The sequence below is a fragment of the Brucella sp. JSBI001 genome, assembly GCF_026014005.1.
In the GTDB taxonomy this organism is placed as follows: Bacteria; Pseudomonadota; Alphaproteobacteria; order Rhizobiales; family Rhizobiaceae; genus Brucella; species Brucella anthropi.
This window is the reverse complement of record NZ_CP110339.1, coordinates 2,572,050-2,629,010: the sequence shown is the minus strand read 5'-3', so window position 1 is coordinate 2,629,010 and position 56,961 is coordinate 2,572,050. Positions and strand designations below refer to the sequence as shown.

Genomic DNA, 56,961 nt, shown 5'->3' with positions numbered 1-56,961 from the left:
CCCTGTTCCAGCTCGGTACGGAAGGACACCGTCTTGCGGCGATAGGGATCGGCGTCGGCAGTCTCGGCGGTGGACTGCGCATTGGCGATGTTTTCGGAAACGATGCGCAGACGCGTCGATTGGGCCGAAAGGCCCGACGCTGCGATCTTCAATGTGCTTTGCAAGGCATCGGAAGACATAACTACCCCTTCGCGACCGAAAGCATCATGCGATGGAACGCTTTGACGATGCTTGTGTTGAGCGAATATTCGCGGGCGATCTCACCGGCCTTCATCATTTCCTGTTCGACATCGACCGTATTGCCGGAATGGGTCTGCTCGGTGATGTCGTCCGGCCGCAGGCGCGCACCGGCGATCCCGTCGGCCCCGGATTCCAGATGCAGAGGGCTGGTGGCAGCCATGGTAAGCTGAGTCTTGTCCAGCACATCCGCGAAAGGCTGCACGTCCCGCGCCCGGAAATCCGGCGTGTTCGCATTAGCGACATTGCCCGCAACAGTGGCTTGTCTCACCGACAACCACTGCGCCTGCCTTGCAGCCAGATCGAAAAGATGAATGGAGCTCATGGAGTTTCCCGCCTTTACAGTTGATTAACTTAAAGGCCGGAACTTGCGTCAAGCTTGCGGGAGGATAGGGCAGGAGGGCCTTATTGCCTTCCCCCTCACCTCCGCATCTCAATCACATCGCCCGACGATGTCGTGAGCTGCCAGGTGCCTGCACCGCGACCGATTGAAACGAGGTGACTGCCATCGGGCAGCAACGAGCCTTTTTCGACGAACCAGTAGCCGGACGTATCCTCGATCATCGCCATGCCGCCAACGACTTCGCGCAGTGCAAAAACCGGCTTCGGGAAAGCCTGCCCGTCCCCGCTTCCATCGCCGCCATTGCCCATGCCGGTGCCCGGAAGCCCCTTGCCGTTCGACATGACCGAGCCTGTCATCGTGTTGTCCACATCGGCATTCGGCGCAACCTGCTCGGATGGTCGGAAGGACGGAAAACGACGCACCGTTTTCTGTTCCGAACGGTCTAGCGGATCGATGATCTTGCGCTCGGCCTTCTCGGGCGAACCCAGATCGACGCGCTGAAGATAGGTGACGAAAGGCAGCATCGCACTTCCGGCGGCGAGCGTGATGGCCGCGATCTTGAGGTAGCGATCCACCTTGCTCTGCGGCTTCTTCATGCCTTCCTGTCGTGCAGCGGCCTCGACCTCCGCCGTCAGATCTGCAAGGAGTTTCTCTTCCTTTGTCTTGCGAAAGCCCGTCATCATGCGTGTTGCGCCTGTCTGTCGCCGCGCAGTGCTGCGGCAAGGTCGTTATAGGGATCGTCCGATAGGCCGGTTTCCGGCGATTGCTGCAAGGCGTCGTAAATGCGCGGCACAAGATCGACCGCCTGGTCCAGAAGGCCGTCATGGCCTTTCTGGTACGCCCCGATGGCACGCAGGTCACGCGTTTCCTCAAAACGGGCAACCATGCCCCGCAATTGGCTGACCAGCTTGCGTTGTTCCGGTGTCCAATTGTGCTTTGCAAGGCGCGAAACCGAGCCCGGAATATCGACCGCCGGAAAGCGTCCCTGCGCTGCAATCGCCCGGTCAAGCACGATGTGGCCGTCCAGCGTGCCGCGGATCGTGTCGGAAACCGGATCATTGTGATCGTCGCCGTCGACCAGTACCGAATAGATGCCGGTGATGCTGCCGCCCGCTTCCGTGATACCGGGCCCTGCGCGCTCCAGAAGACGTGGCAATTGGCTGAAGACGCTTGGCGGATAGCCACGCGAAACCGGCGGTTCCTCAGCGGCAATCGCCACTTCACGCGCTGCATGGGCAAAGCGCGTGACGGAGTCGACGATCAGCAAGACATTCTGGCCGAGATCGCGAAAATATTCGGCGATGGCCGTCGCCGTATTGGGCGCGAGGCGACGCATCATCGGGCTTTCATCGCCCGTTGCAACCACGGTTATCGTTTTGTCCAGGTGACCTGCCATGGTCTCTTCCAGCATCTCGCGCACTTCGCGTCCGCGCTCGCCGGTCAAAGCCAGCACCACCGTGTCGAAATCCGCCGCACGCGTCATCATCGCAAGCAGCGTCGACTTGCCGACACCAGAGCCTGCAAAGATGCCGATACGCTGGCCGAAGCAAAGCGGCGTGAAAATGTCGATGACATTGACGCCTGTACGCAAGCCGCGATCCACCCGCCCGCGGCGCAAGGCAGCCGGTGCAAGGCTCTCTGATGCCATTGGCCGGGTGCCGGGCTGCAACGCACCCTTCCCGTCAACCGCCTCGCCCAGCGCATTGATGACACGTCCACGCCATTCGGGTGCCGGGCGGATGCGCATCGGCCCTTCCTCGAAAACCGCAGCGCCAAGCGAGGGAATGATGCGGTCATCGAAGGGCTTCACCAGCACCTGCGTGTCAGCCACCCGGATGATTTCGGCAAGGCTCTGGCCGCCTTGCGCGTGGATCGCCACCGCATCGCCCAAATGCGCATCACGCGAAAGCCCGCGCACGGCAATCGCCGAGCGTGACACGTCGCTCACCGTTCCGCCGATACCGGTGAGCGGTTTTGGCGCCACCGATTGCTGACGGGCAAAAGCGGCCAGACGGGAGAGCGGCAGATCAGGCGTCATCCGTTTCTGGAACCCAGGGTCTTGATGGCTTCAGAGACAGTACTTTCCTGCTGCGACAGCAGATTGTTGACCTGCTCAAACGCACGGCTGACGCTGATGAGGCGCGTCATCTCCGTCATGGCATCAACATTCGATCCTTCGATCATGCCCTGCACGACGCCCACACTGTTGTCGTCGGCCACCGGCTGGGCAGGCTTGTTCGGGATCACACCGGATGTGCCTGCATAGGTCAGGTCCGCATCCGCCGGAATGGTGTAAAGACCGATAGCACCGATCTGTGCTCCGCTCTGGTAGATTGCGCCGTCGCTTGAAATCTTCGGTGCGCCGCCGCCGGGATTGAGTACGATGGGGGCACCGCCGACATCGAGAACCGGATGGCCGGTGATGGAAACGAGATCGCCCGTCGGCAGCATGTTCATGCGCCCGTCACGCGTATAAATCTGCCCCTGCGGTGTCGAGACCGACATCCAGACATCGCCCTTGACTGCAACGTCCAGCGGATTGTCGGTCTTGATCATCGGACCTGCTTCGGTACGGATAAAGCTCTTGCCCGCCGTGGCGAAACTCACATCGTCGCTGGCCTTGTTCGAAACGATGGTATCGAACTTGGTGCCCTCGCCCCGGAAACCGACCGTTGAGACATTGGCGACATTGTGGGCAATGGCATCCATCCGCCGTTCCAGCGTGATGAGCGACGAAAGCCCGACATAAATGGAATTATTCTGCATCGCCTAACGCCCGCCCGGCTTGAAGTTCTGCAAGGTGCTGAGAATATCCATCGAAATGCCGACGGAAGACGTTCCGCCCAGAAGCAGGGACGCAATCGACGCCGGGCTGCTCGCCGTTGGATTGTTCATCTCATACATGGCGGTGAAGCGCGAAATGAGCTTCGACACGTAATCGGGATCGGACATCTTGGTGAAGTCGATCTTGTCCTCGATCATCTTCGCCTGCTTGTCGATATCAGCGTTGGATATGCTGGATGGCCAGCCGAAGGTCGTCTGGATCATCGACACCAGCGCCCTGTCGCCAAGGATTTCATAGGCATTGGTGATCGTCGGCGCCTTACGTGCGAAATAGAGTGCCAGCCGCACGCCTTCGTTCTGGCTTCCGGCTTCCGTTTCCAGTGTCTGGCGAAGATATTTATCCACGACACCTTGTTGGGCAGCCGTGCTCTGCGTGGCCTCCGCGCCCTTGCCTGCAAAATCGAAGACGGTCGCAAATTCCTTGTAGCGCTTGTCGGTCAGCTTGTTCGCCATGGCATCATCGCTCGTGACGCCCTCAGTCAATATCTTGCGGACAAACGCCTTGGCGAAGGCCATGTCTTCCAGACCGAACGCCTTCATCGCGTAATTATAAAGGCGGCTATCGGCCATGAAATCATCGATGGATTTCACCTTGCCGATATTTTCCTTGTAGTAGGCGGTTTCCCGCTCCACCATCGGTTCCTTCGAAACACGCTGCAACGACCGCGCCATATCCGCCGCGATCAGGCGATAGCTTGTCATCGTATCGACCATGCGCATGACCCCCTTCCGGTATTTCAATCCTTTATGAAAGACCAAGCTTGTCCGAAGCTGGCTTCCGCCCGCGCCAGTTGGCAAGCTTCGCGCAAGCCGCGATCCATAAGGTGCAATGAACGAACTTGTACGCGGGAGTCTCGAGCTTTGGGCATTATTGTCGGTCTTGTCATCACACTGGGCTGTATGCTGGGCGGCTTTATCGCCATGGGCGGACATGTCAGCGTGCTCATCCAGCCCTGGGAATTCGTCATCATTCTGGGTGCCGCGCTCGGGACCTTCTTCATCGCCAACCCTTTTTCACTCGTGAAAGACACGGGCCGCGCCTGCATGGAAGCATTCAGCAATGCCGTTCCAAAGCAGCGCGACTATCTCGACGTTCTGGGCGTGCTCTACAGCCTGATGCGCGAGCTGCGCGCCAAGTCGCGCAACGAAGTGGAAGTGCATATCGACAACCCGAAGGAATCGTCGATTTTTCAGGCCTATCCGAGCGTATTGAAGAAAGAAGACCTTACCCATTTCATCTGCGACTATTGCCGCCTCATCATCGTGGGCAATGTGCGCTCGCATGAAATCGAGGCGCTGATGGACGAGGAAATCCACACCATCGCCCGCGACAAGCTCAAGCCCTACCACGCCATGGTCAGCATTTCCGAAGCCCTTCCGGCACTCGGCATCGTTGCCGCTGTTCTCGGCGTCATCAAAGCCATGGGCGCGCTGGACCAGTCGCCGGAAGTGCTGGGCCATCTGATCGGTGCCGCCCTTGTCGGCACCTTTGCCGGCATCTTCTTCTCTTACGGCGTGGTCGGCCCGATCGCAGCCAAGATCAAATCGACCCGCGAAAAGAACAATCGCCTCTACATCGTCGTGAAGCAGACGCTTCTCGCCTATATGAACGGCTCCCTGCCGCAGATCGCCGTGGAGTATGGCCGCAAGACCATCTCCGCCTATGATCGCCCGACCATCGATGTGGTCGAGCAGGAAACCATGGCGAGCGCGCCGACCCAGCAGGCAGCGTAAGATGACTACGTTGGGGCAAAACCGCAAAAGCGATGTTCTGGCCGAGAACCTGCTGCGTGCCGCGGGTCTTTCAGGCGACGACCTGAAATCGCTTGCCCATGTGTTCAAGGATGCCTCGACCCATTTCTGTGACCGGCTGAAACATGGTTGCGCTGCCGCATTCGACGTTGAAGCAGGCCAGGTGGAAAGCACTGACGATGCTGCCTTTGCCGATATTCTCGACAAGGCTGCGATCATCGCACCTTTGAAGGCCGAGCGTTGGGGCAGCACACTTTATCTCACCGCCGATGCGACGCTCGTTTTCTCCGTGATCGAAGCCATGTATGGCGCACAGGGCCATGTCGGCTCTGTCGATGAGGACCGGCCTTTCGGCATGCTGGAACAGAAGATTTCCACTCTTCTTGCCGGTCATCTCGCCAGTTCTCTCGATCAGGTTTTTGCCGCAAACGGACAGGCGCTTTTTACCGCCGGTGAATGCACCGACACAGCCGAATTCGACCGTGAGAATTTCGAGCGCTCGCGCCTTTTCGCCTGCCGCATCGATGTTACTGCCGCAGGCAAAACCGGGCAGGTTCATCTGCTGCTGCCGCGCAGCACGCACAAGCCGATGCAGGATGCCGTGGCAGCCTTTTTGCGCCGTCCGATGAACCAGACCGATCCGAGCTGGGCGAAGAAGATGCGGCAGGAAGTCAGCCGTGCCCGCATCGAACTCGAAGCTTTCATCCAGCAGGGGTCGATGACGCTGGACGCTTTGTCGATGCTCGAAATCGGTCAGGTTCTCAAACTGCCTGTCGATGCCATGGAGCAAGTGCGCCTGCGCGCCGGCGATCAGCAGCTTTTCAAGTGCACGCTCGGCAAATCGGGCATTCATTTCACAGTCAAGGTCGGCGACCCGGTCAATCAGGAAGAGGATTTCATCGATGAGCTTGTTGCTGGCTAACGTGCTTTCCACATTGATGGCTCTTGCCTCGCTTGCTGCGCTCATCGTGGTTGGCCGCAAAGCCAACGAGACGATCAAGCTTGGCAAGCTGCTGGCGCTGCGCGTTGCAGCCGCCTCCAACGGTTTGGAGCGCGCCGTCAAGGCGATCCAGAGCGAACGCACCGACCTGACGGACGAAAACAACAAGCTCGAAGCCCGTCTTGCCGAAACGCAGCGCGTGCGCCGCGAAATGGAAGAAGCCATCGAAGAACTGAACAGGCTGCGCAAGGCCCTGACCCGCGACATCCGCCATGCGCGCAACGTCGCTGACAGCTCGCCGCGCACTGAAGACAAGATCGCCACTGCCACCGAACAATCGCTCCCGAAGGAAAAGAACGCGCTGCCGGTTTTCGTGCGTCGCGCGGTTCGTAAAGCTACCGTCGAACTTGCGGGGCAGGCATGAGCGCTGACAACAAGGACAAGAACATGCAGCAGGAACTGGACGAAGCCATTGAGGAACTGCGCGAGGAAAAGCCGCGCGGCACGCAGAAGGGCGCATCCAAACCCAATCTCGAACTGATCATGGGCATCCCTGTCGATGTTCAGGTTGTTCTTGGCGGCACGACCATGCCAGTTGCCAATCTGATGAAGCTTGGGCGCGGTGCGGTCATCACCCTCGACAAGCAGATCGGCGATCCGGTCGATATCGTGGTCAATGGCCGCGTCATCGCCCGTGGCGAAGTGATCGTCCTTGAAGACGATTCCTCGCGCTTCGGTGTCAGCCTCACCGAAATCATCGGCAAGTAACGGACGTGACCATGGCCGACAATGAACAGCAAGCCCTCGCGGAAGACCTTGAAGGCGGCGCTACCGGCCTCGTCGATACGCTGACCGGCCCGCAAAAGGCGGCAGCGATCCTCGTTGCCATCGGACGCCCCGCTGCCTCACGTCTTCTGAAGCATTTCAATGCCGAGGACCTGCGCAAGCTTGCCGGTCATGCCCGTACGCTGGAACCGATTTCTCCGCTCGACTTCGAACAGCTGGTCAAGCAGTTCGAGGATTCCTTTGCCGAAGGCGCGCCAGTTTCAGAAGCCGCCCAACGGTTCGAAGGTCTCTTGCGGGAAGCTCTGCCGCAGGAAGAAGTCGATGCAGTTCTGGAAGACCGCGTTCAGCCGCAGCTCGTTCAGGAATCGGTCTGGGTGCAGCTTGGGCGCCTGCCGGTTGATAACCTGCAGGCCTATCTGACCGACCAGCATCCGCAGATCATCGCCTATATCGTGTCGAAGCTGCCATCCGACCTCGCAGCCCGGCTGTTCGTCGTCCTGCCGCCTCAGCTGCGCAATGCCGTCGTGCAGCGCTCGCTTCATATTGGCAATGTGGCACCGGCGGCTGCGGAACTTCTCGAAGACGTGCTGCGGCGCGATCTTCTCGGTCGCAGCGATTCCGGTCCGGTCAAAGCGCATCACGGCCAGATCGCCAACATCTTCAATCAGCTCGACAGAAGCGAGATGGAAGAACTGATGGCGAGCCTGGAAGATCTCAACCGCGACGATCTCAACCGCATCAAGGCCAAGCTCTTCACCTTCGAAGACATCGAGCGCCTGTCGCAGCGCGCGCGCCTGCTGCTCTTCGATGAAGTGCAGACGGAACAGATCGCAACCGCACTTCGTGGAGCAGACACAAGGCTTCAGGAACTCGTTCTCTCGTCGCTCTCGACCCGTGGTCGCCGCATGGTGGAAACCGAGCTTGGCGCCGAGCAGGGCAACATAACCGCGCAGAACATTGCCGATGCGCGCCGCACGATAGCCCGTATCGCCATCGATCTTTCCGAGCGCGGTATCATCACCCTCGACGCAAACGAAGCTTCGTCCTGATCCTGTGTGACCCATGGCAGATGATGCTGACAAGGAAAGCAAAACAGAAGAAGCCACCGAGCAGAAGATCCGCGACGCCTTGGAAAAGGGCAATATGCCCTTCTCCCGCGAAACGCCGATCCTCGCCGGTATCGCTTCCTTTCTGATTATCGCGGTCTTTGTCGCAGGGCCTGCCACCACGAAGCTCGCCGTCTTCCTGCGCGAACTAATCGACCGCCCCGAGGACTGGCTCCTCAACAGCGCCGAAGATGCAAGCCGCCTGTTCGGCGTGCTGGCGCTGGCAGTCGGTGCAGCCCTGGTGCCGGTGTTCATCATCATTCCGCTTGCCGGTATTGCAGCCTCCGCATTCCAGAATGCGCCGCGCTTCGTTGGCGAACGCATCCGCCCGCAGGCATCCCGCATATCTCCGCTTAAAGGCTGGCAGCGGATTTTCGGGCGCGCCGGTCAGGTGGAATTCCTCAAATCGCTGGCGAAATTTCTGGCGGCAAGTGTCATCGTCTTTGTCGTCTTCTTCAACGGCAACAGTCTTTTCACAGACGCAGTCGCTTCCGACCCGAGCGCCTTGCCGGAATTTCTGCGTGAGAACATGGTGCGCCTGCTCGTCGCCAATGTTCTGGCCATTACCGCAATTGCGGCATTCGACCTTGCCTGGTCACGCATTCACTGGCGGCAGGAACTGCGCATGACGCGACAGGAAGTCAAAGACGAACTGAAGCAGTCGGAAGGCGACCCGCTGGTCAAATCGCGCCTGCGTTCGCTTGGCCGCGACCGTGCGCGCCGCCGCATGATCAACACCGTTCCGACGGCAACGCTGATCGTCGCAAATCCGACTCATTTTTCCGTAGCACTGCGCTACAAGCCCGATCAGGATGCAGCCCCGATCGTTGTAGCAAAGGGACAGGATCTCATAGCACTGAAAATAAGAGAGATTGCAGCGCAGCATTCCATCCCGATATTCGAGGACGTTCCGCTGGCGCGCGCGCTCTATAAACAGGTCAATGTCGACCAGATGATCGCGCCCGAATTCTACAAGGCTGTTGCCGAGCTTATCCGGGTGATCAATGCACGGCACGCGATACATTGATGAATAGCCATGATTTTTATATATTTCAGAACAGTGACAGCCTGTTCCCCCAGATCGGCGGTGAAACCATGAAGAGCCTGCAATTCTCGAACGAGCGCGAGGCGATTATTGCCCAGAACCTGGTTGAGGTCGCAACCGATCTTCGTCTGGTCGATCCGGCGGATTACATTGCTTTCATACGCTGCGAGCTTTTTGCCAATATCGCCGATATCGTCAGTTCCGCTACCGAGCTTTATTTCTTTCCCGGCACGCTGGAACTCGGCCATGGCGGCGAATATCTCTGCGACTGGCAGTCGGCTCCAGCCATCGTGCTCGACATGGAATTCCGCAATCAGGGCGTCTATGCCTATTTCCGCCTGACGCTGACCGACAAGACTGCCGGAGTAGAGCTGAACCATATCGCCTTCGAAGATGCGGATGAAGACCCGGCCAAAAATACGGCGAGGCTTGCCAACGCATTCGACGCCGCCCGTCTGCCGCTCAGAAAACGAGCCTGAAGCATTTCCAGCAAAAGTGCGAAGCGGTTTTGCGCGAGGCAGATGTGGCGAGAAGAATAAACAAACACCGGATGTCTCAGCATCCGGTGTCGTTATAATCAGGTCTTTATACTGCGGCTGAACTACACCAGATGGTGAACTTCCGGCATTTCGATGATGCCGAGCGACAGCGCTGTCGCGACAGCCGACGTGCGGTTGGAACAGTTGAGTTTGATCTTCGCATTCTGGAGATAGGTAACGACGGTCCAGCGCGCGATACTCAGGATTTCCGCAATCTCTCCATCCGTCTTGCCGTTCGCGGCCCAACGCAGGCAGTCGACTTCACGCGGGGTGAGAAGGCTTGCGACCGTCGCAACATCCTTGCAGCCGCACAGGGCTGAATGAATGATCCCGGACAGGCTCAGCAGGCGCGGACGAAGCTTGGCCACAAATTGTTCGCGATCTTCGTCGGGGCTCATCTCGAACATGAACAAGGTGCATCCCACAGCACCTTTCTGGCTCCGGGCTGACACGGCGACGAAGATGTTGCCCAGTCCGTGCTTTTCCGCATCCTGCAGCAGTTCAGCGACGGACGGGCACTCATTGGCATCTTCCTGAAGATCGCGAACGATACCGCTGGCATCATTCTGGAAATAAGGCGCGTCTTCCTGAAAGATCGGATCGATGACGAAATAATTCTTGGTGGAATAACGCGCAGTCCAGGAGGTCGGCACGGTCATCACGACTGTCAGATCGGAAGAAGTGGTTTTCGTGCAGTCACCCATGCGCCCACGATAGGTATGCATGATGTGGCGGCAACCGATCTCATCGCGAATTCGCGTCAGGAGAGCAAGGGTGTCGCTTTGGAAGGCCGTTCCAAAGAAGGTCTTTTTGAAATTCGGAAAATGAATGAGATCGAGTGTCATTTTTACAATATCCTTGGTACGCAAGTCCGAGGGTTACTTTGTTACCGCCTCTGAAATATCAGCGAATCGTGTCCCTAGAACTTTTCAATCGTTTATAAGTGACATAAAAAATGTAGTCTCTGGCAACCCGCAATTAATGGATTGCAATCCTTTACACACAAGAACAGTGCGTAAATTATGGCCCTCAAGCAAAATTTATAGATTGAGCCAAAAATAAAATTTTCTAAATCGATTTGTAAAAATCAACTGTTCTCTTTTTGAACACTTCGCTGCTCCGTGCCATAGGCACGGTAGAAAAAGTCGATGGCGAGCTCAACGTTTTTACGAATCGTTTCCGCCGATGGCGGTTCCGGCAAAACGCCAAACAGGCGAGGCCGATAGAGGCCAGACAGGAACAAATCAGAGAGCTGATAGGCCATTTTCTCGGGATCGAAAGGCTCCAGTTCGCCATTCTTAATCATATCATCGAGATACTCGGCCATGAGAACGAGGCTGCGCTTCGGTCCGCGCTCGTAGAAGCGGGCTGCAAGCTCGGGCTTGCGCTCGCTGACACCCAGAACAATGCGCTGCGCGCGCACTGCCGTCGGCGAGGTTATCAGCGTGACCAGCGCCACGCCGAAGTCGGTCAACTGCTGGCGCGAATTAAAACCCTTGTCGAGTTTTTCGATCAGTTCACGAAACATTGTATCGCGGTAATGCTCGCATAGTGCGACGAACAGATCTTCCTTGCTGTTGAAGTAAACGTAGATCGTTCCCTTCGACACACCAGCCTCGCGCGTGATGTCATTCATGCTGGCTGCGTCAAACCCCATACGCAGGAACACATCCTGGGCGCCTTCAAGGATTTGGCGGCGTTTTGCAGGGTCCTGACCGGCGCCGAGCCGCGTGCGACCGCATTCCGTTTCGGAGCAGGACGATTTGCTGTTTCCGGGTCGGCCGACACCTTTTTCATCATGCCGGTTCCGGTCATGCATCATCGTATCCGGTGTTCCTTTGGTGTTGCGATCAGGCTTCATTCTTCGAGACTCTTAACTTTTTTCGAACCAAGCGGTTCGATATCCTCTTGATATGCGCATCTTATTGATCTATGTCAACATCGAACCGAACGGTTCAATCCGAAGGATGTGCAGAAAGTTTCCCCTATGTCCGCCCCGAAGTCCGTTGATAAGGCCGATATTCATCCGTTCCCCAACGCCAAGAACTTCGCCTCGGCAACCCAGCCAGCGACAAGTGAGGCGCCTCTGAACGAGAGATCGCAGCCCCATACCGTACCGACCCCGCAGGAAGCCGCCCCAAAGGAAACTGCCAAAGAACCTGCAAAGAAAAAGGGCTTCGGTAAACGTGTCCTTCTTCCCGGCATTCTGACGGTCGCGGTCGCCGGAGGCCTCTGGTTTGCCTATGACTGGTGGACAGTCGGACGTTTCATGGTTTCAACCGACGACGCTTATGTGCAGGGCGATATTGCGTCCATCGCGCCGAAGGTTACGGGCTATATCGAAAACATCCCGGTGGTCGCGAACCAGCAGGTCCAGGCTGGCGACGTCATCTTCCAGCTTGATGCTGGTGATTACCAGATCGCGCTTGACGAAGCGGAAGCCAAGCTCGCAACCCAGAAGCAGACGCTCATCCGCATCAAGGCGGAGACCGATGCCGCGCAGGCTGTTCTTTTGCAGGCCAATGCCGACAAGCAGGCCGCAACAGCAGTCCTGACCAATGCGCAAAACACGATTGCACGCGTGCAGAAGCTGCACGAAACGCGTTTCGTCGCGCAGGCTGATCTGGATACGGCGCAGTCCTCGCTGGACCAGGCACGCGCCAAGGTCGCTGGCGGCGATGCGCAGATCGCTTCCGCCAAGGCCAATATCGAAGTGCTCAACGCTCAATATAGCGAAGCCGACAGCACGATGAAATCGCTGGAACTCGCCCGCGATAAAGCCGCGCGTGATCTTTCCTTCACGTCACTGCGCGCGCCGTTCGACGGTGTGATCGGTAATCTTGCTGGCAAGAAGGGTGATCTCGTTTCGCCGGGCCAGAAAATTGCAGCACTTGTTCCGGTCAATGAGCTTTATATCGACGCGAACTTCAAGGAAACGCAGCTCGCAAAGATCAGGACCGGTGAAACCGCGCATATCTATGTCGATGCAATCGACGGCACGAAATTCGACGGCAAGGTCGCGTCCATCGCCCCGGCCTCGGGTGCAGTATTCTCGCTGCTGCCGCCGGAAAATGCGACCGGTAACTTCACCAAGATCGTGCAGCGCGTTCCTGTTCGCATCATGATCCCGAAGGAAGCGTTGGAATCCGGCAAGATTCGCGCGGGCCTGAGTGTCGTGGTTGATATCGATACGCGCACGGCACCCGACGAAAAAGCCGACTGATCGAAATCGGCAGATCCTATTGAAGTAACACATGGCGGCGCGGCGAAACGGATTTCGCGCCGCCTTTCTCTTCCATTCCGGAGTGCGCCGTCATGGCCGCAGATACGACAATGGGGCCAGTAGCCCCGGCGGATGACCGCATCGACCCGAAGAAGGCCGTCGCCTTTCTGGCCATGGTGTTCGGCATGTTCATGGCGATCCTGGACATCCAGATCGTCTCGGCATCGCTTGCTGAAATTCAGGCGGGTCTGAGTGCCAGTTCCGACGAAATATCCTGGGTTCAGACATCCTACCTGATTGCCGAAGTCATCATGATTCCGCTGTCGGGCTTCCTCGGACGCCTGATGTCGACGCGCGTTCTCTTCACCCTTTCGGCGGCAGGCTTTACCCTCGCAAGTATGCTCTGTGCGACAGCGACGAACATCGAGCAGATGATCGTCTACCGCGCCATTCAGGGCTTCATCGGCGGCGGCATGATCCCCAGCGTGTTCGCGGCTGCCTTCACCATCTTCCCGCCTTCCAAGCGCTCGATCGTCTCGCCGATGATTGGCCTTGTGGCAACGCTTGCGCCCACCATCGGCCCCACGGTAGGCGGCTATCTGAGCCACGCCTTCTCCTGGCACTGGCTGTTTCTGGTCAATGTCGGTCCCGGCATTCTGGTCACCATCGCCGCATGGAACCTCATCGACTTCGACGAAGGCGACAGCTCGCTCCTCAGCAAGTTCGACTGGTGGGGTCTTGCCGGCATGGCAGCCTTCCTCGGCTCCATGGAATATGTGCTTGAAGAAGGCCCGCGTAACGACTGGCTGCAGGATGAAGCCATCTTCATTCTGACCGGCGTCATGATCATCGGTGGTATTCTCTTCTTCTTCCGGGCCTTCACGGCTGAAGAACCCATTGTGGACTTGCGCGCCTTCAAGAACGTCAACTTTGCCTTTGGCTCACTGTTTTCGTTCGTGATGGGCGTCGGCCTCTATGGTCTTACCTATCTTTATCCACTCTATCTCAGCAGCATACGCGGCTACGATGCCCTGATGATTGGGGAAGCGCTGTTCGTCAGCGGCCTTGCCATGTTCTTCACCGCGCCATTGGCAGGCTTCCTGTCAAACCGCATGGACCCGCGTCTGATGATGATGATCGGCTTCCTCGGCTTTGCGGCAGGCACATGGATGGTGACCGGCCTCACCGCAGACTGGGATTTCTACGAACTGCTGCTACCGCAGATCCTGCGCGGTTGTTCACTGATGCTTTGCATGGTGCCGATCAACAATCTGGCGCTGGGCACGCTCCCGCCTGCCCTGCTGAAAAATGCGTCCGGTCTTTTCAACCTGACCCGTAATCTGGGTGGCGCTGTTGGCCTTGCCGTGATCAACACGATTCTGACCCGTCGCGGTGACATGCACTATGAGCGTCTGGCGGAGCATGTTCGCTGGGGCAATGCCGAAGCGGAGAAAATGATCGCCAGTCTGACAGCCAAATACAATGCGGCTGGCATGGACGGCGCAACAATCGCCATTGCCAAGCTTTCCGGCATTGTGCGCCAGCAGGCTACCCTGCTCTCCTTCATCGATGTGTTCTTCATTCTCACGATGATGTTCTGCTCCCTTGCTGTCTGCGCCGTTATGCTGCGCAAACCGAAGCAGGTCGCCGGTGGTGGTGGAGGGCATTAAACCTTCCACCTCACAACTTCATACGAAACCCGCAAGGGTTCATTCAACTTTCGGAAGTTTTCGTTTATCCCCGATATCCGACATTGATGCCGCGCTGGGACAAACCCTTGTCGCGCAGGGAAAAGCCTCTCGCAGAATTGTGACAGCGGTGAATTTGCTGTCACATTTCCTGTCATAAAAATGCTGCTCCCGCTAACGGATGAATTGCTAAGTCCCTGAAAACGTGTTTCACTTTCCACCGCTGACAGTTTGTGACAATCCATAAACTGTCATCCAACCGTCATGTAGGGCGGGTATCGGGAATGCGCGAGCACCGGAATCGACCGGGGGCGTTCGCCGGACCTTAAACAGGGGAGTCAAACAATGCTTGCTTACACAGCGCGTCTGCTGTCGCTTTCGACGGCAATCGCCGTTGCCGGGGTTTCCATCGCCGCTGCTGAACCGTCAGCCGAACTGATCGCCGCTGCCAAGGCAGAAGGCGAACTGACCACCATCGCACTCCCGCATGACTGGTGCGGCTATGGCGAAATCATCAAGAGCTTCAAGGACAAGTACGGCCTCAAGGTCAACGAACTGAACCCGGATGCCGGTTCGGGCGATGAAATCGAAGCCATCAAGGCCAACAAGGACAACAAGGGCCCGCAGGCTCCTGACGTCATCGACGTCGGCTTCGCCTTCGGCGCATCGGCCAAGAAGGACGGCCTCATCCAGCCTTACAAGGTTGCAACATGGGACGAAATTCCGGACAGCGCCAAGGATGCTGAAGGCTACTGGTACGGCGATTATTACGGCGTTCTGGCCTTCGAAGTGAACAAGGACATCGTCAAGGACATCCCGCAGGATTGGGAAGACCTTCTCAAGAGCGACTATGCCAACTCTGTTGCGCTTGCAGGCGATCCGCGCGTTTCCGCACAGGCCATCCTCGGCGTTCATGCCGCCGGTATCGCCCGTGGCGGTGAACCGGGCGAAGCCGCAGGCAAGAAGGGCCTTGAATTCTACAAGGAACTGAATGCCAACGGCAACTTCGTTCCGGTCATCGGCAAGGCTGCCTCGCTGGCACAGGGTTCCACCCCGATCGTCGTCCGTTGGGACTATAACGCTCTCGCCGATCGCGACACGCTCAAGGGCAACCCGGAAATCGAAACCGTCATTCCGAAGTCGGGCGTCATCGCTGGCGTGTATGTTCAGGCAATCAGCGCCTACGCACCGCATCCGAACGCTGCGAAGCTGTGGATGGAACACATCTATTCGGATGAAGGCCAGCTCGGCTATCTGAAGGGCTACTGCCACCCGATCCGCTTCAATGCAATGGCGAAGGCTGGCAAGATCCCGCAGGAACTGCTCGACAAGCTGCCACCGGCAGAAGCCTATGAAAAGGCTATCTTCCCGACCCTGGAACAGATTGAGGCCGCACAGACCACGATCACCAAGGAATGGGACAGCGTCGTGGGCGCAAACGTCCAGTAAGGACCTGTAAGCGCCAATTACACACTTGTCGCATCGAACACATATCGCGTCGGCCTTAGAGCGCATCCCGAAAAGTGTGAAACGGTTTTCGGAAAAGATGCGCGGTGCAGAACAAAAGTTGAGATACATTGATCTGGTTTATTCAGATCGGCGTATCTCAACAGTCGGCGCGATATCAAAGCGGCTTTCATCTGAGCCGCCGGTCCTCTTTTCCAAACAGCATCACGCTCTTTGGCAAACAGGATGCGCAGTTCAAAAAGAATGCTAGCTATTTCCGGCAGGGGCGAATGACAGCCTGCCGATCGCAAAAAACAAGAACAAAAGTCGGAACGGTTCTGTCAGTTCCGTTCTGGCGGGAACCGGTCTAAAGAAAGAACGTATGAGTTCAATAGCCGAAACATCAGCCCCCAGCGGAGTGCGCAAGCGCCGACTTCCGTTGTCATGGCTTGGCGTGACACCGTTTTTCATCTTCGCCATTTTGTTCCTGATCTGGCCGACGATGTATCTCATCATCGGTGCATTTCAGGACCCGGCCGGAAACTTCACGCTCCAGAACATCCACGATCTGTTCCAGCCGCAAATCATGAGCGCCTACTGGGTATCGATCAAGGTCAGTCTCGCATCGGCCATTGGCGGCGCGATCATCGGCTTCTTTCTGGCCTGGGCAGTCGTTCTCGGCAACCTGCCTTCGTGGCTGCGTCCGACGGTACTAACCTTTTCAGGCGTAGCATCGAACTTTGCAGGCGTGCCGCTTGCCTTCGCCTTTCTGGCGACACTGGGGCGAACCGGCTTCGTGACGATCCTGCTCAGGGAGTGGTTCGGTTTCAATCTCTATTCGACAGGTTTCAACCTGCTCTCCTTTTTCGGTCTGACGCTGACCTATCTGTTCTTCCAAATACCGCTGATGGTGCTGATCCTGACACCCGCGCTCGACGGTCTGAAAAAGGAATGGCGGGAAGCCTCATCCATTCTGGGTGCAACCACCGCGCAATACTGGCGCATGGTGGCCTTCCCGATCCTGTGGCCGAGCCTGCTCGGCACGACGCTTCTGCTGTTCGCCAATGCCTTCGGCGCAATCGCAACCGCCTACGCTCTGACGGGCTCCTCGCTCAATATCGTGCCGATCCTGCTCTATGCCCAGATCCGCGGCGACGTTCTGCATAACCAGAACCTCGGCTACGCGCTGGCACTTGGCATGATCGTCATTACGGGTGTTTCGAACCTCATCTATATTTGGTTGCGCATGCGCGCCGAAAGGTGGCAGCGATGAAAAAGAAAGGCATTAATGCCCAGAAGATTGGGGCCTGGATCGCCTTCCTGATCGGCGCAATCTACTTCCTCGTCCCACTGATTGGCACGTTCGAATTCTCGCTGCGTATGCGGCGCGGCGAATATTCCTTCGATGCCTATCGGGTCGTGTTTTCCGATCCGAACTTCCAGGCCACCTTCGGCTATTCGATTCTGCTTGGCTTGCTGACCATCGTTTTCGGTGTTCTGCTGGTGGTGCCTACGGCCTATTGGGTGCGCCTGCGCCTGCCGCAACTGCGCCCGGTGATGGAATTCATCACGCTGATGCCATTGGTCATTCCGGCCATCGTCATCGTGTTCGGTTACTTGCGCATCTACAACTCGTCGTCGTGGCTGCCGTTCACGGCGTCCACCCGCGCGACCGACCTACTCCTGATGTTCGGCTATATGACGTTGTCGCTGCCCTATATGTATCGCGCTGTCGACACAGCGATGCGCACGATTGATGTTCGCACGCTGACCGAAGCAGCCCAAAGCCTCGGCGCGGGCTGGGGCCGCATCATGTTCAAGGTGATTTTCCCGAACGTCATCTCCGGCGTCATGAGCGGTGCTTTCATCACATTCGCCATCGTCATCGGTGAATTCACGCTGGCTTCGCTTCTGAACCGTCCGGCCTTCGGTCCCTACCTGCAGCTGGTCGGCGCAAACCGCGCCTACGAACCGTCAGCGCTGGCGATCATTTCGTTCGGCATCACGTGGCTCAGCATCATCATGCTGCAGCTCGTCTCGCGCCTCAATAAATTCAAGACAACCGCCAGGTAACATTCATGGCTTTTCTCAACATCAAAAACCTGAAAAAGAGCTTCGGCGCCAATACCGTCGTCCACGATTTCAACCTCGCCGTGAAAAAAGGCGAATTCGTTTCTTTCCTCGGTCCATCGGGCTGCGGCAAGACAACCGTTCTTCGCATGATCGCCGGTTTCGAAGCGCCCGATAACGGCGCCATCGAAATCGACGGCAAGGATGTAGTCGATCTCAAGCCCAACCAGCGCAATATCGGCATGGTGTTTCAGGCCTATGCGCTCTTTCCGAATATGACGGTGGCGCAGAATGTTTCGTTCGGCCTGCGCGTTGCCGGAAAGCCGAAGGCGGAAATCGACGCCACCGTGCAGGAGATGCTCGGCCTCATCCGCCTCGACCATCTGGCGGATCGTTATCCCTATCAGATGTCCGGTGGCCAGCAGCAGCGCGTGGCACTGGCCCGCGCGCTTGCCACCAAGCCGCAGGTTCTTCTGCTCGACGAGCCGCTATCGGCGCTGGATGCGAAAATCCGTATATCCTTGCGCGAAGAAATCCGTGCCATCCAGCAGAAGCTTGGCATTACGACCGTCTTCGTCACCCACGATCAGGAAGAAGCGCTGTCGATTTCCGACCGCATCGTGGTCATGCACGAAGGCCGCGCCGACCAGATCGGCTCGCCTTTCGACATCTATAACCGCCCAGCCTCACGCTTCGTGGCATCTTTCGTCGGCACACTCAACATGCTGGAAGCCTCGGTTAGCGAACCCGGCAAGAACAGCATCGAACTCGACGGCCGCACCATCACCGTGCAGGAAAAGCTCGACCATCATCCGAAGGGCAAGCCTGTCACACTGGCCTTGCGCCCGGAAGCTGTCAGCCTCGAAGCACGCAAGAGCCACGATACCTCGCTCGACGCGACCATCGAGGACGTGCACTTCCTCGGCTCTGTCATCCGCACGCGTGTGGCGCTTGGCAAGAATCGCCTGTCGTTCGACACGTTCAACGACCCGACCCAGCCTCCGCCGCAGCGCGGCGACAAGGTGACAGTGCATTTCGCCTCGCATGATCTGCTCGTGCTGGCAGATTAGAGCGCATCCCGAAAATTGTGAAACGGTTTTCGGAAAAGATGCGCGTAAAAACAAATGATTAGAGCGCCGATCTGATCCAATCAGATCGAAACACGCTCTAAAATAAAAAAGCCGCCCGATGGGCGGCTTTTTTGTTTGTCACGTGCGCGACGGGCTGATGAGATTTCGGTTCATGTCGTGCCGAAAATGGTGGCTTTCGAGAACCGGATCGCAGAAAGACGCCATTTGCAGGCGGGTGAGGGACCGAAAGATATCAGCCCCAGGGACCGTGGAAATCACCATCCTTATCGATACGCTTGAAGCCGTGCGAACCGAAGAAGTCGCGCTGGCCCTGAATGAGATTGGCTGTGCCGAGCGCCTGCGTGAAGCTGTCGAAATAGCTGAGCGCTGTGCCGAGCGCTGGCAGAGGCAGGCCAGCGAGTGCCGCCTTGGCGACGATCTGGCGCAGGCCCTTGGAAGCCTTGCTCATGCGCTCCACAAAAGCAGGTGCCAGCAGCAGATTGCGGCTTTCGCTGTCTTCGAAGGCATGGGCAATATCGTCCAGAAGCTGCGAACGAATGATGCAGCCTGCGCGCCAGATGCGCGCCGTTTCGGCAAGCGGAATGTTCCAGCCATGCTCTTGCGAGGCGGCTTCCATCACCGCAAACCCTTGAGCATAGGCAGCAATTTTGCCAGCAAGCAGGCCCTGCTCCAGATCGGCAAGGAATTTAGCCTGATCGGAAATGTCGAGGCTGCGCGAACCCGGCTTGTAGGCCTTTGTGGCAAGCTCACGCGTGGCCTTCAGCGAGGACAGCGAGCGCGCGGCAACAGCGGCTTCGATTGCCGTTGCCGGAACGCCAAGCATCTGCGCCTCGATGGCCGCCCAGCGGCCCGTGCCCTTCTGACCAGCTTCATCGAGGATCATGTCGACCATCGCCTTGCCGGTTTCCGGATCGGTCGCCTTCAGCACCTTGGCGGTGATTTCGATCAGATAGGAGTTGAGCGGGCCTTCGTTCCACTTCTCGAACACATCACCGATGGCCGGAGCCGAAAGCCCGAGGCCGTCCCGCAGGATGCCGTAGATTTCGGCGATCATCTGCATGTCGGCATATTCGATACCATTGTGGATCGTCTTGACGAAATGACCGGCGCCATCCGGGCCGACCAGCGCGCAGCAAGGCTCGCCCTTGTACTTGGCGGCGGCAGCAAGCAGGATCGGTGCGATGCGCTCATAGGCTTCCTCGGTGCCGCCGACCATCATCGACGGGCCATGGCGTGCGCCTTCCGCACCGCCGGAAACGCCCATGCCAACAAAGGTCGGGTCGTTGGGGCCAAGTGCCTTCAGACGGCGCACCGTATCGCGGTAATCGGAATTACCGGCGTCAATCATGATATCGCCCTTCTCAAGATAAGCCTTGAGGCGGGTGGTTTCGGCATCCACGGGAGCGCCTGCCTTGATGAGGAAGATGATGGGACGCGGCTTGCGGATATTGGCAGCCAGATCCTCGAAAGTGGGGCAAGGGACGATCTTGTCGCGCAGCGGGCCAGCCTTTTCCATGAAGGCTTTGAGCACAGGCTCATCACGGTCATAGACGGCTACCGTGTAGCCTTTCTCGGCTATGTTCAGCGCCAGGTTGGAGCCCATGACGCCAAGGCCGACCATTCCGATATCTGCTTTTTCCATTTTGTGCCCTTCAGAAATGCAACCGACCGGCCGTCGTCTAGACACATGCAGAACATCGAACGCCGACAAGCCGAACCGATAAGAATAGGCTGCAGCCGGATTTCGGCAGCAGCGCATGTCAATCTGTATCCTATTGTGGGATGATCTAGGGCATATGACGCAAAGTTGATAGACCTCCCATGACGAAAATCACCGGTTTTGCCCGTGGAAGCGTCTGGTTAAATCGGTTAGCTCACCCCAAAAACCTGTATTTCGCGCACTTCACACCCGTTCCAGCTTGCGATGCGGCAGCGGCGGCAATTCGACAATTATCGCGTCATCCGCCTTCACCGTGCCGCCTGCAAGAACGACGGTCATGATGCCGGACTTGCGAACAAGTTCGCCATCGGGCGTGCGATCCAGCACAGCATCGAGAAGCCCGGTCTGGAAATTCTCTATCTGGGAGCAAGGGTTGCGCAGGCCCGTTGTTTCCAGAACGACCTCGTCGCCAATTCGGATCAAAGCTCCCTGCGGCAGCCCCAGCAGATCGACCCCGCGCGTGGTGACGTTCTCGCCAAGATCTGCGGGCGCGACATCAAAACCCTTTTCCGCAAGCTCGTCGAAAAGCTCGGCATGAATGAGATGCACCTGCCGCAGATTGGGTTGCGTCGGGTCGGCCCGCACGCGTGAACGGTGCTTCACCGTCACGCCTTGATGCGCGTCGCCTTCGACGCCGAGTCCTGTGACGATGCGGATTTCCGGCACAACCTGCTTTGAAAAACGATGCTCGCCATCCCGCGCCACAGCCACGACAAATCCACGCATCACATCCACCTCTCCTGACAGGATAAACAAACTTCGTTAGCCGCATTACATGGGTTATATAGCACCTGTATGAAGCTGTGGGGCAAGCACGTGAATCGCGACAAGCAGGTAAAAACGGATTTCCGCTGGGGCATTTGGGGCACAGGCACTATAGCCGCCGCCTTTGCTGCCGATATTCAGGCAAGTGCTGGAATGCGCGTTTCCGCAGTCTGCTCGCGGGCGTCAGAGACCGCCGAAACATTCCGGCGACGTATCGGCGCCGACAAGGCGTTTGGCGATTCAGGTGAATTTCTTTCCGACGCGAATATCGATGCCGTCTATATTGCGACCCCGAGTGCCATGCATGTGCTGCAGGCCATGCAGGCAATCGCAACGGGCAAGCCCTGCCTGATCGAAAAGCCGCTCTCGCTGGATGCTGCTGGCGCGCGGCAGATCGAAGCTGCGGCAAAAGCAAAAAACATCTTCGCCATGGAAGCCATGTGGAGCCGTTTTCTGCCAGCTATCCGCGCTACCAAACAGCATATCGATAATGGTCGCATCGGCACTGTGACGCGCATCGAAGCCGATCTTTCCTATATCCGTGCCTACGACCCGCAAAGCCGCTTCTTCAGCCCGGACCTTGGCGGCGGCGCAGCATTCGATCTGGGTGTGTACCCGGTTTCGCTTGCATTGTATTTTCTCGGTCTGCCGGATCATGTCGATGGTCGCTGGCAGCGCGCCAAAAGCGGCGTGGACATGCGCACCGAGTTCCAGCTCAGCTGGCAGGGTGCCACGGCCAGCCTCTCCTGCGGCTTCGACCGCGACGGCGACAATCGCATGCTGATTGAGGGAACCAGGGGCACGATCCTGATCCACGCGCCGTTTCTGAAAGCCCAGAGGCTGACCCTGTTTTCAGCCTTTGCTGCGCGGTCGTCGCTCGGGCCGAATGGCGGCAAAGGCCTTGTCGGCAAGGTTATGAACCGCCTGCCCCTGCCGGGCCGCACAATCGAAACTTATGCCTTTTCCGGCAACGGGCTACAGTTTCAGGCCGAAGCGATCCGCGATGCGGTGCGAAGCGGCCAAATCTCCAATGCGATCATGCCACTCGACCAGAGTGCAGCCGTTGCCGATATCGTCCGCAAGGTGCTAGCTAGAGCATGATTCCGAAAAGTGGGAACCGGTTTTCGGATAAAATCATGCTCAAACAAAAGTTTAGAGCGGGATAACGATTCAACTTAAAAACATCACGCTCTAAAGGCTAGAAGCTGCTTCTCATCCTGTAAGGCTGTGCATTTTCGCCAGCATTGTTCAAGGCAAGCGCGATTTCAGTGATATGCAGCGCCACATCCCCGGAAAAGAATGCCTTATCGCCAGTTTGGATAGCCCGAGCCTGATCGGCAATACCGCGCACGAAATCGATCTGCGAAGGATACATCGGCAGCGACCGCTTGTCGGCCTTCGGATAGGAGAGCTTTTGACCGACGGTCGGTTTCCATGACAGGAACTTGCCGATGCGCATTTCCAGAATACCGAACAGGCGCGCCAGAAAACGGCGTTTTTCTTCCGTGCGCTCAAGACGGACAGCCGAGCGATTATCCCAAAGGTCATCCACCACAATCGAGCCCTTGTCGGCAACGATTGTCAGGCTGCGATCCTTCGGCATCGCAAGCCCGGATGTGAGGCGTGCCACCAGCCCCGACCTGAAAACAAGACAGCCGACCGAAAAATCGGGCGCCATGTGAAGATGTTCGGTCCCCGGCCCCTTGTTGGGAAAGGTTATGGCGGAGAATGCCGAAACGCTCTCGACCGGGCCGAACAGCGACACCAGCCAAGACAGCGCATAGCCTGCGTGTTCCAGCGTACAACCGATCTCGAACTCGTGCAGGCCCGGCCATGGCGCACCAGACTGCGAACGCCAGGTCGACCATTTGTCACGAAACACCGGACCGTCTTCCATTTCGGCATAAACCAGCCGCGGCATGCCGATCCCGTTGATCACGCTTGCTACCAGACGATAGGCTTCGCTGAGGCCGTTTGCCGGGGCCGCCGCCAACGTGAGGCCGGATTGCCGTGCAAAAGCGACCAGCGCTTCCGCATCCTCATAATCCATAGCCAGCGGTTTTTCGGAATAGACATGTTTTCCGGCGGAAAGTGCTGCATGCGAGATTTCAAAATGGCTTTCAGGTGTTGTCAGATTGACGACGATCTGCACGTCTGGATCCGCCAGCACGGCCTCGAAACTTTCATAGGCGCTAACGGAATAGTGCGCGCAGAACGCTTTCAGTCGTTCAGGCGACCGATCATAGACCCCGCGCAGCGTCAGCTCGGGATAATTGCGCAGCGTGGTCATGTAATAGTCGGCAACAAACCCGGCCCCGACGATTGCGATATTCATGAATTGGCTCCGGCTAAAAGCATTTCCAGCAAAAGTGCGAAGCGGTTTTGCGTTGGATAATGCGTATAAACAAAGAGATAGAGCGGTTCTACGATTCTGTATTAACCGGAACCGCTCTATCGTTTGGGAATGATAATTTTCGAGGTCAGTCTGAGGCCGAAAATCGCAAAGACGAGCGTAAGCCAGACCGGGTCCATGCGGCGAAAGAAGAAGCTTTCCAGCATGGCGTTCAACGTTCCGAAGAACACGATCATCAGGAAGAAATCGGCAAGCAGCAGATTTTCGCGCACCGGACGGCACCGCAGATAATTGATCAGCGGCATGACGATGATGACCAAGATGGCGCAGATCAGCGCCGGAATCCCCATCGATACTGCAATATCGAGATAGCCATTATGTCCATGCACGATGCCGCGCACATCCCAATCCAGATAATAGGGATTCGCCGCCTCTTTCACGATTGGCGTGCCCCAGAAGCTTTCATAGCCGAAACCGGTCCAAGGGCGATGGGAAAGCGCCTCAACGGCAAAGGCCCAGATGGAAGTGCGTCCGGTGAAGGTCGGATCAACATCAAGCTGCAGAACGAGCTGGTGCATCGGCTCGAAAAGAACCGTGCCGAAAGTGAACAGCGCAAGCAGAAACTGGATCGTGAAAACTGCCACCGGCGCAAGAAAACGGAGACCAAAAATGCCGGGGCCGATCACGAGCAGCATGGCGAGCGGCACCAGTGCCGCAGTGGTTTTCGATCCGGTCTGCGAAACGAAGATCAATGCAGAAACCGCGATCAGAAAACCGCTTACGCGCCAGCCGCGCCGCCACAGATAGACACCGGCAAAGGCAAAAGCGGCCATGACCGGTCCGGCAATATTTTTGTGCGTGAAGACACCGCGCCAGAGATAGGCGTTTTGCGGCTCCAGAGCGTCGGCGCCGTGTGTCCCGAGATTTGGCAGGAGGAGGACGCCCGCATAGGAAATGACAATCACGACCGAAGCCACCGCGACCAACATCGACGAATAGGCATCGCCATCCTGCGGCAGGCTCAAAACAGCAATGACGGTCAGAATGCCGATCATCGTCAAAAGCACGCCGCGTATGGCGGTTGACGGATCGGGGCTTGCGAAAACCGATGCGAACAGGAAGGCGAACATCAACAGCCATCCGGGGCTGACGATTTTGACCACTTTTTTCGGGTCGGCAAACATCGCAAGCGACAGAAGCGCCACCGCGCCGAGGCAACCGAAACCAAGCTGATTGATGACGTCGCCGCCGCCCGATGCGGCACCATCGGCTGCGGCACTCAGCGGATTGAACGGACGGAATGAAATCAGCAGGATGCAGAACGTTATCGTGGCGATAACAAGCGCAATCGTACGGATCGTCGCCCGCATATCGGTTTGCGCTGCAACGTCGGAGCGGGTGTCAGTTCTTGTCCGGGTTGCGATACTGCTCATTCAGATATCCAAAATGGGCCATGACCCGGCCCAACCCGATATGGATGAAATAGGTCCCGACCGGCACGAAGCGCGCCGCGAATCCGCGCCGCAGCGCCTTGATCGGAGAATAACCCAGAAGTGCAACGCTTTTCAAAAAGACGCGGACCTGACCGAAAGGCTCGTCCTTGCGCTGGCGCTGTTCGATCAGTGTCGACAGAACGCCGTTGCGCAAGCCGCGCGCCGTGATCCAGTCACTCTCCAGCCGCCGCGCCGGAATGGTTTCACGGACAATGCCTTCATTGCACCAGGCGATATTAAAGCCCTTGGCCCGTGAACGATTGATGAAATCCGAATCGCCGCCGCCGGTGAAGTTGAACTTCAGGTCCATGAACGGATAGCCAATGGCTTCCAGAACCGGACGCGCAATGAGCAGATTACCGGATGAATAGATGATCGGAACCGGGCCGGTCTTGTTGTAATGCGGCAGGAAGACAGGATGTCGCGCCCATTTTTCTGCGCCCGGCTTTTCAAAGATCGGATATTGCGGGCCACCGACGAGGCTGGCGTTATAACGCTCGGCAGTGGCCACCATGTTTTCGATCCATGCCGGATCAGCCAGTTCATCGTCATCGATGACGATGACATATTTGAAGTTCGGGAAGTAGGTCATCGCCGTCAGCCAGCCCGCATTATATGCGTTGCAGTTGCCGCGATGGGATTCGACAATCAGCATGCCGGTATATTTTCCGGCCTCGAACTGAGGCGCCGCAACCTTGGCGCCTTCCTGGTCCTCCGCCTCGTTCTCGATCACCACGACCGCGAAGCGGCGGCTGGTGACCTGAGCATTCAGCGTATCCAGCGTCCGGATGACATGCTCCGGACGGCGGAATGTCGGCAGCGTTACCACCACCTCGACTTCATCGAAACGAAGCCCAGGAGTTTTAGCAATTACTTGTATATGACTAGGTAAATCAGACATAAACGCTACCGGATATTTCGAACTTCTATATTTGTTTATCCGCCACTATTGAAAAACATTTAAAGAAAAGTTCACCGCAGGACTATAAACACTGGCCAAAACTATCATAGAGCACACCGACCCGAAATGTTAAGGGTTTTAAGATGAATAATGCATTAGGAAAAGCTTGAGCGCGCACCATTATTTTTGATGCTGCCAGCGCGAAAATGATTGTTCAGGAGTTGAATTGCCGTCCCCTCACCTTGTTTTCGTGACATCGATTGTTCCACACGGAGTACCAACCACCGGCTATGAAGTGGCAAACGCCGCCGTGGTCGACGGCTTGCGTCGTTCGGGAGCAAAGGTGACCGTTCTTGGCTTCACATGGCCGGGCGTGAAAGCCGATGCCGCGGATACTGTCGTTCTGGGCGAAGTCGAAGTACGGACCGAAGGCGCGGGTATCAAGCGCAAGATCGGCTGGGTGCTGAAATCCTTCCTGACCGGCCTCACGGTTTCCTCGGCGAAGCTGCGGGTGATACCAGCTGAGACACTGCGCGCGGCCATCGCCAAGATCGGCCCGTTCGATGCCTATGTGCTGAACGGCGTGACCTTGCCCGGTGCATTTGAAGACATCTTCAAGGACAAGCCCTCGCTGTTCGTGGCGCATAATGTGGAGTATCGCTCTGCGGAAGAAAACGCCGCCGACGCAGGAAGTTTCATCCAGAAATTCCTGTTCGGTCGCGAAGCCCGTATTCTGAAGGGATTGGAAAGCCGTCTCATCGGGGATGCCCGCTTCGTCTTCACTTTTGCCGAGGATGACGGCCCGGCGCTCGGCCTCGGCCCTGATCGGTTTGCGACAATGCCGCTCGTCACGCCGGGCGGGATGCAAGCCGCACAGCAGCGGCCTGTCAAATACGACCTCGCCCTGATCGGCACATGGACTTGGCACCCGAACCGCATCGGGCTCGAATGGTTCCTGCGCGAGGTAAAGCCGCATCTTCCAGACGATATTTCCATCGCGATTGCAGGCAACACGCCCGCCGATCTGATTGCTACATGGTCGGGTGTGGGGTCCGGTATCAATTTCGTCGGCAAGGTGCCGGACGCGACTGAATTTGTCGAAAGCGGCGCGCTTGTACCGCTCATCAGCCGTGCGGGAACCGGCGTGCAGCTCAAGACCATCGAGACATTCGAACTGGGCATGCCAAGTGTCGCAACATCACATTCCGTGCGCGGTATCGGCAATATTCCGGCCAATTGCACCATTGCCGACGACCCGAAGGCATTCGCTGCGGCAATCGTCGAGCGCATTGAAAAGATAAGGTTGGGGGATCGCCAGAGACTGGACGGCAAAGCCTTTACAGGGTCACAAATCGAAGGCATGGACCGCGCAGTTGCCAGAGGTCTGCAAGCACTTCATGGCGAAGAGAAAAATACGGACCAGGCATGATGCATACCGAAAATGTCACTTACCGGAATATCCTTGGCGTGAAGGTCGCCTGTTTCGACTGGGCCGGCGCCTTTGCCTTTTTCGAGAACCGCATCAATGAAGGCCGGTTCATGAAACAGGGTTGGCTCAATGCCAACAATTCCAACATTACAGATACCGACCCAGCTTACCGCACTGCATTGCAGGATTTCCTGATCCTGCCCGACGGTGTGGGCGTCGATATTGCAAGCAAGGTCGCCTATGGCAGCAAGTTCCCCGCCAATCTCAACGGAACGGACTTCATTCCGGGGCTTTTGCAGCATATGAAACGCCCGCTGAAGGTTGCACTTCTCGGTGGCGGTCCGGGCGTTGCCGCCGATACCGCGCAGCTCTTCATGCAGCAGATACCGCACCATGAATATCGCGTCATTTCCGACGGCTTCTTCAAGCCCGCCGATCTCGACGGCATTCTCGGTCAGCTCAAGGAATTTCATCCCGATATCCTGCTCGTCGCCATGGGCGTTCCGCGCCAGGAACTCTTCATCGACAAGCATATCACGGCGGAGCATTGCACGGTGGCGAGTGCGGTCGGCGCCTTGTTCGATCTGCATACAGGTCGTGTGCAACGCGCCCCGCATTGGGTGCGCAAGATCCAGATGGAATGGGTGCACCGGCTGCTACAGGAACCGCGACGGCTCGCAAAACGTTATCTCATCGGCAATCCCGTATTTCTGTGGCGCGTTGCCAAAGGCTGGATGAAGGGAGAGCCCCGGTGAAAACCGCAATCGTCACAGCCAGTTGGGATCAGGATTTCGAGCGCTGCAAGCTGCTTTGTGAAACCATAGACAAATATGTCAGCGGTTTCACGAAGCACTATATCCTTGTCGACAGCAAGGACGTTGCCCTGTTCCGCAAACTCGAAAGCACACAACGCGTCATCATCGATGAACGCGATCTGCTGCCCTCATGGCTCCACGCCTTCTGGGACCCGACCTATCTGTGGCGCAGGCGCGTTTGGCTCTCACTCAGAACCAAGCCGCTGCGCGGCTGGCATGTGCAACAGCTGCGCCGCATCGCACTTGCCGGTGCCGTGGAGGAAGATGGATTTCTCTATACGGATTCCGACACGGCTTTTCTGCGTCCCTTCGATTGCGGCACACTCTGGCACCACGAAAAGCTCCGGCTTTTCGTGCGCCCCAATGCGCTTGCAAATCCGGAATGGCCGGAGCATCCGGTCTGGGCGGCTAATGCGGCAAAGCTGCTCGGCATCAGGAAAGGGAAAAGCGGGCTGAACGACTATATCGGCCAGCTGGTCTCATGGCGGCGCGATAGCGTGATTTCCATGTGCGAAAGGATCGAAGCTCATACCGGACAACATTGGGTGGCAGCCCTTGGCAATATACGTCGTTTCTCCGAGTGCTTCATCTATGGTCGCTATGTCGATGACGTCCTGCACGGCTCCGGTCATTACAGCGACACCCATGATCTGTGCCGGATGCAATGGTTCGCACCACCGCCGAGCGAAGAGGAATTCCGTACCTTCATCGCGGAAATGGAACCGCATCAGGTCGCCATAGGCATGCAGTCCTTCCTCGGCCTTTCGGTCGACGACATTCGGCGGATTATCGGAGCCTAGAGCATAATCCGATCGGAGTGAAACGAGGATCGATGAGATTATGCTTTGGAAAGAAAACTTAGAGCGGTTCTCTTCGGATTATTGAAACCGCTATCTGTTTTTACGCATTTCCGAACGCAAACCCGGTTCCCACTTTTGCTGAAAATGCTTTAAACCCGCTTTGCCGGCAAACGAATGCTCGTATAGGTGAAAACCAGCGACAGCAGATAGAGCCCGGCGAATACGACATTGAGCCCGAGAATCCAGTCGCGGCTATCGACATAATTCACGAGCAGAAGCCAGACGAAGAATGCCTTGGCAACGGTCATCAGCACCATGCTCAATGTCCTCAGACCGGACTGGCCGCGCGCATAGAGAATTTCGGTCTGATACTCGATGAGGTTGCGAAAGCCCGGTACGAGCAACACCAGCGGCAGCAGCCCGACAATCGGGGCAACGCTTGAACCGAGTGCGTTCGGGAAGATTTGCAGGAACACGACCATAGCGCCAAGACCTGCCACCGAGACGGCAAAGACTGCAAGTTCCAGCCCGGCGCGGATGCGCAAAGAGGACAACATGTCCGGCGTACGCATAAGCTTTTGCACCAGCATCATGTTGAAGGACCGCACTGGCAAAGCTGTCAGATCGACAAGCCGCATGATGATCGCATAAAGACCCGCCGTCGCAGGCCCACCAACGGTCAGCACAAGAAGCTTGTCGAGCTCAGCCTGAATATAGAACAGCAGTTCGGCCCCCATGACTGCAATCGCATCCGAAAGCCGCCGCATATAGAGAACCGGTTTGAAGCGGAGCCGGATAGACGGATAGAATTTCAGCGCCGTCAGCAGCGCAACGCCATTGGCCGCCGCATACCACCACGCCCAATGAGCAATGTCATGAACACTCGCCAGCCACATGAACAGGACAGCCGCCACAGCGCGCGTGGCTGTTCCGAAAATCACCAGCCCCGCCGATATGCCGAACCGGTGCAGGCCATTGTTGACGATGATGATGATTTCCGTCGAGCGCCAGAGCAAGGCTTCCGCAAATACCACCACGGCAAAAGGCAGAAAAGAAATGTCGCGGCTGAAAAAGACGAAATAAACCAGCCAGGACGCCAGCGCGAACAGCGGCAGGGAAACCAGAAGAGCGACAAGAAAACCCGCTGTATAGATGCCGAGCAGGCGCGGCTTCACTGTCGATATGCGGTAAAGCGGCGAACTGAAGCCCAGAGAAACGATGCGTGACAGAACCACGCCTGTGCCCGACGCAGTGGCAAATATGCCGAAATCACCGGTCGGCAGTGTGTTTGCAAGCGCAATGAAATAGACAAGCGAGACGACCAGCCTGCCAGCGGAGCCTGAAAACAGGGACAGGTAATCACGCACCATTCCGGCGTTATTGCCTGACAGTTTCCGGAGCGCTTTCGCTATCAACAGGGAGCCTCGCCTATCATAGTCTGGTGCATGTGCCTGTTCGTTGGAACGGAGGCATAATCGGGGTTTAGCTAAAAAGACTTAAACTCTTCTTTGCAAGCTCAAAGAGTAAACAAGCAAAAGCTAAAGTTGCAGATTCAGGGAATTGACACTTCACCTCGACATTATTTTAACGTTTTGTTTTCTATAAAAAATTACATTCGGCCTTGAGGTGCGAGCCAACCGGATTCCCGTTTGGCATGCGGAAGCCTTGGCTTATGAATTTCAAAGCAGCCGTTGGCGCCGGAAACGGTTGAGACGGCTTACAGACACGGACGATTTCGGCAATGAGCGATCACGAGGAGCGCAGAAAGGCGGGGGTTGAGAAACCTCTTCTCGCATTCTCCGACGCTCGCCCCGCTGGTCGTTTTGACAGCGAAACCGCACCACCCTGGACACCACCGGCGACGCCGGATGAACGCGCCGCGTTCTTTCGCCAGCACGATCATGCTGCGCAGGAAACACCAGAACCGGCGGAACCCGTTCTCGAAGAGGAGCTGGATGATGCCGATGTCGCCGAGCTGCAAAAGCGCGTCGCGCTGATCGAGGCGGAACTGGAACGCAAGGTTCAGGAACGCGAGCGCCGCAAAGTCACAGTCGAAACTCCCGTTCCAACGCCAGAGCCGACCCGCGCGCCGGCCCCGGAGCCGATCGAGCGCCAGCGCCCTGTCATTGACAGACCGGCACCTGATGCGGAGTGGAAACCGCTGATCGATCCGCGCATCGCTATCGACGTGCTGCGGGGATCGCGCAAGCTACTGCTTGTCAGCACACTACTGGGTGGTGTGGTCGCCGCGCTCTATGCATTGTCCTTGCCGCAGATGTATGTCGCTTCGACCGATATTCTGGTCGATCCGCGCAATATCAAGACCGTTGGAGACGAACTGACGCCAGGTCAGCTCCCGACCGATGCGTCACTTGCCGTTGCGGAAAGCCAGGCACGCATCATCGATTCCAGCAGTGTGTTGCTGAAAGTGATCGACAGGACCGAACTGACAAAAGACCCCGAATTCAACGGCACTCTGGTTCCGACCGGCATTGCCGGGCTGTTTGCACAGATCAGGGATATGCTGTCGCCCAAAAAGGCAAGCGACAGCCAGACACTGCAAACCCGCGTCCTGTATAATCTACACAAGAGCATCGCCATCGGTCGCGACGCCAAGACCTTCATCTATTCAATCTCGGTGAAAACGCGTGATCCGCAGAAATCGGCATCGCTTGCGAACACGATCAGCTCCGTGTTCCAGAGCGAGCTTGCATCCGTGCAATCCGATGCTGCACGACGCACCTCGGACGAACTGTCGAACCGTCTTGCCGATATGCGCGCCAATGTCGAACAGGCGGAGCGCGCAGCAGCGGACTTCCGCGCCTCACGCGATCTCGTCAATGTCGACGGCAAGCTGATCAGCGATAACGACCTGACCCGCCTCAACGATCAGTTGACCAACCAGCGCGCTGAAACAATGCGGCTTCAGGCCCGTGTGCAGGTGCTCAACAGCGCCACTTCCGACAGCGTGGTATCCGGTACCTTGCCGGAAGATTTGCGTTCCAACACGCTGACCGCGCTGCGCGCGCAATATGCGCAGGCGCGCCAGACGGCAAGCGGCCTGTCCACCCAGCTTGGGCCACGCCATCCGGCACTCATTCAGGCACAATCTCAGGCAGGCACGGTCCTGAGCGACATCGATGCCGAATTGCGACGCATCCGCTCCTCGTTGCAGGTCGAGGTCGCCCGGTCCGCGCTGCAGGAAAAGGACCTCACTGCCCGCCTGGCACAGCTAAAATCGCAACAGGCGAACAATAGCGGCGATCTGGTGAAGTTGCGTGAGCTTGAGCGCGAAGCCACGGCGCGGCGCTCGGTCTACGAAGCCTTCCTCCTGCGCTCGCGCGAGACGAACGAACAGGAAGGTCTGAATACGGCCAATGTCAGGGTTTTGTCGGAAGCTCGCCCGCCGCTCGATCCGGCAGGCACATCGCGCAAGCTGATCGTCATTGCCGGGCTGATTGCAGGCTTCCTTGCAGGCCTTGCAATCACAGCTGTCCGCAACTTTGGACGGCTGCTGCGTCTATCTTAGAGCGCGTTTCGATCTGATTGGATCAGATCGGCGCTCTATCTCTTTGTTTTGACGCGCATCTTTTCCGAAAACCGTTTCACACTTTTCGGGATGCGCTCTAATTCACGCGGACTGCCGCAAAGAGGTCTCAACGCGCGGCACCTTGCGTCCGCTGGCACGCAGAATGCCGTGTGCTCCGTCAAGATGGCCCGGTTTCAGCTCAAGCGCCAGAAAGCGACGCTTTTCATAAGGGCCGGGCATGGCAAGCTCGCCGGTCTTTTCAGCGGTGAAGCCGAAACGCTCGTAGTATTCCGGATCGCCGACAAGGATGATCGCGCCATGGCCGCGGTCTTTTGCTTCATCGATCGCACGACGCATCAACGCCGAACCGATACCGCAACCGGCAGCGGACGGATCGACCGCCAGCGGGCCGAGCAGCAAGGCAGGCACCGGAAAGCCGAAAACATCGAGACCGGCATGGACATCCCACAGCCGCACAGTGCCTGCAAGCAATCCGTCTTCGCCAAGCGCGGCAAAAGCCAGACCATCCGCAGGCAGGCGACCGCGACGCAGCTTTTCCGATGACTTCCGGCGACGGCCTTCACCCATCGCGCGATCCAGCAGCGCTTCACGCGCAAGCACGTGCTCCAGCGTTTCGCCCGCTATTGTGAAAGCCGGAGCGACGATGGTTGCAGTATGTTCCTGAATTTCCAGAGTTACGTTCATGACATCTATCCCCGCAAAGCGGCAGCAGCACACCCCACCCAGCGCCTTGCAGCACTGGGCGGATTGAGAGGATCATTCGGGACTTTTGAAGATATGATCTAATCCGAAAACCGGTTCCCACTTTTCGGGATCATACCAAGTCTGAATGATCAGATGACGTAGGATCGGAGCGGTTCGAAGCCGTTGAACGCCACCGCCGAATAGGTGGTGGTGTATGCGCCCGTGCCTTCGATGAGGATTTCATCACCGATGGTCAGCGAGACCGGCAGCGGGTACGGCGTCTTTTCATAAAGTACGTCCGCACTGTCGCATGTCGGCCCAGCCAGCACGCATGGTTCGGTTTCGCTGCCGTCATGCGGGGTCACGATCTGATAGCGGATCGCCTCGTCCATGGTTTCGGCGAGACCGCCGAACTTGCCGATGTCGAGATAGACCCAGCGCACATTGTCGTTGTCTGCCTTGCGCGAGACCAGAACCACTTCGGTCTTGATCACGCCTGCATTGCCGACCATGCCGCGACCCGGTTCTATGATGGTTTCCGGGATACGGTTGCCGAAATGCTTGGACAGCGCATCGAAGATCGCCATGCCGTAGGCCTGAGCAGTCGGCACGTCCTTGAGGTAACGGGTCGGGAACCCACCGCCCATATTGACCATGCGCAGGACAATGCCTTCGTCAGCCAGGGTGCGGAACACCGATGCTGCATCGCCAAGCGCGCGATCCCATGCGGAGAGGTCCGTCTGCTGCGAGCCGACGTGGAACGATACACCGTAGGAATCGAGACCGAGCGACTTTGCATGGCGCAGAACGTCGATGGCCATCGCAGGCACGCAACCGAACTTGCGCGACAGCGGCCATTCGGCGCCTTCACCATCCGTCAGCACGCGGCAGAACACGCGGCTGCCGGGAGCGGCGCGAGCAACCTTCTCGACTTCTTCAACGCAGTCGACCGCATAAAGGCGAATGCCCAGCTCGAAGGCGCGCGCAATATCGCGCTCCTTCTTGATGGTGTTGCCATAGGAGATGCGGGTTGGCGTTGCGCCGGCTTCCAGAGCCATTTCGATTTCAGCAACCGACGCGGTATCGAAGCACGAGCCGAGCGAAGCGAGCAGGCGCAGGATTTCCGGCGCAGGATTTGCCTTCACCGCATAGAAGATGCGCGAATAGGGCAAAGCCTTCTCGAAGCTCTGATAGTTGTCGCGCACGACGTCGGTGTCGACGACGAGGCAAGGACCGTCCGGACGGCGGGTGTTGAGGAAGTCGATGATACGCTGCGTTGCCATGGTCGTTCTCCCGCACGGCTTGATCTTGCCGTATTCTGGTGCGTAACCCCGAAAAGTTTCAGACTTTCGGAAAGGATTACGCAGAAAAGGACTTAGAGAATTTCGCAGGCCCTCTTTGGACCAAGAGAAACTCTAAGGACAAAGTGTGCATGAACGCATCCGCCGTGAGGCCAGCCTTTGGAGGTGCTGATGTCACGCGAAAACTCATGCGGCGATGGAACAACGCTAAACCCGCGTTACTCCGCTTTGTCTGCCTTGGATTGGAATTGGAGAACCGCATCCGCACTTCTGGCAATGAAGGTGTGCCTCTTCAGTAATTTCGGCTTTTGGACAGCCGAAAGACACTAGAAAGGCCCGCACCGTCGTTGCTTCAAGATGTCCTCGATCTGGCGGTTGGCCAACAGATCGACTGGAGCGGTTAGGTCCAGGTACCGTACCGAATTCCTCACCATTCGAGGATCGGCGGACACCCACAGGCACGTGCGACTTTGGGCAAGCGCGATATAAGCGCAAAGTCGTGTCCATTCAATGACAAAAATTCCTCCGGACGAATTTATTTTGGCAGGATCGCGTTGAACGGCGCGCTTGCCATTGTTCAATATAAGTGAAACATTCGCAGCTCAGACCCGCCTCGAAAGAGCGTAAATAGACCGTTAATTGCTGCATGTTGTGAACAATGGCCAGTTTCGATCCCTTCAACGCCATCATTGCAAAACCCGAAAAGTCACCCGCTCACACAACGGACGGACCGCTTAAAGGTGAACGGCTGGCCGTAAAAGACATTTATGACGTCGCCGGAATGGCGACCGGATGCGGGAATCCGCAGATCGAGGCCGAATCACCTCGCGCCGAAAGATCAGCTCCGGTGGTGAAGAAGCTCCTCGCCGCCGGTGCCGAATTTGTCGGCAAGGCGCAGACCGACGAGCTTGCCTTCTCCCTGATGGGGCAGAATTCGCATTTCCCCTATCCGATCAATCCGGCAGCACCGGACCGCGTTACCGGCGGCTCATCATCCGGTTCGGCAGCAGCAGTGGCGGGCAAACTCGCCGATATTGCGCTCGGCTCCGACACGGGCGGCTCCATTCGGGCACCTGCAAGCTTTTGCGGTCTCGTCGGCCTGCGCACCACCCATGGCCGCATTCCGCTCGAAGGCATCATGCCGCTTGCGCCCTCGCTCGATACGATTGGATGGTTTGCACGCGATATCGACCTTTACGACCGCGTTGGCTCTATCCTGCTTGGCAACGACGCCCGAGAATTCAGGCTGACGCAACTTCTCTATATGCCGGTTCTGGAACAGCTTCTGCTCGGTCAGCAGGAAACAGACGCCTATCGCACCATGTTCGCCCAAGTGCGCCCGCACTTCTCGGGTCTCAAGGCGGCGAGCCAGCCGACGCTCTCGATAGACGAACTCTATCTGGTCTTCCGCCACATACAAGGCGCGGAAGCCTGGGCGACACACGGCAGCTGGATTTCCTCCGGCGATCGCAAGCTCGGTCCCGGCGTCGCGGACCGTTTTGCCTTCGGTGCGGAAATCGCCGCTGATCTCGTTGCCAGCCAGCGTATGCGCCGGGCACAATTCACGCAGGAACTCGAACAGATCGTCGGCAATGATGCCGTGCTGGCGCTACCGACCGTCCCGGGTGCAGCTCCGCTGGCAAAAGAGCCTTTCGAGACCTTGCAGGCCTATCGCGAACAGGCTTTGCGCCTGCTTTGCCTTTCGGTACTTTCCGGCCTGCCGCAGATCACATTACCTTTGGGACAGGTGCAGGGCGCACCTTTCGGGATTTCCTTCATCGGACCACGCGGCAGCGACCGGGCGCTGATCGGGCTGGCCAAAAACATCATCGGGAAGCGGGGCTAGACCATGGACACCCTCACACGTATGCGCGCCTTCATCGACGTGGTCGAGGCGGAAGGCTTTTCCGCCGCTGCGCGAAAAATAGGGCGCTCCAAGGCGCTTCTTTCCAAGTATGTGCGGGAATTGGAGGACGAACTCGGCGCACGCCTTCTCAACCGTACCACGCGGCAATTTTCGCTGACCGAAGCCGGTCACACCTATTATCACCGAGCGGTGGAGATCATTCGCGAGATCGACGCGCTGCAGGATGCTGTCAGCGAAACCAGTTCTGATGCGCGCGGGCGTATCAAACTGTCGGCCCCGCGCACTTTTGCCGATGCCGTCATTGGGCAGTCACTGATCGACTTTTGCCTCGCCCATCCGGACATTGTGCTCGATGTGCGGCTGGATGACCGTTTTGTCGATCTGGTGGAGGAAGGCTTCGATCTTGCGATCCGCATCACGCGTTTGCAGGACTCTTCCCTCATTGCCAAGCGCCTGTCGCCATTCCATTCCATCCTGTGCGGCGCGCCCGAACTCATCTCCCGCGTCGGCAAGCCCGAACGTCCGGAAGATCTGGCCGATCGGCCTTGCATCATCGACACCAATGCACGCTCGCGCAACAATTGGCATTTCCGCAATACGGATGGCTCGATGATGACAGTTCCCGTCAACGGTCCCATCGAGGTGAACAGCCCCGTCGCCACCAAGAATGCAGCACTCGCCGGGCTTGGCTTCTGTATGCTGCCCGCCTTCATCGCCGAAGAAGAAATCGAGCGCGGCAGGCTGGTTGCCTGTCTGGATGAATTCATCGTGAAGGATGGCGGAATCTATGCCGTCTATCCACATCGGCGCTATCTGCCGGCAAAAATCCGGGCATTGGTCGATTTTCTGACCCAATGGTTCAAGGAGCGGGAATAGAATGCATCCTGAAAAGTGTGAAACGGTTTTCGGGACTAAGATATACGATAAAGCAAATAGAACGTCGCACTTTCGCCGCCTTCGGGCATAAGCGTGGGAAAACTCTAACGGAAAGTTTTATGCTGGTTTCGTCGTCTTGGCTCAAAAGCAGGTTCGTTCGGTCTGCCGCAGCTGCACTGCTGGCCGGTCTCGTGCCGACGGCTGCACTCGCTCACCCGCATGTCTTTGCCGACGCACGACTGGAACTGACCATAGCCCCCGATGGCACAGTGCAACAGCTTGCGCATGTCTGGCGTTTCGACGACGTTTTCTCCTCCACCGTCCTGATGGAATTCGACAAGAATGGCGATCTGCAGCTCAACAAGAATGAATTGATCGACCTCGGCCATGTCATCAACGGCTCGATTGCCGAGTTCAAATATTTCCAGACCGTTCTGGACGATGGCAAGGACGTGAAAATGGCGAGGCCAACCGACCTCGCAGCAGATTTCACCGACAATCGCCTGCTCATCATCTTTACGAGCAAGCCTGAAAAGCCGTTGAAACTCGCCCCCGGCCACAAGGTCAGCTTCGGCGTCTACGACCCGACTTTCTATACTGCTATCGATTACATGAACGACCGCGATCTGGTTGTGAAAGGCCTGCCCGCAGGCTGCACCTCCAAGGTCGTGCGCCCCAATCCGGATGAAGCGCTCGCCCAGAATCAGGCGACACTGACCGATGCCTTCTTCAACGATCCGGCAGGCACGGACATGTCGAAAATATTCGCGACCCGTCTTGAGATAGACTGCGAACCGAAAGGGAAAACAGGCTGATGAGAAAACAGGCTACCTTTATTCTAACCCTCTGCCTTACGATAATCGTTGCGCAGGCCTATGCGCAGTCATCGCTCGGCATTGGTGCGAATGAGGTGGCGATGAAGCCAACCGGGCCTTTCGCGCACATCATTCTCTGGATGAACGAACAGCAGCGCTCGTTTTATCTCGCCATGACCAATGCGTTGAAAGCCATGCGTGAAGATCCTTGGCAGGCTTCGGTTCTGGTCGGACTTTCCTTCGTCTATGGCATTTTTCATGCGGCAGGGCCCGGCCATGGCAAGGCGGTCATCTCGTCCTACATGATCGCCAACGAAACGGCGCTGCGGCGCGGCATCTTCCTGTCGTTCATTTCGTCGGTTTTGCAGGCCATCATGGCCATCGCCGTGGTCGGCCTCGCATGGTTCCTACTGCGTGGCACCGGCATTTCCATGAATCAGACCGCGCGCTACATGGAAATTGCAAGTTTTGCGCTTGTCCTGTTTTTCGGCCTTTGGCTTCTGGCGCGCAAACTACCGCTACTTTTCAAGAAGCAAGACGATGCAAGCCCCAGCCCGGCCTCGTCGCTTTTTGCCGCAGCACCCGAACCGGCAATGGCTTCCGGTCCGGCATGGCAGGGCAGTATTTCGCAGACCACGCGCGCGGCGGCTGCCACAAGCACAGTAAAGCTCAATTACAAACCCGCAACCGCTACTGCATCGGATCATATCTTCATTGGCGAGGGCGATGTGTGCGCCGCGTGCGGTAACGCCCATATTGCCGATCCGTCGACGCTCGGCGACGACTTCAACTGGAAAACGGCGTGGTCGGCGATTTTCTCGGTGGGCCTGCGTCCCTGTTCGGGTGCGCTGATCGTGCTGACTTTCGCGCTTTTGAATGGTCTGATGGTCGGCGGACTGCTCTCAGTCTTCGCCATGGCGTTCGGCACATTCATCACCGTGGCTGTTCTTGCCACGCTGGCTGTCACGGCAAAAAACACGGCCCTGCGATTTGCAGGCAGCAATGCCATGTCCGGACGGCTAAAGGCGGCAATCGAAGTTGCCGCCGCCCTGTTCATCGCGCTGACAGGTGCGCTTTTGCTCAGCGCTTCGCTGGTTGGTTAATCCTTGTTCTGGCGGCGCGAGCGCAGCCAAAAAATGGCGAAGAAGCCCAGAACGAAAACAATCGGGAAAATGATCGCCGCGATTTGCGAGCGCTCGCCCAGTGCCAGCATGATGCTGGGCACGAAATAGGCAAGCACCCCGAAGCCGATCAGGATGATGGCGGCAGCAATTGCCGGATTGCTCTTCTTACGCTCAGCCAAGATCACGAAACTCCTCCAGCTTCTTCTTCTGCTGACCGTCATTATCAAAGTTTTCCGGCGCAAGCCATGCCTGATAGGCTTTCTTCAAGGCAGGCCACTCGCTGTCGAGAATGGAAAACCATGCCGTATCGCGGTTCTTGCCTTTCGCCACCATATGCTGACGGAAAATCCCCTCGAACGAAAAGCCGAAGCGCTCCGCGGCCCGCTTGGACGGCAGATTGTCGTTGTTGCACTTCCATTCGTAGCGACGATAGCCAAGCTCGTCGAAAATATACTGCATGAACAGGAATTGTGCTTCGGTGGCGGCGGGCTTGCGCGAAATCAATGGTCCCCAATAGATGTTGCCGATTTCAATCGCGCCGTGAGCGGAATCGATGCGCATCAGGGTCTGGCGTCCGGCGACCTTGCCGCTGGCCTTATCGATGACGGCGAAAAACTGCGGGTCTTCGCTTTTCGCCACCTTTTCCAGCCAGGGCTCGAATTCTTCGCGGGTTGCGGGCGGAAACTCGAACAGCCACGTAAAGCGCTGATCCGCGTCGGTGACCGACGAAGCGGCGAAAAGTTCGTCCCCATGCTTCTTCGGGTCCAGCGGCTCCAGCCGCACATAACGGCCTTCAAGCACTTTGCGTTCCGGTTTGGGGCGTGGCGTCCAGTTCTGCAAATCAGTCATGCCTATTCTCCCGTTCGACAAAGACAGGAGCATAAAAGAAGCGGGCCGAAAACCGGATTATTGTCCCCGCGTCATTTTTCCCGAATAGCCGCCCGATCCACCGAAACCGCCTTCACCAGCGCGACCACATGATCACCCGATTGCAGCGCCAGTTCGTCAACCGAGCGCCGCGTCAGCCGTGCACCGAGACGACGGCCTTGGAAGTCCAGCGAGACATAGGCATTCGGGCCATCATCCGCCGTAATGGCAGTGACGGTCACCGGCAGCACATTGCGGATGCTGATCGCTTCCGGCACCTTGCGTGCGATGGAGACGTCGCGCGCACGCACGCGCAGCCGCACATGCATATTCTGTTTCAGCCCCGCATCGCTGAGCTGGAACGACGCGCCGCCGAGATCGATTTCCGCCAATTTGTAGCGCTCGTCGTAAGACGAAACCAGCCCTTCCAGCAGCACACCGCCACTCTCGCCTTCTGCATTGATCAGTGGAAAGACATCCGTCGCCGTACCGCTTGCGGTCACCTTACCGCCAGACAGAAGCACGATTTCGTCGGCAAGCCGCGCAACCTCATCGATTTCATGGCTCACATAGACAATCGGCACATGGCTTTCATCGCGAAGACGCTCGATAAAGGGCAGAATTTCCTGCCGGCGCGCATGGTCGAGTGAAGAAAGCGGCTCGTCCAGCAAAAGAAGTGCGGGATCAGACAACAGCGCGCGACCAATGGCGACACGCTGGCGCTCGCCACCTGAAAGTGTGGACGGTCGCCTGTCGAGAAGATCATCAATGCCGAGCAGCGCCACCACCTCGTCAAAGCTCCGCGTCGCCTGCCTGTGCCCGGCCCAACGCGCATAAGTCAGGTTCCGCTTCACGCTCATATGCGGAAACAACCGCGCTTCCTGAAACACATAGCCGATGCGGCGCTTTTCCGGCGGAAGATTGACACCCTTTTCGGCATCGAACAGTGTGAAGTCACCCACGGCAATGCGTCCGCTCTCCGGACGGAGTGTTCCGGCAATCATTTTCAGAAGCGTCGTCTTGCCGGCGCCCGAATGGCCAAACAATGCAGTCACGCCCCAGTCGGCGGCGAAATCAGCCTCGACAGGAAACCTGCCATTGCGCCCTTTGATCGAGACAGCAAGCCCGCTCATTTTGTCGCTCCCGCAAGCCTGCGCTGCAACCACTCGGAAAGGACCACGGCGGCAATTGAGATAGCTGCAGATATGGCAATCAAACGGAATGCTTCGGCATCACCCGTTGGCGTCTGCATCAGGGCATAAATGGCAAGCGAAAGGGTCTGCGTTTCGCCGGGAATGTTGGATACGAATGTGATCGTAGCGCCAAACTCACCCAGAGCCTTGGCAAAACCAAGCACTGCGCCTGCAAGCACACCGGGCAGCAAGGGCGGCAGAATGACCGTGAAGAAGGCCGTGAACCGGTTCGCGCCAAGCGTGCGCGCCGCTTCCTCTAGCCCGCGATCAAGCCCCTCTATCGAAAGCCGGATCGGCCGGACGAGCAACGGAAACGCCATGACACCGGCGGCAAGTGCGGCGCCCGTCCAGCGAAAGGCAAAGGAAAGACCGAACAATTCCTGCAGAGGCGCTCCCAGAGCGCCCCGCGCGCCAAACAGGATTAAAAGCAGATAGCCCGTCACCACCGGCGGCAGGACCAGCGGCATGGTGATGATAGCCTGCGCCAGAGACTTGCCCGGAAAATTGAACCGGGCAAGAATCCAGGCGACGATAAAGGCAACTGGCAGCGCAACAATGATGGCTATTCCGGCAACCCGGAGCGACAGAGACACAATCTGCCAGACATTACTCTCAATCATCTTTGGCCATCACTATTCAGCAGCTTCCGCAGCTCCCACAAAGCCCTTGTCCTTGATGATCGCCTGACCGGCATCGCTTTCAAGGAAAGCCAAGAAAGCCTTGGCGGCATCAGTTTCGTTCTTCGCAACAAGTGCCGCCGGGTAAAGGATCGGGGCGTGGCTGCTTGCCGGGAAGCGATAGGCTTCGACCAGTTCCGGTGCTGCGGCACGGTCCGACGCGTAGACGATGGCCGCCTTCACTTCCGCGCGGCTGACATATTGCAGCGCAACGCGAACATTCTCGGCAAACACGCCATTCTTCTCGACGTCTTTCCAAATGTTGAGCTTTTCAAGCGCTGCCTTGCCGTATTTGCCCGCCGGGACATTTGACGGATCACCCATGGCAAAACGACCGGCGCTCAAAAGCTCCTTGGCGTCACCCTTCGGCGTGTCTTTCTGCGTTGCAATCACCAGCGCATTGCCGGCGATCACCTTGCGTGAAGCCTTGTCGATGGCATCGGCCTTTTCGACATAATCCATCCAGTCGAGATCGGCGGAAATGAAAATCTGCGCCGGAGCGCCCTGCTCGATCTGCTTGGCCAGAACCGACGAAGATGCAAACGACGCGACCACTTCGGTACCGTCCTTGGCCTTCATCTGTTTGGCAGCTTCTTCGATAACGTCTTTCATGCTGGCGGCAGCGAAAACGGTCACCTTCTCGGCAGCATGGGCAACCGAGGCGGTACCCGCAGCAACGGTGATGAGAAATGCGGCGATCAGTTTCTTCATGAATATCCTCCATATTGCCTGCGACGACAGGCAAACCATCATCCGCCGGAAAACCGGCGCTGTTTCTGTATGAGCATTGGAGATTTCCTATGCCCCGACTTGCGATGATGGGTGTGATGGAGGCAAACGCGACCCGGATGCCGTCAAACCCTTGATGCACGGGCGTCCATGCAAAAGCCGCCCAAATTCCGTAACGAATTCAGATCGTTCCGGAACCAGAGCCACCATAATGGGATGAAATCTGTTTGACCAGCCCTGTGGGGAGCATGCGGCAATAGAGCATTTCCTGTTTTGATTAAAACATTGGAAATGCTCTATTGTTTTGTTCTGACGCGCATCTTGTCCGAAACCGTTTCGCACTTTTCGGGATGCGCTTTAGAGCATTGCCGCAAAATGCCGTCAGCTGCCGATATGTTTGTGCGCCCCGCGCATTTCGGCGAGCTTCACCTGCTTCTGGCGTTCTGCGTAGCGGGCGCGATCTTCCGGCGTGCGCTCGTCATAACAACCGGCACAGGAAACGCCTTCCTCGAAAAACTGTGAAAGCTTGTCCTCCGGCGAAATCGGGCGGCGGCAAGCGCGGCACAGTTCGACATCGCTTTCAGCAAGGCCATGGCCCACGGCCACACGCTCGTCGAACACAAAGCACTCGCCGTTCCACATGCTGTCTTCACGCGGAACTTCCTCAAGATATTTCAGGATACCGCCCTTTAGATGAAAGACATCGTCGAAGCCCAGCCCCTTGACGAAGGCCGTTGCCTTTTCGCAGCGAATACCGCCTGTGCAAAACATGGCGATCTTCTTGCCTTCCAGCTTGTCGCGGTTCTGCTCGACCCATTCGGGGAACTCGCGAAAAGTCTTGGTCTGCGGATCAAGCGCCCCTTCGAATGTGCCGATGGCATATTCATAATCGTTGCGCGTATCGACCACGACGGTGTTCTCATCGGCGATGAGTGCGTTCCAGTCCTGCGGCGCGATATAGGTGCCGACGCTTTTCAGCGGATCGATACCATCGACACCCATGGTGACGATCTCACGCTTCAGCCGCACCTTCATGCGATGGAACGGCATTTCGGTCGCATGGGAATATTTTAGCTCCGGGTCAGCCAGACCGGGGATAGCCGTGATGTGCTGCACCAGCCTTTCAATTGCGTGGGGTGTGCCTGCAACCGTCCCGTTGATGCCTTCCGCCGCCAGAAGCAGCGTTCCCTTGATGCCATTCGAACAGCAAAGCCTGGCAAGCGGCTCGCGCAGGCTTTCATATTGCGGGAGCGGCGCAAAGCAATAAAGGGCGGCAACGGTGAAAGGCAAATTGCTCATCGGTTCTATCTTCTTTGAAAACTATCCCGCAACTAATCCCCACAAACGGCGAATTCAAGTCAACTTTATCCTCATGCGACCAAGACGCCCCAAAATCCGCCTCGAAGACCACTTTTCGAGGAGAGAGATATGTTCGACAGCCAGACAATTGCAGCCCTGACGACAATGGCAGATGAGACGAAGATCAACCCGGCGGCTTTGCTGGCAATTGCGGAAGTGGAAAGCGGCGGGCAGGCGCTATTCGATATCAGCGGAGGCAAGGAACCGGCCATCCGGTTCGAAGGGCATTATTTTGACCGCAGGCTGTCCGGTCGTCTGCGTGACTACGCGAGAAGCAACGGCCTGTCCGCCCCAGTCGCAGGCCAGATACGCAATCCGAAATCGCAAACCGCGCGCTGGCTTCTGCTTGAACGTGCGATGGGCTTGAGCAAAAAGGCAGCGCTCGAATCCACCTCCTGGGGGCTGGGGCAGGTTATGGGTGCGCATTGGGAATGGCTTGGTTATGCCACCGTTGATGAACTTGTGGCGGAAGCACGCGGATCGATTGCCGGGCAGGCGCGGCTGATGCTGCGCTTCATCGAAAAGGCAGAGCTTCTCGACGTGCTGAAGGCCCGTAACTGGCGCGAGTTCGCCCGACGCTATAACGGCCCGGCTTTTGCCCGCAACGAATATGACAAACGCATGGCCGAAGCCTATCAGCGCTGGCAAAAGCGGCTTGAGAACTTTAAAAGAGCCGCGTGATCAAGCCTTCTTCAATGGTGGACAAACCGACGAAGGAGATTTAAATCGATTTATCCACTCAAACAGCCGAGCAAGCCGATGTCCCAGAAAACCGATCTTCTCGTCCCCATCATGACAGGCCAGCCGGTCATTCCGGTTCTGTTGATCGACAAGGTGGAACATGCTGTTCCGCTGGCACGCGCGCTTGCCAAAGGCGGATTGCCAGCAATCGAAATCACCCTGCGCACGGCTGCCGCACTCGATGCCATCCGCGCGGTTGCGTCGGAAGTGCCGGAAGCAATCGTCGGTGCCGGGACGATCCTCAATGCCAAACAATATGAGGATGCAGCGAAAGCTGGTTCGCGCTTCATCGTCAGCCCCGGCGCAACGAAATACATCGTCGCTGCCGCCAACGACAGCGACGTGCCACTTCTGCCCGCCGCCATTACGCCGAGCGAAATGCTGGCGCTCCGCGAAGAGGGCTATACCCATCTGAAATTCTTCCCCGCTGAACAGGCTGGCGGCGCATCGTTCCTGAAGGCGCTGTCCTCTCCGCTGGCCGGAACCTTCTTCTGCCCGACAGGCGGCATCAGCCTTGCAAACGCCAGGAATTACCTGTCGCTGCCGAACGTCGTCTGCGTCGGCGGCTCCTGGGTTGCACCGAAAGAACTCGTCGAGGCTGGCGACTGGGATGCAATCACCGACCTTGCAAGCGAAGCAGCTGATCTGAAAAGCTGAGTAAGCTCATATGGGATGTAAAAAGGGGCCTCGAAGGCCCCTTTTCTTTTGGTTTGTCATCGTTTGGATGGCGATCAGTTGGTTTCCGTGAACTTGGCCACTGTCAGGAAGGTAACGGCATTGCCGCTGAACTGGTTGGCGCGTTCGGTCGGCAGATTGCCACGCTGGAAACCTGCCGTGTAGACCATGGCCGGTGCAGAGCGCATCGCATCGTTGCGGAGGACCGGATTGGTCACCGGTATGGTGCTCGACACCGATTCCGTCGACATGGCGACTTCCGAAGTTGGCATTACCGCAGGCTGGACAACTGCACGCGGCTTGGACTGGGCCTTGGCTACATAACGTCCGCCCTTCGCGGTGGTACGAACGCCCGTCTCGGCTGCCTTGCCAATCGCTGCGACCCGTTTATGGACTGCGGCAGAAGCAGTGGCTGTCGGCTTTGCCGGTGCCGTGCGGGCAACCGAAGCTGTCTGCACAGCTGCCGGAGCCTGTTTTGGCGCAGAGTCTGCAACCGGCTTGCTGTCATAATAATCGTCAGAAGGCGGTGCGATCAGTTCGCCGATCTCATCCCTCTTGGAAAGCAGGGCAAGCTGCGTGTTGGCACGCGGCGCTTCCTTCGGCAGCGGGAACGCTGCTGTTTCGCCCGGCTGCGGCACAGCCGCATTGCCTGCATCGGCAAGCTGCGTCGGTTCGGCCTGCTGGCTATTGACCAGCGCGGCAATCGCATCCTGACCGTTTGTGGCAGTGTTTTCACCCGGACGCGTCGGACGCGCTGACGGCACCACCGCAGCTGCAAGCTGCATATTATCCGTTTCAAGCTGCGGGCGAGCCGACGGGATTGGCACAAAACCATTCATCAGCGGCGAAGGCGTGCCAGCATCGGCAACCTGAACCGTATTCGCATCCACGGCGGCACGGGCGGCAGCTGCCGCATCGGCGGCAGGCTCCGCTGCGGCGAGCGCGACGGCATCCTGTGGCGCCATTGCGGGTTTGCGAGCCGGGATAGGAACGTTTAGTGCGGCGACCGGGACTTCGGCTGCGGCCTGTGCATCAAGGCCCGTTTCCGGACGCGGTGCCTGTACCGGAAGCGGAGCATCGCGGGCAGGCAGAGCAGCAACCATGGTTTCACGCGGCTGCTGGACCGGCTCTTCCGGAACCGCTGCCGGAGCCTGACGCGCAGGCGCGGCGCGAGCCGGCCGTGCCGTCGCCGGCGGGGCGCTCACATCACCAGTGTCTTCTTCTTCGTCGGCACCGCCGCCAAACAGCGCACCGAACAGGCTCTTGCTGCGACGCGGCGCGGAATTGCTGGCCATCAAAATCTCGCCGCCACCGGCCTTGCGCTTCTCGATCATGGCCAATGCCTGCTCATAGCCCGGCAACGGCTTGCCGTCTGCTGGAAGGTGAGCGGTCTTGCCATCCGGGAAGAGTGCGAGCAGTTCGCGGCGGCTCATGCGCGGCCAGGAGCGAACATTGCCAACATCCATGTGGACGAATGGCGAGCCGGAACGCGGATAATAACCAACGCCACCAATCTGATAGCGCATGCCGATGCCGCGTAATTTTGCCAAAGGTACGCCAGGAATATAGAAGTCCATCGCCCGGCCGAGCATATGCTGGCTCTTCTTGGCAACGCCGGTCTTCGCGGAACGCGAGCGCAGCATGGCATTGGTGGCCGGTGAACGATAAGCGGAAACGACGGTGATATACTGACTCGATCCAGTGGAGCGATAGACCTGCCAGACCAGATCGAACAGGCGCGGGTCCATCTTGGTCGGCTCGTTGCGGCGCCAGTCTCGCAGGAAAACGTTCAGCTTCTTCAAACCCTGGGCGTCAAAGCGACCGTTTCTCTTGAAGACGATTTCCGCTTTTTCACCGGTGTGAACGTAATAAAGCTTGAGAGAGCGGGTTTCAGCCGAAGCCTGCGAAGGAGACAGCGCCATGAGAACCGCAGCAGCGGCAAGGGCAGACGGAACGGACATAGATGCCTTCATCCCGGTCCAAACCTTCGCAAAGCGCGCTTTAATGGTCGATATGCTGTTCATCGAATCGTATCGCCTTACCGTTTTCCGCCCCAGAAGCATTCTCCAGGCATCCCTCGGGACTTTCTTTGTGGTGCCACAAAAAGCCTGCGTCCCAGTTCCGCTCGAGCTCCGATTGTCGGATTTAATGGTTAATGGACGCTTAGTGAACAACAAATGAGGAAACACCATGGCAAAAAAGCCACACACGCGCATCTATTTTTGTCATGGTTAAAAAATTATTAACAGTCTTTAATCGGCAACAGTACCTGCCAGGCGTGACAGCCAATCTATTATAAACGACTAAAATTCAATTGGTTACGCAGATTTCCGTCAACTGGCAGCACGGTTGAAAGGGGTAGTCTCCCCCTCCTCATCGGCACCCGGTCCCTTACCGGAAATCGACGTCACATCGATGCCATATTCCTTCAGCTTCCGGTAAAGTGTGGTTCTTCCAATGCCCAAACGACGAGCAACTTCACTGATTTGCCCGTCATAATGAGCAATCGCGAACCGGATCATTTCTTCTTCGGCTGCGGCAAGCGTGCGCACCTCGCCTGCCCCATCGATCCCGCTGAACAAGCCCGACTGACCACTCACCGTCGGATCGTGATCGACAAGGTTGAACCGAACCGATTGCTGCACTGCCCTTGCAGCCTCTGCCCCCGCACCGATCTGTGCGAAATCAGCTGCCGTCAGTTCGCCAGTCTCGCAGAGAAGGACGGCACGATAAACGGCATTTTTCAGCTCCCGCACATTGCCGGGCCAATGATAGGTCTTCAGCTTTTCCAGCGCATGGGTGGTGATGCCGGTGATGTGCCCCATCCGCTCTTCGCTGACATAGCGCATCATGAACTGATGCAGCAGGATCGGAATATCTTCCAGACGGTTGCGCAGCGGCGGCATAGCAACGGCAAAGGAGCCGAGCAGATGGTAAAGCCCTGCATGGAAACGCCCCATATGGACGAGATCCGCCAAAGGACGGCTGTTCGATGCCATTATGCGGGCGTTGGACAGCGCGCGCTCGCCTCCCCCGCCGGTTTCGAACTGGCCGGACTGCATGGCGGCAAAAAGCTTGATCTGCGTGTGGCGTGGCAGTGCACCCACCTCATCCAGAAAGAGCGTCCCACCATCGGCTTCCACGAGTTTTCCGAGGCTGCGGATGACATCATCCTCGCGGCGATCGCGCCGCGCGGTCGAAACGCCGAAGAAAACTTCGTCGGCATTGTCGACGGTCAAGGTACGGCAATCAACGGTCACGAAAGGGCCACGCCAGCGAGCACCGCCGCTGCAAATAGCGCGCGCCAGTGTTTCCTTGCCGCTGCCGGGCTCTCCTTCGATCAGAAGCGGTGCATCCAGCGCCGAGGCACGACGTGCCAGAATGCTGACCCGCTCCATTTCCGGGCTTTTGATCGCCATGTCGGAAAGTGTCAGATGAGCTTTCAGGGATGAGCGGGCGCGGCGGATTTCCTGCGTCAGCGCATCGATCTTCAGAACATTGGAAACCGAAACCTGCACACGCTCGAAGGCGACGGGCTTGGTCACAAAATCGACCGCGCCCATTTTCATTGCCAGCAGAACCGGCTGGAGATCATCATTCTGAACGAGAACAATAACAGGAACATTATTTCCAGCTTCGCGCATCCGGCGCAAAACGGTCAGGCCATCCATGTCCGGCATCGATAGATCAAGCAGCATCAGGACGATGTCCTTACGCTGGCTTACGAAACCGAGTGCGCTTGCTCCACCGTCAGCAAGAATGGTCCGATAGCCCATGCGCATGACTATCGCTTCAAGATTGCGCCGATGAATCGGATCGTCATCCGCTATGAGTATGCGCGTGGCCATTAACAGCTATCATCAACCTATGGAGTTCCCACGCCCAAAATACTTAAACAGTTTAAATGTCTCATATTCCAGGCGCGTTATTTGGAGGCAAGCCTTCGTCGAATGCAAGGTACTAAATGTACCTGAACGTCCCATTCACAAAAATTGTATCCTGAATCCACTCCCCGATTCAGGTATTTGCTTTTCTGCAATCCACCGCGGGACAGGCCATCACAAAATTTCGAGGCGCTTTTCCCACCTCTTGGCGATCCTGGCAAGACATGCGAGAAGAGGCCTAGTAGAGCGGTTCCGGTTAACGCGGAATCGTGGAACCGCTCTATCTCTTTGTTTGTACGCATTATCCGACGAAAAACCGTTTCGCACTTTTTCTGGAAATGCTCTTGGAGAATGTTCATGACCCGCTTTTCAGAATCCGTTTCCTTCAACAAGGTTTTGTACGCACCGGCCAGTGATGCGGTTGCTGCCGAAACGACTGACCTCGGCAACCTGCCGGAATGGAATCTGGGCGATCTTTATCCGTCTGCGGACAGCGCAGAACTGAAAAACGATATCGAAAAGGCTATGAAGGACGCTGCAGCCTTCGAGAAACGCTGGAAAGGCAAGCTCGGCGACGAAACAGCCAAGACCAATGGCGGCAATTTTGTCGATGCAATCAAGGAATTCGAGGCTCTGGACGAACTGATGGGCCGTATCGGCTCCTTCGCGGGCCTCTACTATTATGGCGACACGTCCGACCCGAAGCGCATGAAGCTTTTCGGTGATGTGCAGCAAAAGCTGACCGACGCCAGCACCCATCTCATTTTCTTCGGCCTTGAACTGAACCGCATCGAGGATGCAGTTCTCGAAAAGGCGATGAGCGATAACGAAGCCATTGGCCATTATCGCCCATGGCTGACCGATCTGCGCATGGACAAGCCATATCAGCTCGATGACAAGCTGGAGCAGCTCTTCCATGAAAAGTCGATTACCGGCTACAGCGCCTGGAACCGGCTGTTCGATGAAACGATGTCAGGGCTTCGCTTTGAAATCGATGGCAAGGAACTCAGCATCGAGCCGACGCTGAACATGCTTCAGGACGCCGATGGAGCCGTGCGTAAAAAAGCCTCCGATGCACTGGCAAAGACTTTTGCCGCCAATCTGCGCACATTCACGCTGATCACCAACACGCTCGCCAAGGACAAGGAAATCTCCGATCGCTGGCGCGGTTTTCAGGATATTGCCGACAGCCGCCACCTTGCCAACCGCGTCGAGCGGGAAGTGGTGGACGCACTCGCCAAGGCGGTGGAAGACGCCTATCCACGCCTTTCGCACCGTTATTATGCCCTGAAAGCCAAATGGCTCGGCCTCGAAAAGCTTGAAAACTGGGATCGCAACGCGCCGCTGCCGGAAACGCCGCAGGCGCTCATTCCTTGGGATGAAGCGCGCGATACCGTGCTTTCTGCCTATGGCAATTTCGCACCGGAAATGGCCGAGATTGCGAAGAAATTCTTCGACAGGAACTGGATCGACGCGCCGGTCCGCCCCGGTAAGGCGCCGGGCGCCTTTGCACATCCGACCGTTCCGTCTGCGCATCCTTACGTGCTTCTCAATTATATGGGCAAACCGCGCGATGTGATGACGCTGGCACATGAGCTGGGCCATGGCGTGCATCAGGTTCTGGCGGGTGGTCAGGGCGCTCTGATGGCCTCAACGCCACTGACGCTTGCTGAAACCGCATCCGTGTTCGGCGAAATGCTGACCTTCCGTTCGCTTCTGGAGCGCACGAAAGACAAGCGCGAGCGCAAGGCCATGCTGGCGCAGAAGGCCGAGGATATGATCAACACGGTCGTGCGCCAGATAGCCTTCTACCAGTTCGAACGTCGCGTCCACACCGAGCGCCGCGAAGGCGAACTGACCGCAGAACGCATCGGCGAAATCTGGATGGATGTGCAGCGCGAAAGCCTTGGCGATGCCGTCAATCTCAATTCGGGTTACGAAACCTTCTGGACCTATATCCCGCACTTCATCCATTCGCCATTCTATGTCTATGCCTATGCTTTCGGCGATTGTCTGGTGAACTCGCTTTATGCGGTCTACCAGAACTCGGAAAAGGGCTTCCAGCAGAAATATTTCGACATGCTGAAGGCTGGCGGGACCAAGCACCACAAGGAATTGCTTGCGCCGTTCGGTCTGGATGCAAGCGATCCGGATTTCTGGAGCAAGGGCCTGTCGGTGATCGAAGGCATCATCGACGAGCTTGAAGCCATGGAAGACCGAGCACTTGCGTGACTCACCAAAGCAATAAGCCGCTTATCCTGTTCCGGGATGACAAGGCGGGCCGCGATGTGCTTTTCACGGCCCCCTCATCGATCATTCGCGCCGACACACCTGATGAATTTGAACCCGCATGGGATGCGATGCAGGCGGCCCATAATGCCGGAAAATGGCTTGCGGGTTATCTATCCTATGAAGCCGGCTATCTTCTCGAGCCCAAGCTGAAGCCGTTGCTGCCAGAGGGACGCGATGCCCCGCTTCTCTGCTTCGGCGTGTTCGATGGCCCTTCCGACCAGTCTATGCACGGCCGCGGCGAAGACAATGCCACCTTTCTGCGCAATCCGGTCGCGCAATGGTCGTTTGACGACTATGCGCCCCGCTTCGAACGCTTGCACCAGCACTTGCGCGAAGGCGATTGCTATCAGGGCAACCTCACCTTTCCGATCCATGCGGAATGGGGCGGCGATCCGCTGATCCTGTTCAACATGCTCGCAAAACGTCAGCCGGTTCGCTACGCGACCTATTGCGATCTTGGTGGACCGGTTGTCCTGTCGCGCTCGCCGGAACTTTTCTTTGAAGTCGACGGCGACGGGTGGATTGAAACCCATCCGATGAAAGGCACCATGCCCCGCGGTGCGACGCCTGAAGAAGACGAGCAGAACCGCCAGTTTCTGCTGAACGACCCGAAGAATCAGGCCGAAAACCGTATGATCGTTGATCTGCTTCGCAACGACATTTCGCTTGTCAGCGAAGTAGGATCGCTCGATGTGCCGGAACTCTTCCGCATCGAAACCTATCCCACCGTCCACCAGATGATCAGCCGCGTGCGGGCCAGACTGAAAGAAAACCTGCCATTGCGCACGCTCTTTGCAGCCCTTTTTCCATGCGGCTCGATCACCGGCGCACCAAAGATCAGCGCCATGGAAATCCTGCGTAAACTGGAGGCCGGGCCGCGCGACATTTATTGCGGCTCGCTCGGCTGGATCGAGCCAAGCGGGCGGATGCGTTTCAACGTTGCCATTCGCACGATCTCGCTTCTCGATGAAAATCGTGCGATCTTCAACGTCGGGGGTGGCGTGGTCTTCGATTCCACGGCGCAAGCGGAGTACGAGGAATGTCTTCTGAAAGCACGGTTCGCGGCACTGTCGAGCCACACGGGGCGCAGGCTGTGATCATGGAGCCGGATTATCAGCTGATCGAAACCATGCGCTGGGAACCGCTCTCGGGCGTTTTACGCTTCGATTTGCATATGGCGCGTCTCGAAAATTCCGCCCGTGAACTCGGTTTTTCCTGCAATATGGAAGCTGTCCGGCAGAAGGTTTCAGAAAGCGGAACCGGTGAGCAGGCCCTGAAGGTGCGGCTGACACTTGCGCCCGATGGCGTGACCACTGTCTCGACCATACCTTTTGAGCCACTCTCCTGCCAGACGATCTGGCGAATCGCAATTGCCCGCACGCACCTTGATCACAATGATACTCTGTTGCGCCACAAGACGACGCGACGGCAGGCCTATATCGCAGCGCGCGAGGAGTACTCGCCGGCGGAGATCGACGAAGTCATCCTGCTCAATGATCGCGGCGAAGTCTGTGAGGGAACCATTACGTCGATATTTCTCGATGTTGGCGGCACGACCTGCACGACGCCCGCCCTATCATGCGGCCTCCTCGACGGGGTTCTGCGCCGTGAATTGCTGAACAACAATGTTGTCGAAGAGGGTATCGTTACCGTCGAAACGCTCAAAAATGCGCGCAACATTCTCGTCGGCAATTCGCTGCGCGGCATGATCCGCGCACAGCTGATCGAGGCTTAAAAAGCCAATCCGCATTAAACATGTATTGATGTCATAGGCTTGTGACGTTTCTTTCTTTCTATGAAGTTGTGTTATCGTTCCCGCGCATAAGCTAAACCGGGCTAAGGATAACCCAACACCGCAATTCTGCGGCACCTCAGAGGAAGAAAATGGCGAAAGCGAAATGGCAAGTCTATGGCGAGATAACCGGCCCCGTCATCATGATCGGCTTTGGGTCGATCGGGCGCGGTACCCTGCCGCTGATTGAACGTCATTTCAAATTCGACAAGTCGCGCATGGTCGTGATCGATCCGAGCGACGCCAATCGCAAAATCCTCGATGACAAGGGCATCCGCTTCATCAAGGAAGCAATCACCAAGGACAATTACAAGAAGGTTCTTGGACCTCTCTTGAAAGAAACGGAAGGCCAGCCTTTCATCGTCAATCTTTCGGTCGATACCGGATCACTCGATCTGATGCGTTACGCCCGAGAGCATGGCGCGCTTTATATCGACACCGTGGTGGAGCCTTGGCTCGGCTTCTATTTCGATGAAGACGCAGACAATGCCTCGCGAACCAACTATGCGCTGCGCGAAACGGTTCGCGCTGAAAAGCGCAAGAATCCCGGCGGCACGACCGCAGTTTCCTGCTGCGGTGCCAATCCGGGCATGGTCTCGTGGTTCGTCAAGAAAGCGCTCGTCGATCTTGCGACTGAACTGAAGCTCGATTTCACCGAACCGGCAGCGGATGATCGCCACGGCTGGGCGAAACTGATGAAAAAAGCCGGCGTCAGGGGTATCCACATCGCCGAACGCGATACCCAACGCGCAAAAGAGCCGAAACCTTTCAACACATTCTGGAATACATGGTCCGTCGAAGGGTTCATCGCCGAAGGCTTACAACCGGCAGAGCTTGGCTGGGGCAGCCATGAAAAATGGATGCCCAAGAATGCCCGCAAGCAGAAGAAGGGCAACAAGGCCGCAATTTTCCTTGAACAGCCGGGCGGCAATACCCGTATTCGTACCTGGTGTCCGACGCTCGGCGCGCAATATGGCTTGCTCGTCACCCACAATGAAGCGATCTCCATCGCCGATTTTTTCACGCTGCGCGACAAGAAGGGCAAGCTTGATTTCCGCCTGACCTGTCACTACGCCTATCACCCGAGCAATGACGCCATTCTGGCTCTTGACGAAATGTTCGGCGCAAGCGGCAAGGCGCAACCCGTGCAGCATGTTCTGGAAGAGCATGAAATTCTGGACGGCAGTGATGAACTTGGCGTGCTGCTTTATGGCCACGACAAGAATGCCTATTGGTACGGCTCGCAGTTGACCGTAGAGGAAGCGCGCAAACTTGCGCCTTATCAGAACGCGACTGGCCTGCAGGTTTCCTCAGCCGTTCTGGCGGGTATGGTCTGGGCGCTGGAGAATCCGCGCAGCGGCATCGTCGAGACCGACGAGATGGATTACCGCCGTTGCCTTGAAGTCCAGATGCAATATCTGGGTCCGTTGAACGGCTATTACACTGACTGGACACCGCTGGAAGGTCGCGGCCATCTGTTCAAGGAAGACCTCGATACCAAGGATCCGTGGCAATTCCGGAATATTCTGGTTCGCTAATCAAGCTGGCCCGGCTTCGACCGGGCCATTCCATGAGGAATATGTGCGTTTATCGATATTTGCCCGCAATACGATAAGGCTGGCTGTAAGCCGGTTTCCTGATCTGATGGCTCTGATCTGCGGACTTCTGGTCTTGCCCTGGATTCTAGGTGTGCCGGGGCATCCCAGCCAGACGGTGCAGTTTGGATGGACGATCGGGCTAATCTCGATTGTCCTCTATCTCGCTCTCTACCAGTTAACGAAATCCATTGCCTCCATGGTCTCGTTCAAGAACAGTACTGCGCTCAAGCACTATCTTCGTCGCGCACTTTCAGCATCGTCGGTGATCGTCGCCGTCATGATGTTTATATCGGCAATGCTGATTTTCGGGTCGTGACAGCGAAACGGAAAGATCGGGCACAGCCTTCCACTCTGCGCGGCGATCTTGCATCATTGTCAACAAATCGACAGGCGGAGGCCCATTCCTCACAATGAGGGCTTGTTTTCGTGCAAGTTTCAATACATCAAACTAACCATCCCCGAGCGGTTCCAATCAGCACGGAATCGTTGAAGCCGCTCTAAATACTTGGTTTTACGCATTTCAGACGCCAGCCATTTCGCAGTTCTGGCCCGAAAATGCTTTAATGGAGAGCATGGATATGAAACGCTTCCGCATCATTGCCCCTCTTGCAGTCATGTCGCTGGCGTTGGCCGCGTGTGAAACGACTGGCCCGGTCGGCGGCAATGTCCCGACTGTATCCCGCGCCCCTGCCGGCATCGAAGGCAGCTGGGTCGATCCAAACGGCATCGTCTCGTCGTTCAACGGCGGCATTTTCGAGACCCGCTCCACCGACACAAACGAAAAGCTTGCCGAAGGCAACTACCGTTACCAGTCGCCGCAGCTTGTCGAGATCGACATGCGTTCCATCGTGCGCGGCACGTCTTCAAAAGTGAACTGCGCACTTGTTTCTCCGACGCAGCTCAACTGCACGTCGTCGTCGGGTTCGCGCTTCTCCCTGACGCGTCGCGCGGCAGCATAAGCACCCGATATCTTGCGTAAGTTTCAGATATTTACGGCGCGAAAAACATTCGCGCCGATAGAATTGCGCCAGCGGCAATTGTCAGGATTGTAATTTGTCTTTTTTTCTCTAGTTTTCCGGCTGAACAGGAGTCGGAAGATGAGTGAGATGGATAAAGTGCAGGAGAAGCCCAGCCAGACAACCAAAACTGAGGTGCAGGCAAAACTGCCCAAGGTCGGTGTTCTGCTGGTCAATCTCGGCACACCGGATGGCACGAGTTACGGCCCGATGCGCCGCTATCTGGCCGAGTTTCTCTCGGATCGCCGCGTCATCGAATGGCCGCGTCTTATCTGGTATCCGATCCTTTACGGCATCGTTCTCAACACTCGCCCGAAGCGTTCCGGCAAGCTTTACGACCGCATCTGGAACCGCGAGAAAAACGAATCTCCGCTGCGGACCTATACGCGCGCGCAGGGCGAGAAGCTTGCCAAGGCGCTTGCCGACTATCCGAATGTGGTCGTGGACTGGGCAATGCGCTATGGCCAGCCCTCCATTGAAAGCGTGACCGACCGTCTGCTGCAGCAAGGTTGCGAGCGGATCGTCATGTTCCCCC

The 56,961-nt window shown here is 57.3% G+C and carries 55 protein-coding genes (2 of these 55 running past the window's edge); 31 read left to right on the top strand and 24 right to left on the bottom strand.

What is annotated here, in order from left to right:
* The 6 genes from flgC to LJ361_RS12375 form a co-directional block, all read right to left on the bottom strand.
* Positions 1 to 179 carry the beginning of a flagellar basal body rod protein FlgC gene (flgC, locus tag LJ361_RS12400; protein WP_264811635.1) on the bottom strand. It extends 244 nt beyond the left edge of the window, so only the first 179 of its 423 coding nucleotides appear in the window; it begins with the start codon at positions 177 to 179; its stop codon lies off the left edge, out of view.
* Positions 180 to 181: 2 nt separating this feature from the next.
* Positions 182 to 562, bottom strand: a complete 381-nt coding sequence (gene flgB, locus LJ361_RS12395) for a flagellar basal body rod protein FlgB (protein WP_010660727.1) — start codon at positions 560 to 562, stop codon at positions 182 to 184.
* A gap of 95 nt (positions 563 to 657) precedes the next feature.
* Positions 658 to 1,263, bottom strand: a complete 606-nt coding sequence (locus LJ361_RS12390; RefSeq protein WP_012093517.1) for a hypothetical protein — start codon at positions 1,261 to 1,263, stop codon at positions 658 to 660.
* Positions 1,260 to 2,618, bottom strand: a complete 1,359-nt coding sequence (fliI, locus tag LJ361_RS12385) for a flagellar protein export ATPase FliI (protein ID WP_010660725.1) — start codon at positions 2,616 to 2,618, stop codon at positions 1,260 to 1,262. The genes LJ361_RS12390 and fliI overlap by 4 nt, the downstream gene beginning before the upstream one ends.
* A complete protein-coding gene (gene flgF / locus LJ361_RS12380) occupies positions 2,615 to 3,346 on the bottom strand; it encodes a flagellar basal-body rod protein FlgF (RefSeq protein WP_264811634.1) in 732 nt (243 codons plus the stop codon). Before flgF ends, fliI begins: the two co-directional genes overlap by 4 nt.
* A gap of 3 nt (positions 3,347 to 3,349) precedes the next feature.
* Positions 3,350 to 4,138, bottom strand: coding sequence for a DUF1217 domain-containing protein (locus tag LJ361_RS12375; RefSeq protein ID WP_010660723.1), 789 nt, complete (start codon positions 4,136 to 4,138; stop codon positions 3,350 to 3,352).
* A 147-nt stretch (positions 4,139 to 4,285) separates the two neighbouring features.
* Between LJ361_RS12375 and motA the strand changes: the two genes are divergently transcribed.
* The 7 genes from motA (at position 4,286) to LJ361_RS12340 (ending at position 9,532) form a co-directional block, all read left to right on the top strand.
* Positions 4,286 to 5,158 carry a flagellar motor stator protein MotA gene (gene motA / locus LJ361_RS12370; RefSeq protein ID WP_010660722.1) on the top strand — a complete coding sequence of 291 codons (873 nt, stop codon included), beginning with the start codon at positions 4,286 to 4,288 and terminating at the stop codon, positions 5,156 to 5,158.
* A gap of 1 nt (position 5,159) precedes the next feature.
* Positions 5,160 to 6,098, top strand: coding sequence for a FliM/FliN family flagellar motor switch protein (locus tag LJ361_RS12365; protein WP_258125031.1), 939 nt, complete (start codon positions 5,160 to 5,162; stop codon positions 6,096 to 6,098).
* Entirely contained in the window at positions 6,079 to 6,540 is a 462-nt protein-coding gene (locus LJ361_RS12360) for a BAB2_0123 family type IV secretion system effector (protein ID WP_029929830.1), read from the top strand. The genes LJ361_RS12365 and LJ361_RS12360 overlap by 20 nt, the downstream gene beginning before the upstream one ends.
* Entirely contained in the window at positions 6,537 to 6,884 is a 348-nt protein-coding gene (gene fliN, locus LJ361_RS12355) for a flagellar motor switch protein FliN (protein WP_012093523.1), read from the top strand. Before LJ361_RS12360 ends, fliN begins: the two co-directional genes overlap by 4 nt.
* Before the next feature lie 11 nt (positions 6,885 to 6,895).
* Entirely contained in the window at positions 6,896 to 7,951 is a 1,056-nt protein-coding gene (locus LJ361_RS12350) for a flagellar motor switch protein FliG (RefSeq protein ID WP_264811632.1), read from the top strand.
* A gap of 13 nt (positions 7,952 to 7,964) precedes the next feature.
* Positions 7,965 to 9,035 (top strand): flagellar biosynthesis protein FlhB, encoded by a 1,071-nt coding sequence (gene flhB, locus LJ361_RS12345; protein WP_010660717.1) that lies wholly within the window; start codon positions 7,965 to 7,967, stop codon positions 9,033 to 9,035.
* A gap of 68 nt (positions 9,036 to 9,103) precedes the next feature.
* On the top strand, positions 9,104 to 9,532 hold the full coding sequence (locus LJ361_RS12340) for a hypothetical protein (RefSeq protein WP_012093524.1): 429 nt from the start codon (positions 9,104 to 9,106) through the stop codon (positions 9,530 to 9,532).
* A 122-nt stretch (positions 9,533 to 9,654) separates the two neighbouring features.
* Here the strand turns inward: LJ361_RS12340 and LJ361_RS12335 are convergent, their stop codons facing one another.
* Together LJ361_RS12335 and LJ361_RS12330 are read right to left on the bottom strand one after the other, a co-directional pair.
* Complete coding sequence (locus LJ361_RS12335; RefSeq protein ID WP_029929828.1) at positions 9,655 to 10,437, bottom strand: helix-turn-helix transcriptional regulator; 783 nt, start codon at positions 10,435 to 10,437, stop codon at positions 9,655 to 9,657.
* A gap of 242 nt (positions 10,438 to 10,679) precedes the next feature.
* Positions 10,680 to 11,453 carry a TetR/AcrR family transcriptional regulator gene (locus LJ361_RS12330; protein ID WP_029929827.1) on the bottom strand — a complete coding sequence of 258 codons (774 nt, stop codon included), beginning with the start codon at positions 11,451 to 11,453 and terminating at the stop codon, positions 10,680 to 10,682.
* Between the two features lie 126 nt (positions 11,454 to 11,579).
* Between LJ361_RS12330 and LJ361_RS12325 the strand changes: the two genes are divergently transcribed.
* The 6 genes from LJ361_RS12325 (at position 11,580) to LJ361_RS12300 (ending at position 19,089) form a co-directional block, all read left to right on the top strand.
* Positions 11,580 to 12,815, top strand: coding sequence for an HlyD family secretion protein (locus LJ361_RS12325; RefSeq protein ID WP_264811630.1), 1,236 nt, complete (start codon positions 11,580 to 11,582; stop codon positions 12,813 to 12,815).
* A gap of 92 nt (positions 12,816 to 12,907) precedes the next feature.
* Positions 12,908 to 14,485: a DHA2 family efflux MFS transporter permease subunit gene (locus LJ361_RS12320; protein ID WP_010660712.1), complete on the top strand. Its 1,578-nt coding sequence runs from the start codon at positions 12,908 to 12,910 to the stop codon at positions 14,483 to 14,485.
* A 363-nt stretch (positions 14,486 to 14,848) separates the two neighbouring features.
* Positions 14,849 to 15,952 (top strand): ABC transporter substrate-binding protein, encoded by a 1,104-nt coding sequence (locus LJ361_RS12315; protein ID WP_010660711.1) that lies wholly within the window; start codon positions 14,849 to 14,851, stop codon positions 15,950 to 15,952.
* A gap of 379 nt (positions 15,953 to 16,331) precedes the next feature.
* A complete protein-coding gene (locus LJ361_RS12310; protein ID WP_125301767.1) occupies positions 16,332 to 17,222 on the top strand; it encodes an ABC transporter permease in 891 nt (296 codons plus the stop codon).
* Positions 17,219 to 18,022, top strand: a complete 804-nt coding sequence (locus tag LJ361_RS12305) for an ABC transporter permease (RefSeq protein WP_264811629.1) — start codon at positions 17,219 to 17,221, stop codon at positions 18,020 to 18,022. Before LJ361_RS12310 ends, LJ361_RS12305 begins: the two co-directional genes overlap by 4 nt.
* Positions 18,023 to 18,027: 5 nt before the next feature.
* Complete coding sequence (locus LJ361_RS12300) at positions 18,028 to 19,089, top strand: ABC transporter ATP-binding protein (protein ID WP_010660707.1); 1,062 nt, start codon at positions 18,028 to 18,030, stop codon at positions 19,087 to 19,089.
* Positions 19,090 to 19,342: 253 nt separating this feature from the next.
* On the opposite strand, the gene gndA is transcribed toward LJ361_RS12300, so the two are convergent.
* Entirely contained in the window at positions 19,343 to 20,752 is a 1,410-nt protein-coding gene (gndA, locus tag LJ361_RS12295) for an NADP-dependent phosphogluconate dehydrogenase (protein ID WP_264811627.1), read from the bottom strand.
* A 261-nt stretch (positions 20,753 to 21,013) separates the two neighbouring features.
* Positions 21,014 to 21,556 (bottom strand): MOSC domain-containing protein, encoded by a 543-nt coding sequence (locus LJ361_RS12290; RefSeq protein WP_012093529.1) that lies wholly within the window; start codon positions 21,554 to 21,556, stop codon positions 21,014 to 21,016.
* A 90-nt stretch (positions 21,557 to 21,646) separates the two neighbouring features.
* Between LJ361_RS12290 and LJ361_RS12285 the strand changes: the two genes are divergently transcribed.
* Entirely contained in the window at positions 21,647 to 22,696 is a 1,050-nt protein-coding gene (locus LJ361_RS12285; protein ID WP_264811626.1) for a Gfo/Idh/MocA family protein, read from the top strand.
* Between the two features lie 97 nt (positions 22,697 to 22,793).
* Here the strand turns inward: LJ361_RS12285 and LJ361_RS12280 are convergent, their stop codons facing one another.
* The 3 genes from LJ361_RS12280 to LJ361_RS12270 form a co-directional block, all read right to left on the bottom strand.
* Entirely contained in the window at positions 22,794 to 23,930 is a 1,137-nt protein-coding gene (locus tag LJ361_RS12280; protein WP_264811625.1) for a Gfo/Idh/MocA family protein, read from the bottom strand.
* A gap of 116 nt (positions 23,931 to 24,046) precedes the next feature.
* Positions 24,047 to 25,381 (bottom strand): O-antigen ligase family protein, encoded by a 1,335-nt coding sequence (locus LJ361_RS12275; RefSeq protein ID WP_264811624.1) that lies wholly within the window; start codon positions 25,379 to 25,381, stop codon positions 24,047 to 24,049.
* Positions 25,350 to 26,342 (bottom strand): glycosyltransferase family 2 protein, encoded by a 993-nt coding sequence (locus tag LJ361_RS12270; RefSeq protein WP_010660701.1) that lies wholly within the window; start codon positions 26,340 to 26,342, stop codon positions 25,350 to 25,352. The genes LJ361_RS12275 and LJ361_RS12270 overlap by 32 nt, the downstream gene beginning before the upstream one ends.
* Positions 26,343 to 26,568: 226 nt before the next feature.
* On the opposite strand from LJ361_RS12270, the gene LJ361_RS12265 reads away from it, so the two are divergent.
* Genes LJ361_RS12265 through LJ361_RS12255 form a run of 3 tightly spaced genes read left to right on the top strand, consistent with a single transcriptional unit; the run spans position 26,569 to position 29,386 of the window.
* Entirely contained in the window at positions 26,569 to 27,771 is a 1,203-nt protein-coding gene (locus LJ361_RS12265; RefSeq protein ID WP_264811623.1) for a glycosyltransferase family 4 protein, read from the top strand.
* On the top strand, positions 27,768 to 28,526 hold the full coding sequence (locus tag LJ361_RS12260; protein ID WP_010660699.1) for a WecB/TagA/CpsF family glycosyltransferase: 759 nt from the start codon (positions 27,768 to 27,770) through the stop codon (positions 28,524 to 28,526). Before LJ361_RS12265 ends, LJ361_RS12260 begins: the two co-directional genes overlap by 4 nt.
* Complete coding sequence (locus LJ361_RS12255) at positions 28,523 to 29,386, top strand: DUF6492 family protein (RefSeq protein ID WP_012093535.1); 864 nt, start codon at positions 28,523 to 28,525, stop codon at positions 29,384 to 29,386. The genes LJ361_RS12260 and LJ361_RS12255 overlap by 4 nt, the downstream gene beginning before the upstream one ends.
* Before the next feature lie 149 nt (positions 29,387 to 29,535).
* On the opposite strand, the gene LJ361_RS12250 is transcribed toward LJ361_RS12255, so the two are convergent.
* A complete protein-coding gene (locus LJ361_RS12250; RefSeq protein ID WP_264811622.1) occupies positions 29,536 to 30,801 on the bottom strand; it encodes a lipopolysaccharide biosynthesis protein in 1,266 nt (421 codons plus the stop codon).
* Between the two features lie 326 nt (positions 30,802 to 31,127).
* Between LJ361_RS12250 and LJ361_RS12245 the strand changes: the two genes are divergently transcribed.
* A complete protein-coding gene (locus LJ361_RS12245) occupies positions 31,128 to 32,915 on the top strand; it encodes a GumC family protein (protein WP_264811621.1) in 1,788 nt (595 codons plus the stop codon).
* Positions 32,916 to 33,017: 102 nt separating this feature from the next.
* Here the strand turns inward: LJ361_RS12245 and LJ361_RS12240 are convergent, their stop codons facing one another.
* The gene (locus LJ361_RS12240; RefSeq protein WP_151610373.1) at positions 33,018 to 33,620 is read right to left on the bottom strand and encodes a GNAT family N-acetyltransferase; all 603 of its coding nucleotides are present in this window, start codon (positions 33,618 to 33,620) and stop codon (positions 33,018 to 33,020) included.
* A 149-nt stretch (positions 33,621 to 33,769) separates the two neighbouring features.
* On the bottom strand, positions 33,770 to 34,903 hold the full coding sequence (gene odc2, locus LJ361_RS12235) for an ornithine/lysine decarboxylase (protein ID WP_010660694.1): 1,134 nt from the start codon (positions 34,901 to 34,903) through the stop codon (positions 33,770 to 33,772).
* 676 nt (positions 34,904 to 35,579) lie between these two features.
* Here odc2 and LJ361_RS12230 point away from each other — a divergent pair.
* From LJ361_RS12230 to LJ361_RS12215, 4 genes are all read left to right on the top strand, one after another.
* A complete protein-coding gene (locus LJ361_RS12230) occupies positions 35,580 to 36,767 on the top strand; it encodes an amidase (protein WP_264811620.1) in 1,188 nt (395 codons plus the stop codon).
* Positions 36,768 to 36,770: 3 nt separating this feature from the next.
* Complete coding sequence (locus LJ361_RS12225; protein ID WP_010660692.1) at positions 36,771 to 37,664, top strand: LysR family transcriptional regulator; 894 nt, start codon at positions 36,771 to 36,773, stop codon at positions 37,662 to 37,664.
* Between the two features lie 119 nt (positions 37,665 to 37,783).
* Positions 37,784 to 38,479: a DUF1007 family protein gene (locus LJ361_RS12220; protein WP_264811618.1), complete on the top strand. Its 696-nt coding sequence runs from the start codon at positions 37,784 to 37,786 to the stop codon at positions 38,477 to 38,479.
* Complete coding sequence (locus LJ361_RS12215) at positions 38,479 to 39,582, top strand: nickel/cobalt transporter (RefSeq protein WP_264811617.1); 1,104 nt, start codon at positions 38,479 to 38,481, stop codon at positions 39,580 to 39,582. The genes LJ361_RS12220 and LJ361_RS12215 overlap by 1 nt, the downstream gene beginning before the upstream one ends.
* Here LJ361_RS12215 and LJ361_RS12210 read toward each other — a convergent pair.
* The 6 genes from LJ361_RS12210 to LJ361_RS12185 all read right to left on the bottom strand — a co-directional run bounded on the left by LJ361_RS12210 (position 39,579) and on the right by LJ361_RS12185 (position 44,368).
* Positions 39,579 to 39,788 carry a hypothetical protein gene (locus LJ361_RS12210; protein WP_010660689.1) on the bottom strand — a complete coding sequence of 70 codons (210 nt, stop codon included), beginning with the start codon at positions 39,786 to 39,788 and terminating at the stop codon, positions 39,579 to 39,581. The genes LJ361_RS12215 and LJ361_RS12210 overlap by 4 nt on opposite strands.
* Positions 39,775 to 40,452 (bottom strand): GNAT family N-acetyltransferase, encoded by a 678-nt coding sequence (locus LJ361_RS12205; protein ID WP_264811616.1) that lies wholly within the window; start codon positions 40,450 to 40,452, stop codon positions 39,775 to 39,777. The genes LJ361_RS12210 and LJ361_RS12205 overlap by 14 nt, the downstream gene beginning before the upstream one ends.
* A 71-nt stretch (positions 40,453 to 40,523) precedes the next feature.
* Positions 40,524 to 41,603: a molybdenum ABC transporter ATP-binding protein gene (modC, locus tag LJ361_RS12200; RefSeq protein WP_010660687.1), complete on the bottom strand. Its 1,080-nt coding sequence runs from the start codon at positions 41,601 to 41,603 to the stop codon at positions 40,524 to 40,526.
* Entirely contained in the window at positions 41,600 to 42,283 is a 684-nt protein-coding gene (gene modB, locus LJ361_RS12195) for a molybdate ABC transporter permease subunit (RefSeq protein ID WP_264811615.1), read from the bottom strand. Before modB ends, modC begins: the two co-directional genes overlap by 4 nt.
* A 12-nt stretch (positions 42,284 to 42,295) precedes the next feature.
* Positions 42,296 to 43,051 carry a molybdate ABC transporter substrate-binding protein gene (gene modA, locus LJ361_RS12190; RefSeq protein ID WP_010660685.1) on the bottom strand — a complete coding sequence of 252 codons (756 nt, stop codon included), beginning with the start codon at positions 43,049 to 43,051 and terminating at the stop codon, positions 42,296 to 42,298.
* A 399-nt stretch (positions 43,052 to 43,450) separates the two neighbouring features.
* Complete coding sequence (locus tag LJ361_RS12185) at positions 43,451 to 44,368, bottom strand: rhodanese-related sulfurtransferase (protein ID WP_264811614.1); 918 nt, start codon at positions 44,366 to 44,368, stop codon at positions 43,451 to 43,453.
* Positions 44,369 to 44,497: 129 nt separating this feature from the next.
* On the opposite strand from LJ361_RS12185, the gene LJ361_RS12180 reads away from it, so the two are divergent.
* Together LJ361_RS12180 and LJ361_RS12175 are read left to right on the top strand one after the other, a co-directional pair.
* Positions 44,498 to 45,109 (top strand): N-acetylmuramidase family protein, encoded by a 612-nt coding sequence (locus LJ361_RS12180; RefSeq protein WP_264811613.1) that lies wholly within the window; start codon positions 44,498 to 44,500, stop codon positions 45,107 to 45,109.
* Positions 45,110 to 45,187: 78 nt separating this feature from the next.
* Positions 45,188 to 45,826, top strand: coding sequence for a 2-dehydro-3-deoxy-phosphogluconate aldolase (locus LJ361_RS12175; protein ID WP_012093548.1), 639 nt, complete (start codon positions 45,188 to 45,190; stop codon positions 45,824 to 45,826).
* A gap of 74 nt (positions 45,827 to 45,900) precedes the next feature.
* Here LJ361_RS12175 and LJ361_RS12170 read toward each other — a convergent pair whose 3' ends face one another.
* Both LJ361_RS12170 and LJ361_RS12165 read right to left on the bottom strand, forming a co-directional pair.
* Positions 45,901 to 47,817: a DUF882 domain-containing protein gene (locus LJ361_RS12170; protein WP_264813597.1), complete on the bottom strand. Its 1,917-nt coding sequence runs from the start codon at positions 47,815 to 47,817 to the stop codon at positions 45,901 to 45,903.
* Positions 47,818 to 48,177: 360 nt separating this feature from the next.
* A complete protein-coding gene (locus tag LJ361_RS12165) occupies positions 48,178 to 49,692 on the bottom strand; it encodes a sigma-54-dependent transcriptional regulator (protein WP_264811612.1) in 1,515 nt (504 codons plus the stop codon).
* 393 nt (positions 49,693 to 50,085) lie between these two features.
* Here LJ361_RS12165 and LJ361_RS12160 point away from each other — a divergent pair, with 393 nt between their 5' ends.
* From LJ361_RS12160 to hemH, 7 genes are all read left to right on the top strand, one after another.
* Positions 50,086 to 51,960 (top strand): M3 family oligoendopeptidase, encoded by a 1,875-nt coding sequence (locus tag LJ361_RS12160; protein WP_264811611.1) that lies wholly within the window; start codon positions 50,086 to 50,088, stop codon positions 51,958 to 51,960.
* Positions 51,957 to 53,117, top strand: a complete 1,161-nt coding sequence (locus tag LJ361_RS12155; RefSeq protein WP_264811610.1) for an aminodeoxychorismate synthase component I — start codon at positions 51,957 to 51,959, stop codon at positions 53,115 to 53,117. Before LJ361_RS12160 ends, LJ361_RS12155 begins: the two co-directional genes overlap by 4 nt.
* On the top strand, positions 53,060 to 53,755 hold the full coding sequence (locus tag LJ361_RS12150; protein ID WP_036588086.1) for an aminotransferase class IV family protein: 696 nt from the start codon (positions 53,060 to 53,062) through the stop codon (positions 53,753 to 53,755). The genes LJ361_RS12155 and LJ361_RS12150 overlap by 58 nt, the downstream gene beginning before the upstream one ends.
* Positions 53,756 to 53,904: 149 nt before the next feature.
* A complete protein-coding gene (locus LJ361_RS12145) occupies positions 53,905 to 55,350 on the top strand; it encodes a homospermidine synthase (RefSeq protein WP_010660676.1) in 1,446 nt (481 codons plus the stop codon).
* A 43-nt stretch (positions 55,351 to 55,393) separates the two neighbouring features.
* On the top strand, positions 55,394 to 55,726 hold the full coding sequence (locus tag LJ361_RS12140) for a hypothetical protein (RefSeq protein WP_010660675.1): 333 nt from the start codon (positions 55,394 to 55,396) through the stop codon (positions 55,724 to 55,726).
* Positions 55,727 to 55,988: 262 nt separating this feature from the next.
* Complete coding sequence (gene omp10 / locus LJ361_RS12135) at positions 55,989 to 56,369, top strand: outer membrane lipoprotein Omp10 (RefSeq protein ID WP_010660674.1); 381 nt, start codon at positions 55,989 to 55,991, stop codon at positions 56,367 to 56,369.
* A 138-nt stretch (positions 56,370 to 56,507) separates the two neighbouring features.
* Positions 56,508 to 56,961, top strand: the start of a protein-coding gene (gene hemH, locus LJ361_RS12130) for a ferrochelatase (protein ID WP_029376175.1). It continues 599 nt past the right edge of the window; 454 of the gene's 1,053 nt are visible here — the first part of the coding sequence; its start codon is at positions 56,508 to 56,510; its stop codon lies off the right edge, out of view.

Coding starts and splice junctions, on each gene's coding strand:
- modB (WP_264811615.1), bottom strand. CDS start 42,283: ATGATTGAGAGTAATGTCTGGCAGATTGTGTCTCTGTCGCTCCGGGTT.
- modA (WP_010660685.1), bottom strand. CDS start 43,051: ATGAAGAAACTGATCGCCGCATTTCTCATCACCGTTGCTGCGGGTACC.
- flhB (WP_010660717.1), top strand. CDS start 7,965: ATGGCAGATGATGCTGACAAGGAAAGCAAAACAGAAGAAGCCACCGAG.
- LJ361_RS12185 (WP_264811614.1), bottom strand. CDS start 44,368: ATGAGCAATTTGCCTTTCACCGTTGCCGCCCTTTATTGCTTTGCGCCG.
- LJ361_RS12275 (WP_264811624.1), bottom strand. CDS start 25,381: ATGAGCAGTATCGCAACCCGGACAAGAACTGACACCCGCTCCGACGTT.
- omp10 (WP_010660674.1), top strand. CDS start 55,989: ATGAAACGCTTCCGCATCATTGCCCCTCTTGCAGTCATGTCGCTGGCG.
- LJ361_RS12320 (WP_010660712.1), top strand. CDS start 12,908: ATGGCCGCAGATACGACAATGGGGCCAGTAGCCCCGGCGGATGACCGC.
- LJ361_RS12365 (WP_258125031.1), top strand. CDS start 5,160: ATGACTACGTTGGGGCAAAACCGCAAAAGCGATGTTCTGGCCGAGAAC.
- LJ361_RS12375 (WP_010660723.1), bottom strand. CDS start 4,138: ATGGTCGATACGATGACAAGCTATCGCCTGATCGCGGCGGATATGGCG.
- LJ361_RS12325 (WP_264811630.1), top strand. CDS start 11,580: ATGTCCGCCCCGAAGTCCGTTGATAAGGCCGATATTCATCCGTTCCCC.
- LJ361_RS12215 (WP_264811617.1), top strand. CDS start 38,479: ATGAGAAAACAGGCTACCTTTATTCTAACCCTCTGCCTTACGATAATC.
- LJ361_RS12390 (WP_012093517.1), bottom strand. CDS start 1,263: ATGATGACGGGCTTTCGCAAGACAAAGGAAGAGAAACTCCTTGCAGAT.
- LJ361_RS12145 (WP_010660676.1), top strand. CDS start 53,905: ATGGCGAAAGCGAAATGGCAAGTCTATGGCGAGATAACCGGCCCCGTC.
- fliN (WP_012093523.1), top strand. CDS start 6,537: ATGAGCGCTGACAACAAGGACAAGAACATGCAGCAGGAACTGGACGAA.
- LJ361_RS12270 (WP_010660701.1), bottom strand. CDS start 26,342: ATGTCTGATTTACCTAGTCATATACAAGTAATTGCTAAAACTCCTGGG.
- LJ361_RS12150 (WP_036588086.1), top strand. CDS start 53,060: ATGTCTTCTGAAAGCACGGTTCGCGGCACTGTCGAGCCACACGGGGCG.
- flgB (WP_010660727.1), bottom strand. CDS start 562: ATGAGCTCCATTCATCTTTTCGATCTGGCTGCAAGGCAGGCGCAGTGG.
- LJ361_RS12300 (WP_010660707.1), top strand. CDS start 18,028: ATGGCTTTTCTCAACATCAAAAACCTGAAAAAGAGCTTCGGCGCCAAT.
- LJ361_RS12310 (WP_125301767.1), top strand. CDS start 16,332: ATGAGTTCAATAGCCGAAACATCAGCCCCCAGCGGAGTGCGCAAGCGC.
- LJ361_RS12170 (WP_264813597.1), bottom strand. CDS start 47,817: ATGAAGGCATCTATGTCCGTTCCGTCTGCCCTTGCCGCTGCTGCGGTT.
- LJ361_RS12305 (WP_264811629.1), top strand. CDS start 17,219: ATGAAAAAGAAAGGCATTAATGCCCAGAAGATTGGGGCCTGGATCGCC.
- LJ361_RS12315 (WP_010660711.1), top strand. CDS start 14,849: ATGCTTGCTTACACAGCGCGTCTGCTGTCGCTTTCGACGGCAATCGCC.
- LJ361_RS12260 (WP_010660699.1), top strand. CDS start 27,768: ATGATGCATACCGAAAATGTCACTTACCGGAATATCCTTGGCGTGAAG.
- LJ361_RS12330 (WP_029929827.1), bottom strand. CDS start 11,453: ATGAAGCCTGATCGCAACACCAAAGGAACACCGGATACGATGATGCAT.
- LJ361_RS12335 (WP_029929828.1), bottom strand. CDS start 10,437: ATGACACTCGATCTCATTCATTTTCCGAATTTCAAAAAGACCTTCTTT.
- LJ361_RS12160 (WP_264811611.1), top strand. CDS start 50,086: ATGACCCGCTTTTCAGAATCCGTTTCCTTCAACAAGGTTTTGTACGCA.
- flgF (WP_264811634.1), bottom strand. CDS start 3,346: ATGCAGAATAATTCCATTTATGTCGGGCTTTCGTCGCTCATCACGCTG.
- LJ361_RS12350 (WP_264811632.1), top strand. CDS start 6,896: ATGGCCGACAATGAACAGCAAGCCCTCGCGGAAGACCTTGAAGGCGGC.
- LJ361_RS12230 (WP_264811620.1), top strand. CDS start 35,580: ATGGCCAGTTTCGATCCCTTCAACGCCATCATTGCAAAACCCGAAAAG.
- LJ361_RS12180 (WP_264811613.1), top strand. CDS start 44,498: ATGTTCGACAGCCAGACAATTGCAGCCCTGACGACAATGGCAGATGAG.
- LJ361_RS12205 (WP_264811616.1), bottom strand. CDS start 40,452: ATGACTGATTTGCAGAACTGGACGCCACGCCCCAAACCGGAACGCAAA.
- LJ361_RS12360 (WP_029929830.1), top strand. CDS start 6,079: ATGAGCTTGTTGCTGGCTAACGTGCTTTCCACATTGATGGCTCTTGCC.
- LJ361_RS12225 (WP_010660692.1), top strand. CDS start 36,771: ATGGACACCCTCACACGTATGCGCGCCTTCATCGACGTGGTCGAGGCG.
- LJ361_RS12340 (WP_012093524.1), top strand. CDS start 9,104: ATGAAGAGCCTGCAATTCTCGAACGAGCGCGAGGCGATTATTGCCCAG.
- modC (WP_010660687.1), bottom strand. CDS start 41,603: ATGAGCGGGCTTGCTGTCTCGATCAAAGGGCGCAATGGCAGGTTTCCT.
- odc2 (WP_010660694.1), bottom strand. CDS start 34,903: ATGGCAACGCAGCGTATCATCGACTTCCTCAACACCCGCCGTCCGGAC.
- LJ361_RS12240 (WP_151610373.1), bottom strand. CDS start 33,620: ATGAACGTAACTCTGGAAATTCAGGAACATACTGCAACCATCGTCGCT.
- LJ361_RS12220 (WP_264811618.1), top strand. CDS start 37,784: ATGCTGGTTTCGTCGTCTTGGCTCAAAAGCAGGTTCGTTCGGTCTGCC.
- fliI (WP_010660725.1), bottom strand. CDS start 2,618: ATGACGCCTGATCTGCCGCTCTCCCGTCTGGCCGCTTTTGCCCGTCAG.
- LJ361_RS12165 (WP_264811612.1), bottom strand. CDS start 49,692: ATGGCCACGCGCATACTCATAGCGGATGACGATCCGATTCATCGGCGC.
- LJ361_RS12280 (WP_264811625.1), bottom strand. CDS start 23,930: ATGAATATCGCAATCGTCGGGGCCGGGTTTGTTGCCGACTATTACATG.
- LJ361_RS12175 (WP_012093548.1), top strand. CDS start 45,188: ATGTCCCAGAAAACCGATCTTCTCGTCCCCATCATGACAGGCCAGCCG.
- gndA (WP_264811627.1), bottom strand. CDS start 20,752: ATGGAAAAAGCAGATATCGGAATGGTCGGCCTTGGCGTCATGGGCTCC.
- LJ361_RS12245 (WP_264811621.1), top strand. CDS start 31,128: ATGAGCGATCACGAGGAGCGCAGAAAGGCGGGGGTTGAGAAACCTCTT.
- LJ361_RS12290 (WP_012093529.1), bottom strand. CDS start 21,556: ATGCGTGGATTTGTCGTGGCTGTGGCGCGGGATGGCGAGCATCGTTTT.